Below are 57671 nucleotides of genomic sequence, written 5' to 3'. Positions count from 1 at the left end.
ACGTAGAATAACGTGACCGTATGGGTTGCCTGAAGTGCGGTAAACCGTCATACGACCATTTTTATCTGGTGAGTAGAAGTAGTGAGAAGCTATTGATGCACGAATTGCATCAATAGCGATCTTGATGTTGCCGTTTGTCGCGTTTTTGAAGCCAACAGGACAAGACAGTGCTGAAGCCATTTCACGGTGAATCTGAGACTCTGTTGTACGAGCGCCAATTGCGCCCCAAGTGATAAGGTCTGCAATGTATTGACCCGTGATCATATCAAGGAACTCAGTCGCGGTTGCTAGGCCAAGCTTGTTGATATCAAGCAGAAGCTGACGTGCTTTGTTTAAACCTGTTTCTAGTGCGTATGAACCATCAAGGTTTGGATCGGTAATTAGACCTTTCCAACCTACAACCGTGCGAGGTTTTTCGAAGTAGGTTCTCATTACAACAAACAATTCGTCTTTGTATTGTTCTTGAATTTTGCTCAGGCGCTCAGCGTAATCAAGTGCCGCTTCTGTATCGTGAACAGAGCAAGGGCCTACTATAACTAATAGGCGGTTATCACGACCAGTTAGGATATCTTCGATTTGGCGGCGAGAATTTGCAATACGCTCAGCAACGTCGTCAGTAATCGGGTGTGCGTTGCCTAATTCGGCAGGAGTTGGCATAGGACCCAGAGCTTGGGTTCTCAACTCATCAGTTTTTAATGGCATGTGATAGCTTTTTTATTCTATTGCGAAGTGGTTAAGATAGCGGAATTGAACCGAGGAATAAACTCTCTTAAGTCAAAGTTATCTCTGTTATTACTAATATTCTTATTTTTATCAGCAGCCCGACGCTAAATACGGGATTTTCACTTGTATTAACAGGCAGCTATCGGTATTTTCGTTTGAACACAACATAAAAATGCTGGAGCAGCAATGACTCAAGAAAATCAAAGCACTTTGCACCCAGAACTGGTCTTAGGCGATGTGCTGCCTTCTTATAACGATAATAATAATTCCAACCACTTATACGTCTCTCTCTCTGAATTGGTCATGGATCGTGTCTTCTACCATCCAAGTATTGAAAGCCATTTAGATACACTTTCTGATATAGAGAAAACCTCTCTAGACGCCATTCTTGGTGGCAAAAGCGTTGATGAACATTTCGTTTCTACCTTGGTCACGGCGATTCAAGCTGCAGTTCAACCCAATCATACTTCTGTGCGTATCGCGTTAAGCAACGCTGACAGTTACGGCTTTCGTTCGCTGTTAGGTGGCAATTGCGAAGTGGAAGAAGTGAACCCAGCACTTGGTGTTCGTGGTGTTGCTCGTTATTCGATGTCAGAGTACAGCAAAGCGTTTGCTTTGGAGTGTCAGGTCGTTAAGGCTCTGCGCGAGCAAGGTATTAATGTTGAAGTGGTGATTCCTTACGTGCGCGCATTAAGCGACGCGGCTAAGATCATCGATTTACTTGCAGAGCAAGGTTTGCCTCGTGGTTTGAATGGCTTGAAGGTGTTGTTCTCATGTGATGTGCCATCTGCCGTTCTACTGAGTGAACGTCTGCTGCATTACTTTGATGGTGTGGTAGTGAATGTCGACAGTTTAGCGTCTTTCACGCTTGGTGTTGATAAGCAGAATGAAGCGCAGCAGCATGCTTTTGACCCACAAAACGAAGCGGTAATTACGCTGTTAGACATGATTGTGAAAGCGACACACAACGCTAAGAAACCCGTTTTGCTTGTGACTCAAGGCCTAGTTGATTATCCGCGCTTACAAGGTTATATCGCAGATCTTGAAGGTGTTGAAACCGTCGTAACGGCATAATTTCACTTATTGCTTTAATTAATCAATTTGCTGTATGAGTTGATACGAAGCGCTAACACCTTGAGAATAAAAGAGATATCATTGTGTGATGACATCTCTTTTTTGTAACATTTTTTTGACATTTAAATCGTTAGTCGATTAACTGGTCTGATGACTAATTAGGCTAGGTGATTCGAATGTTAACCCCTCTACAAAAAGCAAATTTCTATTTAAGCATGTTTGGCTTTTTCAAAGTCCCACTTATCTGGCTGTGTCGACCAAAGCTTCTGGTACTCGACAACGAGCGTGTAGAGGTGAAAATTCCGCTCAGAAGACGAACCAAAAACCATCTAAATAGCATGTACTTCGGTGTTTTAGCTGTCGGTGCTGATTTGGCAGGGGGGTTTCTTGCGATGAGTAAATCACAACAGCAAGGTGAAAAGATATCTTTAGCGTTTAAAGAGGTGACTGGTAACTTTTTGAAGCGCCCTGAAGGTGATGTGCATTTCACTTGTACTGATGGTGAGTTGATCAACACTATGTTGGCTGAAACCATGTCAACCGGGGAGCGAGTGAATCAGCCAGTAACCATTATCGCAACATGCCCATCTCTGCATGGCGATGAGCCAATGGCAGAATTCACGCTCACGCTTTCTATCAAAAAGATCCCATCAAAGAAGTAGCCACAAATACCAGTTCATAATGATATTGGGTGGGGTTCGATCTAAAAAAATGGTATGTGAATCTATATCCACATACCGTAATCGCACGATTTGCAGTAGTTCTATGACTCTTGTGTGATTTGCTCGATATCGACAATCTTTGAACGGTTCATGACGATCTTCCAACGATAGTAAGTTGGTTCGTTGTCGTGGTTGTTCTCTTTGATGATCAGGTTGAGTAGGTGACGCTTCTCAACGGACTCTCGACTCACTTGGCCTTCATTCAATCGATAAATCTTATTTGAGCCCTTATCCATTAAGCGTGTCAGCGCTCTTAGGCTGATCGATAAGGTTTCACGCGTTTCCTCGTAGCCACTCATAAACGTTGATGTCGACATCTCCGTATGTGAGCGATAATGCAAGATTTGCTCTTCACGCTGCACCACACGTTTCTTTCGTATCGACTGAATGCGGTCAGCGAGTTTAGAAAAGCTTGCGTAGTCCAACCACTCGAGTTTATGACCAACTGACTTATTGGTCGTTGGATCGTAATAACGGCGTTTCCACTTTGGCTTGCCTTTACGTAGCCAGCGCCAAAGAATATCTCTTAAATCGTCTTTGAAAATCTCGCGTAGCGCATAGATGAAAGACATCGCTACAATGAAAGAAGCGGTAATCTCTCCCAGGAAATCTCGGGCCAAGATAACTGTTGTGGTTACAACCACCATCACCAAGCCTGTCGCAACACCTTTCACAGCTCGTTTAACGTTTTTACCCATTGAGGTGGTTTTCTCTTTGAGTACGATAGGGTGCTCAATCAAACGACGCAGCAAGCGCATTTTGTTACTCAAGCGGGTTACGTCTTCTCGTACCTTGGTTGAGTTGTATCGGTTCAGTTTTCGGTGAGCGGTCTCTTTGTCGCAAAGGGTTAAAAGACGCTCTTTGATGGTTGAATATTCGCTACCACGTGGCATATGCGAAACTAAAGACAGGAATTTTTGCTCAGTGTACCAAGATAGATAGTTGTCTATATTGGCGTAGTAGCGTTTCAGGTTTTCTTCATATGGGATACTTCGACGTAGCTTCTTTAATATGTCTAAAGCCAGTTCGATAACTTCATCCACTTCGTCTGCCGTTACGTCGTCACTATTATTTTTGTTTAAGCTGCTGACTGCTTTATCTAATGCAATAACATATTGGTAGGCGAACAAGCTCAAACTTACACGGTATTGAGTGGTAGACAGTCGTCCACGTTTTGCCAAACGGCTGTGTACCAGAGGCAGTAGTGTTTTATCACTGTAGTACGCGCGTTTCTGAGTGATTGAGCTATAGAAAAATGCGCTCTCAGAAAGTACTTCTGGAGTGAGTCCAAGTTCACCGGGAATGAATAGATAAACATCCATGTCGAGCTTTTTGGTTTTAGCCATTGCATGGTTAATTTTGAGTGTTATCGCATCTTGTTTATCAACGGTGATCAACGATGGCTCCTAGAATGTAAAAATATGAATGAAACTAGCGAAAGCATATCAGAGATCACGTATAATCTCCGCCAAATTTAAAGTAGAGACAATCTTGATGATTAATATTGGTCAAATAAACAACTTAGAAGTAGTAAAACAAGCAGATTTCGGTGTATTCCTTGACGCTAGCGACTATGGAACGGTGTTGCTGCCGAAACGATTTACTCCTGAAGGTGTTGAAATTGGTCAAAAGTTAGATGTGTTCTTGTACATTGATTCTGACAACCAGATCGCTGCAACGACTGAAAAACCTATCGCACAAGTTGGCCAGTTTGGGTTGATGACTGTTGAAGGTGCAAACAGCACCGGTGCATTCATGAACTGGGGCGTGAAAGGCAAAGACCTACTGGTTCCTTTCAGCGAACAACGTGGTCGATTAAACGAAGGCCAGTCAATCTTAGTATATGTGTACATTGATAAAGCATCTAGCCGCATTGTAGGTACAACTAAGTTTAACAAATGGTTAGACAACACTCCGGCGAATTACAAACGTAACCAGCAAGTTGACTTAATCATCGCTGAACGTAGCCAGTTAGGCTACAAAGCGATCGTTAATGGCGAGCACTGGGGCATGATTTTCCCATCAGACATCATCGGTAAACTATTTATTGGTAAGACGCTGAAAGGCTACATTAAAAACATTCGTGAAGAAGACGGTAAGATTGACCTTTCTCTTCAGAAAGTCGGCGTAGCTAAGATGGATGACCTAAGCGTTAAGATCTTAGACTTGCTTGAAAAGAAAGGCGGCTTTTTGCCTTTGAATGATAAGTCTTCACCTGAAGCGATCTTCTCTGCTTTCAGAACCAGCAAAGGTACATTCAAAAAGACCATCGGTGGTTTGTACAAGGCTGGCAAGATCTCTATCGATAAAGAAGGCATCAGTCTAGCTAAATAAGCCAAGCACTCGGTCAAAAAAAAGCCCAAACTTTCCTGTTTGGGCTTAGGGGAAATGGCTCCGAAGAGCCTACGCTAATCGTTTCAATTCTTTGTTTACTAGATGAAGTTTAGTTTAATTTTCCCGATATGCGATTTTTCAACGTAAAAATAGCGAATTGAATTGAATTGAATTGAATTGATTGTTTTGTAATTAAGTGTAGTTCGAACGTGTTTTTACATAGATAGCATGACTTAAATTCAATAGAAAAAGCCCAAGCAACGTGCGTTGTTTGGGCTTTTATTTGTTCGCCTATACGCCTACTCAGCGATAGGGCTGTAATTCTGGCTAAAACAGGTTCTTATCACGTACTAACTCTCGTGGCAGGCCGTTTTTCACTCGATTGCCAACCCACTTACCAAGGCCAATGATTGCGCCATTGTATTTGACCAGCACTTCACCTTTTCCGGATAAGCCTTCTGGGCGAACATCTCTACCCATGAACCACTCACGAGCCTCTTCGATAGTGAGCTCAACGATGTTAGCTTCGTTGCCTTTGGCTAATGTCGTTGCTACTTGGTGTTGCCAACGGTAGCCTTTTTTATGGGTTTCAGCGATCTTGATACCCATGCGAGAGAAACGGAATTTACCGATCATTGGCTCTAATGCTTCAGGAAATAGCCAGACGTCTTTGTCACGAGTCCAGACTTGAGAATCTGATGGTAGCTCGATATCCAATGCACTTAAAAGCTGTTCAGCTATTTCTTGTTGTGCTTTCTTGGAAGCCTTGTCGAATGGGAACTTACCTAAACGCTTCTTCACTTCTGGTGGTGTCACAGACGCTAATTTTCGGACACGAGCAACGAAGAAACCTTCAGAGTCATAAACCTGAGGGAAGATGTGTAGAAAGCCTTCTTCTGTTGTGGTTGCTTTCGCGTTATCGAATAGGGACTCTAGAGATTCAAACTCAACCGCATCACCAAAGGTCTCTTTTAAGTGATGGCACACCTGTTGGTTTTCTTCTGTGCTTAACGTACACGTCGAGTAGACCAATACACCATTAGGTTTAAGAGCGTGGAATGCACTTTCAATAAGGTCTTTTTGCGTGTCTGCAATCTCAACAACCGATTGATACGTCCAGTTCTTCATTGCGTCGGCATCTTTGCGAATTGTGCCTTCACCAGAGCAGGGTGCATCTAGTAATACAGCGTCGAATTGTTCAGGTAACCAGCCACCAAACACGCGACCATCAAAATTACTTAGCGCTGCATTTCTTACGCCGCAGCGTTCAATGTTAGCGTGAAGCACTTTAACTCGGCTTGCTGCATATTCATTGGCAACCAACACACCACGGTTGTCCATCAACGCTGCGATTTGAGTGGTTTTAGAACCTGGAGCCGCAGCGGTGTCGAGAACTGCTTGATAGTTCTCTTCGCCTTGGAAAAGAGCAGACGGTGGCATCATAGAGCTGGCTTCTTGGATGTAGAACAAACCAGACATGTGCTCGGCAGTATTCCCTAGTGGAACTTCAGTTTCATCGGCAGTGATCCAAAACCCCGTTTCACACCAAGGTACTGGTTCCAGTTCCCAACCTTTATCTTTCGCACGCACTAGAAAGTCTTCAACACTGATCTTGAGTGTGTTTACGCGAATACTTTTACGAAGTGGCTTTTGACAAGAAGCGACAAACGAAGCCATATCTAAATGGCTAGGCATGATGCTTTCAATATGAGTAAGGAATTCTTCCGGGATATATACGTTAGCGTGCAAAAGGGTATCTCGATTTATAGCGTTAATGCGGGCAGTTTAAAGCAAAATGAGATTGTCCTAAACCAAATTTGCTTTAAACAATAAAAATGCAGCTCAATGGCTGCATTTGGATGTTAATTGTCTGTTATTCGCTTAGAAAACTGATGCGACTATGCCGCGTTTATGGGCGAGGGATAGCCGTTCTCCAGGATTTCCATTCGTCTTCCGCTTTGGGGTACAAGTAGAAAGACTGGTCTTCTTGTGCCAAAGGCTGCAGTTCTTTAGTCGGTGGTGTTGAGAAGGTTATGCCACCTCGGATTAAGCTATCGACAGTACCTGCTTTGATGTTTGCACCGGACAAGCCGATAGACACATCCACACCCGATACATTCCAGAACACACTGTTGGCACGAATTAAGTAAGCGAACTCTGGTTTGATTTGAATGGTAGAGATAATACGATCTGCAAAATCACCAAGTTGAACGTCAATTACTGTACCGATTTCTAGTTCGCGGAATAGAATCGGCGTACCTTCTGATACTGAACCACGACTCTCACTTTGTAGCGTGAAAATCTTGCCTTCAGGTTTAACTGGACCATTACTTAGCTTAAAGGCTGTGGTTTTGTTTCCGTTCCCCGGCTCAACTTTAATGTGCTTAGAAATCAGAGAAGAGACATTCTTAATTCCATTCAAACCAATCTCCGGCTCAGCTAGCCAAAAATGACTACCAGCGACCGCGATCTTATCTACATACTCAGGAAGGATACGAGCCGTGATTTCAATACCACCTTTGGTAAAGGTAGGGAAAACCAGAGTCACTTCGCCAACATTCACGCCTTGATATTTAATTGGTGTACCTTTGCTAACCTCTTGATCGCCAGAAGAAGTAATCGTGATGGCACGACCAAATTTACGAGCAGAATTAGAGTCGTTATAGAGCTTCCAAACATCACCGAGCTTGTTGTCGATACCTGGCAGTGAATCAAACGCGATTCCGCCTTGAATCAGAGTTTTAACCGGAGCTGCTTTGATACTGATGCCTGACAAAGATGCGTCGACCTCAACACCAGAACGATTCCAAAAAACGGTATTGTTGTTTATTAGGTGCGTGTAGCGGTTTTCAATGGTCACCTGGATTCTTACGCCGCCGTCAGCAAGCTGAAAATCACTCACACTACCGACTTGTAGGTTGCGGTAGAGTAGTGGACTACCTTTAGAGATTGACGGTAACTCACTTGCGAACAGCGATAGGGTTTTAGAGCCAGATTGGTTTAGCTTTGCAATCTCAGCTAACGATTTACTTTGGAAAAGTTGGTAGCTTTGTCTTGCTTGATTTTTACCTTCACTTACGAAGCTAATTGAGCCTGTCAGTAGCTGCTTTGCTGGTGGGACGGTCACACTTAACCCCGATTCAGTAAGCTCAGCACTCGCGCTGCCTGTAACGAAGAAGCGGTTTTTACTTTTAATAAGGTGAGCATATTGATTGTCGATCAACGCTTCCATGAACACTTCGTGCTTATCGCTCCCAGTACCGACACCATCAACCAAACCTACTTGGATGATTGAGCCAACAGATATGCCTTTATAGAGTAGTTGAGTGCCTACATCGAGCCCAAAAGAGTTGTTCGAGGTAAGGCGAATAGCGACAGATTCTTCTTGCTCTTGGCTATATTCCGTTTTACGAACCGCAGTGAAACGGCGTGCTTTCTCACCCTGACCTGGGACTAGCGTTAAAAAGTTGCCCGTCACCAAGTTAGCAATGTTCTTCATTCCTGTCAGTGATAGTTCGGCTTCTTCGAGAATGAACTTACTGCCACTGTTAAGGAAATCACTGAACGCAGGTTGGATAGCTGCAGATGCGATGACATTTTCACGGCCTTCGCTGAGTGATAAGTCGGTAATTTGACCGATTTCGATGCCGCGGTACATGATTGGGGCACCAGTTGCACTGATCTTATTGTCATCAGGAACAGCAATCTTAATAGAGATGCCACGACCAGCGGTTTTTAGATCTGGGTAGAGTTTGAACTTGGTGTTCATCTCAACTGGCTGACCATCTCCTGGTGAGTCTACGGCGATAGAACCACCTAATAGAGCGCTTAGACTTTCCAAGCGAACATCAACACCAGAAAACCCAATATTTGCCACTAAGCCACTGACGTTCCAGAAACGGCTTTGGTCGGTAATGATATGGCTGTACTCATCTTTAATAGCCGCTTGAATCGTGACTGACTTTCCGCTTTCGTTGAGTTGGTAGTTATAGACCTCACCAATTGGGATCTTACGATAGACAATCTGAGAGCCAACAGATACGCCACCCAAATCTTTTGTTGTCAGTGATATGTTCAAGCCATCGGAAGCTAACAAGTCAGAAGGCGCAGACTCTAAAGCTTGGAAAACAGTTTCAGGCTCTTGTTTGGTTTCACTTGGGTGAATCGCAATGTAGTTACCGGATACCAGAGCATCTAACCCAGAAATTCCAGACAAGCTTGCGGTCGGCTTTACTAGCCAAAAACGAGTGCCTTTAGACAGCAGTTTTTTCGCTTCCGGATAGATATCAGCATCAACATAGATATTAGATAAGTCTTTCGAGAGGGTAATATCGCGCACCATACCCACCTCTAAGCCTTGGTAACGAATCGTTGTTCGACCTGCGACTAAACCTGCGGCATCTGAGAAGTATATCTGCACACGTTGCCCAGCATCGTGTATCGATTTCATGACCAACCAACCGGCTAAAGCGACGGTTAATATGGGTAGAATCCACAAAGGTGAGATGCCTTTGTTTTTTCTTACTTCTGGTGAATATGATGTTTGTGACTGGTTATCGTTGTTCATTCACTGACTCATCTTTTGAGGTGTAGTTATCCCAAATTAGCCTAGGATCTAAGCTTTCCGCTGCCAGCATCGTGAGAACAACTACGACGCCAAAAGCGACTGCACCATAACCTGGTGTAAAGTTTAAAATCTGTCCCCGGTCGACCAAGGTCATCATGATCGAAATAACGAACAGATCCATTACCGACCATTTCCCGACCCATTTCACGATGAAATAGATGGTCATACGTTGCCTGTGGTAAACGGCGCGCTTCATCTTGATACAGATTAAGATGTACGCGAGGCCCAGTATTTTCGCGACGGGCACGATAATACTGGCAATGAAAATGATTGCTGCGATGCCATACATGTCGCTATTAATCAGCGAAGCGACACCGGAAATGATGGTATCTTCCAGCCTTTGACCGTTTGTTATCAGGATAGAGATAGGAATGACGTTGGCTGGCACAATAGCCACTGATGCGGCAAATAACAGTGCCCATGTCTTCTGTATAGAGTAGGGCTTGCGGTGGTATAAGTCATGATGACAACGTACGCAAGTATGTCCATTCGGTTGAGATAGGTGGCAGTTGTGACAGTGTACGTTCTTACTTTCAGCAAATGAGTAGTCAGATTCTTTTGTCCAAGCTTCCCAGTAGCAGCGCACGCTGATGCGGCTCACCAGCAATACACTGAAAAGCTGCAGTAGAATCAGGCCAACCAATCCCGGACCAACAAAAATATCTGAGTAGTCTTGCAGCTTAAAACAGGATATCGCCACGCTCACTAAGAATACATCCAACATCATCCAATGCTTTAAGGTTTGAATGATAACCAGCGAGTATTGAAACGGTGTAAAGAAGCCAAAACGAAGCGAGAAGTGGCTGATTAATACAGAACTGCAAACGAGCAACGGCGCTATTGAGCTACAGAATAGGATAAGTAAGCCGAGCAGTGGAAAACCTTCATTGATCAAGGTAAATACGCCGGATGGCAGTGTAGCGGGGATCATCACCCCGATAAGACGAATGCTAATGAAGTCGAAAAAGTGGGACGGGATAAATAGCAACAAGCAGGTTATCGCGATTGCTAGATTTCCAGAAAGGCTAGGGGTGCCACCTCGGTAAAGTTGTGTGCCGCATCTCGGGCAATAGGCGGATTTCCCTAGTGGGATGTCCACCTTGTCGATAGGAAGCTCGCAGCCCTGACACAAACGCACAGCGCTGCTGTCGCTTTGATGTTTTGTTGTTGATAGACCTTGGGTTACAGATGGGGAGGTCACGCGACCTCCCGGATTGAATTGTGTGTCAGTTTAGAAGTCTTGTGTCTGTGGTTAGGACAATAACTATCAGGCGTGCGATTGCACACTGCCATAGAGTGTTTGATAAAGCCCTTGTTGTTCAACCAGTTCACCATGTGTTCCCGTTTGTGTGACTTGTCCATCTTCTAAAACATAGATTAGATCGGCTTGTTTCACTGCTGATAATCGATGAGCCACAATTAAAGTTGTGCGATCTTTCAAAAACTCACTCAACGCTTTATGTAGTGCAGACTCTGTTGCCGTGTCTAATGCTGATGTTGCTTCATCAAGAATAACAAACTTAGGGTTGCTCAGCACCATACGGGCAATGGCTAGACGTTGTCGTTGACCACCAGAGAGGCGAACACCGTTCCTACCAATTTGAGTATCTAAGCCGTTACTTAATTGCTTGATCACGTCTTGCATTTGAGAGACTTCAAGCGCACGCCACAACGACATTTCGTCATAGTCAGCACCAAGGTTCAGATTATGCCTTAATGTATCGTTGAAGAGTATAGGTTGTTGTAAAACAACAGCAATTTGATTGCGTATAATATCAAAACTGATGTCATCGGTTGTTTCACCGTTATAGCGAATGCAACCTGAGTCCGCTTGGTAAACCCCAATTAGCAACTGGATTAAGGTAGATTTACCACCACCACTCGCACCCACCAAAGCGACTTTCTTACCAGCAGGGATGTGTAGTGATAGCCTATTTAAAACAGTGTTTTCTAATGTGTAAGAGAATGTAACGTCTTCGATGTCGACTGTCACTTCTTGATCTTCATAAAACGGGTTTACTTTGCTAATCGGGCGCTTCTCTTCTTCTAATTGAAGTAGATCGTTGATGCGTTGCAGTGCCGCTTTTGCACTATACCAAGAGAATTGAATCCCAAGCAGCTCTTGAACCGGGCCTAACATGAACCATAAGTAACCAAATACCGCAAAGATCTGACCAATGGTTAAGTCACTGAATAGCACCATTAGCATAGCGACAGCGCGGAAAAGCTCGAAACCTAACAAGAAGAGGAGAAACGAAACGCGGCCAGCAGCTTCAGACTGCCAAGCGTATTTGTCGGCATCGATTCTTACTTGGTTCGCTTGAACCTTCAATTCATCTAGGAAGATACGTTCTTTGTTGGCAGCACGCAGCTGATAAATGCCATCTAAGGTTTCCACCAAGCGATTCTGAAAACGTTCGAAAGATTGGTTCTCGTACTTTTTAAGGTGCTTAACCTTGCTGCCTAGTTTACGAGAGAAATAAATAACAACAGGATTGACCAGTAGAATGAACAAGCCTAAACGCCACTCTAACCATAACAACACGATCGCAGTGCCGAACACCGTTAAGAAGCTGATGAGGAACTTAGAGAGCGTTGAGCCAATGAACTTATCGATTGTCTCTATGTCTGTTATTAGGTGAGCATTAATACCGCCGCTACCTTTGGTCTCGTATTGTCTAATACTAATGCGACCAAGCTTATCTATCATCTTGCTACGCATTTGATAGGTAATTGTTTTGGAGACGAGTGTAAATTGACGCCCTTGTAGAATGTTCAACGCTTGGCTAACGGTACGCATAATAATGACTAACAGCAAAGTCAGTGCAATATAGCCAGTGGGTGTCTGCAACGATGTTGGAAGTAGGTGGTTCATCATATCTAAGCCAGAAGCTGGCTTATCAAGTAATACTTCATCAACCATTAATGGCATGAGCAACGGGATAGGGACACTGATGAGAGTTGCAAGTATGGCAATAATGTTAGCAAACAGTAATTTGGACTTGTGTTTTTTTACTTGAGTTATTAACCAAGAACGGCTAATAGTGTCTTCTGAATTGTTCATTGTAATGAGAATAAGTCCTATTTAGTTTGATGGCCGCATTCTACTGCGTTCTCTTGATAATGGAAGTCTCAATTTAATTGGAAGTTAATATGAAAATAGAACATTACCAACGCTTAACCAAACAAGCCGTTGCATTAATTGAATCAGAAACCGATCTAACTGCTAATCTTGCTAATATCAGTTCTTTATTATTTATGGAATTGGATGATTTGAATTGGGCGGGTTTCTATTTAATGAAGCAGGATCAAGCTAAGGAAAAAGACGAACTTGTACTGGGTCCTTTCCAAGGTCAACCTGCTTGTGTGCGAATTCCGGTAGGGCGTGGAGTGTGTGGAACTGCGGTTGCGACGAATACAGTTCAGCGCATTCATGATGTTCATGAGTTCGAAGGTCACATCGCTTGTGACGCTGCAAGTAACTCAGAAATCGTTATTCCGTTCTCGATTGGCGGAAAAATAGCGGGCGTTCTTGATATCGATAGCCCAAATGTTGGTCGTTTTTCTCAAATTGACGAGGACGGATTAACATTTTTCATGGCAGAAGTGGAAAAGCTGCTTAATTCGCACGCGAACAAGGCATAAATTATTCTCTTACTGTGGTTTTTCCCAAGCATCTCTCTATAATACGTAAAAATATTTTCTTAATGCTCGCGGAAAACCGCAAAAACCAGGAACCCACATGGAAAACACTGAAAAGTTAAAAAACAGCAAAGAAGTTATCGCATATATTGCTGAATGTTTCCCTAAATGCTTTACTCTAGAAGGTGAAGCGAAGCCACTTAAAATTGGTATTTTTCAAGATCTTGCTGAACGTCTAAATGAAGACGAAAAAGTAAGTAAGACTCAGCTTCGTGCAGCGTTAAGACAGTACACATCATCATGGCGTTACCTACACGGCGTAAAAGCTGGCGCAGAACGTGTTGACCTAGACGGCAACGCGTGTGGCACACTAGAAGAAGAGCACGTTGAGCACGCTAAAGCTACACTTGCAGAAAGCAAAGCGAAAGTTCAGGCTCGTCGTAAAGAACAAGCACAAAAAGCTCGTGAAGAAGGCAAAGCGAAATCTAAGGCGAAGAAAGCTCAACAGGCTCGTCGTCAAGCGCCTAAAGCACCAAAAGTAGAAAAGCCTGTAGAAACACGCGCTTTGAACGCTGACGAATTCATCGCTGGCAAAGAAGTAAATGTGAACATGGGTAAAGGAAACATGGCTGCGACCATTGTTGAAATCAATAAGGAAGATGTGCGTGTTCAGTTAGCAAACGGCCTACAAATGGTTGTTAAAGCGGAGCACTTGCGCGCTTAAAGGAGATACTCCTACGCATGAAATGCCGTTCAAAATTGACACTGATTGCTGCTAGCTTTTGGCTAGCGGCTTCAGCTCAGGCTCTTGAAGCCAAATTAGATCAGGACGATTTACCTCTACTCGCTCCTGAGGTCCAACACGAAACTGCTAGTAAACGTGTTACTTCTCGATTTACTCGTTCTCATTATAAACACTTCAATCTTAACGATGATTTCTCTCAAGCTATCTTTAATCGTTACTTAGAGATGCTGGATTATAATCGTAATATCTTCACTCAAGCTGATATTGACTCTTTCGCTGCGTCATCTACACAAATTGATGATCAACTGAAAGCAGGCAATAACCAGATTGCATTCGATGTTTATAATTTGTCTATGCAGAAGCGTTTTGAACGTTTTCAATATGCATTGTCTTTGCTCGATACTGAAATCAAGTTTGATACCGATGAAACTATCGAACTTAATCGAAGTGAAGCAGCGTGGCCGAAAGATATCGCTGAAGTGAATGAGCTTTGGAGAAAACGCGTTAAATACGATGCGTTGAATCTAAAACTAACTGGTAAAGAGTGGCCAGAGATTCAAGAAGTTTTGGAAAAGCGTTACAACAATGCGATGAAGCGTATTACGCAATCGCACAACGAAGATGCTTTCCAAATCTACATGAACGCATTCGCGCGTGAAGTTGATCCGCACACCAGTTACCTTTCTCCAAGAAATGCAGAGCAATTCCAATCTGAGATGAATCTATCTCTAGAAGGCATTGGTGCTGTACTTCAGATGACAGACGACTACACCGTTATTCGATCTTTAGTTGCTGGTGGCCCTGCGTCAAATAGCAAACAATTGAGCGATGGCGACCGTATTGTTGGCGTTGGTCAAGATGGCGAAGAGATTGTTGATGTTATCGGCTGGCGTTTAGACGATGTAGTGCAATTAATTAAAGGACCGAAAGGGACTAAAGTTAAGCTACAGATCTTGCCAGATGGTAAAGATGCAAAAAGTCACGTTGTCACAATTGTGCGCGATAAGATTCGTTTAGAAGACCGCGCTGTTAAATCAGAAGTTATCGAGAAAGATGGCAAGAAGATTGGTGTACTAGAAGTACCAAGTTTCTATGTTGGCCTTTCTAAAGATACCGATAAACTGATCACTGAGCTTAAAGAGCAAGGTGTTGAAGGTATTATTGTTGATCTGCGAAACAACGGCGGTGGTGCACTAACGGAAGCAACTGAACTCTCTGGTTTGTTTATCAAAGAGGGGCCTGTTGTTCAGGTTCGTGATAGCTACGGTCGTGTCAAAGTGAATAGCGATACTGATGGTGAAATCAGTTACCAAGGTCCATTAACGGTGTTGGTAAATCGCTACAGTGCTTCGGCATCTGAGATCTTTGCAGCAGCGATGCAGGATTACGGTCGTGCAATCATCCTAGGTGAAAACTCTTTCGGTAAAGGTACGGTACAACAGCATCGTTCTTTGAATCATATTTATGATTTGTTCGACAAAGAGTTGGGCTATGTTCAATACACAATCCAGAAATTCTACCGAATCAATGGTGGCAGTACGCAAAACAAAGGTGTAGTACCTGATATTGCTTACCCAACGCCAATTGACCCGGCAGATACTGGTGAAAGTGTTGAAGACAATGCTCTTCCTTGGGACAGCATAGACAAAGCGAAGTACTCAGTGTTACAGCGTAACGATGAGCAGATCGCAGCGTTGACGGCTAAACACCAAGCTCGTATCGCAACAGACATGGAATTTGGCTTTATCGCGCAAGATATTGAAAAATATAAGGCAGATAAAGACGACAACGACCTTTCTCTTAATGAAAAGGTTCGTCAACAAGAGAGTGATGATGCGGATGTGCTTCGTCTAGATCGTATCAATCAACGTCAAAAAGCCGCTAAATTAGAGGCATTTAAAACGTTGGATGATATTCCAAAAGACTACGAAGCCCCGGATGCTTATCTTGATGAGTCGGTTGCAATCATGCTAGATATGATAAAGAAATAGGCTTACCGCCTGTTGAAATTAAAAAGCGAGCTTAGGCTCGCTTTTTTTGTATCTGTTCGGTCTGATGTATCTCTATCTATATGTTTCTTTTGGTTTTTATTGCTAGTTAGTAAGGGAATGCCCTGTGAGTTTTCTAGATTTCTGTTTGGTAAATAATGACATTTAAGTTACTTCGCATTTAAAATTTAGTGACTTGGATCATATTTTTTCGCTTTCTATTCATTACGTGCCTAAGCTTAAAGAAAAACGAGGGGGCGCTTATGAAATGGATTCTACTATTTTTATCTTGTTTAAGTTTTGCTGCTTTTGGGAGTGAAGTTACTCCTAACGATCAGCAATCAAAAATTGATAGCAATCTATCTCATTTTGATCTTCCTCTGTTGCTTGGCGATTGGTATTTGATGAATCCAGATCCAGAGCAAGGCACTGAGAACTTTAGGGCAATTAAGCTTACTCTTGATTCAAACTACTCATTTTCAATTGATATTCAAAAGAAAGACTACAGTGTCGATCATTGGGAAGGTTTTTATAACGCCAATGAAGACACGATTATTTTGGGGTTAAATACCTCAGAGCCTCAAGTTTACGCGTACAGTAGTAATCATAATATGCTGAATCTTAACGGCGTTATGTTCACTAAAGCCTTACCCAACGCACTTGCTGGAATATGGTCAAGCGCTGAATTATCTGGTAGTGATTTGCGAGCAAGTAACATTCAAAAAATGGACTTAGTGCTCCAACCTGACTTCATTTTCATGTTCCGAGTATCAGATGAAGAAGGCGGTGAAGTCGTTCGTCGTGGGGTGTACTACACCGAAGGTGACCAGTTAGTGTTGCTTTATGAGAACGGCGAACATGGCACTCGTTACACACTAAACAGCGACGTTTTGACGCTTCAAGGTGAAGAGGGAGACATGTTTGCGGTGCTTAATCGCATACGATAAGTACTGTTTTTCGCTGTAAAATCGGCTCGTTGAAAATATGGCATACAGTTCGTTTCTTGGCCGTTCCTATCTGATTTGATTGATAAAATAGTAAAACATGGAGGCATTTTCCTACAATGCCTCCTTTTTTTAATATTCCCCTTGTGTTCTTGGCGCTCAACCTTTAGATATATACAGTTAAAAAATTATTACGTATAACGATCAAAAGGAACTCGTCATGGCACATACACCTCAAGCCAAGTATCGTAAAGATTATCAATCACCATCTCACACTATTTCTGAAATCGATCTTACTTTCGATTTGTACGATTCAGCATCCATCATTACGGCGGTATCTAGTGTTAAGCAGGAGAAAGACAGCGCGACATTAGTACTTGATGGTGAAGGCTTGACGCTGGTTTCTGTTTTGGTAGAAGGTAAAGAATGGACTCAGTGTGAGCAGTCTGAAACTCAACTTACACTGAATGATTTACCAAAAGAATTCACATTAACGATCGTGACTGAAGTTAACCCTGAAGGGAACAGTGCGCTTGAAGGGCTGTACAAATCAGGTGGTGCGTTCTGTACTCAGTGTGAAGCGGAAGGTTTCCGTCGTATCACATACTACATGGATCGCCCTGATGTACTGGCAAAGTTCACGACTACTGTTATCGCGGACAAAGCGGAAAACCCATTCTTATTAAGTAATGGTAACCGCATTGATGAAGGTGAGGCGGAAAATGGTCGTCACTGGGTTAAATGGCAAGACCCGCACCCGAAACCAGCGTACTTGTTTGCTCTAGTAGCTGGTGACTTCGACGTGCTTCGAGATGCCTACACCACGCAATCGGGCCGTAAAGTTGACCTAGAAATCTTTGTTGATAAAGGCAACCTAGACCGTGCAAACCACGCAATGGTTTCTTTGATTAACTCAATGAAGTGGGATGAAGAGCGCTTTAACTTAGAGTACGACCTAGATATCTACATGATCGTAGCGGTTGATTTCTTCAACATGGGTGCGATGGAAAACAAAGGCCTGAACGTATTTAACTCTAAGTTTGTTTTGGCGAACGACCAAACCGCAACGGATACCGATTACTTAGGTATTGAAGCGGTAATTGGCCATGAATACTTCCATAACTGGACAGGTAACCGAGTGACTTGTCGCGATTGGTTCCAGCTGAGTTTGAAAGAAGGTCTAACCGTATTCCGTGACCAAGAGTTCTCATCGGATCTTGGCTCTCGCGCAGTTAACCGTATTAACAATGTGCGTATCATTCGCGGTCCGCAATTCGCTGAAGATGCAAGCCCAATGTCTCACCCAATCCGTCCGGAAAAAGTGATAGAAATGAATAACTTTTATACATTGACCGTGTACGAGAAGGGCAGTGAAGTGATCCGTATGATCCACACATTGTTGGGTGAAGACGGTTTCCAAAAAGGCATGAAACTGTATTTCGAACGTCACGATGGTACGGCAGCAACGTGTGAAGATTTCGTCGCAGCAATGGAAGATGCATCGGGTGTTGATCTGTCTCAGTTCCGTTTATGGTATAGCCAGTCTGGTACGCCGACGCTATCTGTTGAAAGCCATTACGACGCAGAGAAGAAACAGTACACATTAACAACTCGCCAAGTAACGGCGCCAACTCACGAACAAGCTAAAAAGCAAATACTGCATATTCCTCTAGACATCGAACTGTACACAGCGACGGGTGATGTGATCGAGTTACAATATAACGGTAAGCCAGTTCACAATGTGTTAGATGTGAAAGAAGCTGAACAGACTTTTGTGTTCGAGAACGTAAACGAGAAACCAGTGCCATCATTGCTGCGTGAATTCTCTGCACCAGTAAAACTCGAATACGATTATTCTGATGAAGAGCTGATCTTCCTAATGGTGAATGCACGCAATGAGTTTTCTCGTTGGGATGCGGGCCAAATGTTATTGGCTAAGTACATTCGCAGTAACGTTGAGAACGTTCAACAAGGTCAGAAGTTTGAATTATCAGCGTCTGTTGTTGATGCATTCCGCGGTGTGTTACTGAGTGACTCTCTAGAACCTGCATTCATTGCTGAAATGCTGTCACTGCCAAGCCACAATGAAGTGTCAGGTTGGTATGAACGTGTTGATATTGATGCTGTCGCGTCAGTGCTTAACTCGATGAAGGTAACGCTAGCAGCAGAGCTTGAAGATGAGCTGGCTGCGTTATATCACATCCATGCACTAACGGACTATACAATTGATCACGACTCTATCGGTAAGCGTACTCTGCGTAAAGTTTGCCTAAGCTACTTAGCTCATACAGAGCAGGGTAACGACTTGGTAGTTGAGATGTATCAAACAGCAAACAACATGACTGACACCATGGCTGCAATGGGCGCTGCTAACAGTGCAAAATTGCCTTGTCGTGAAAGCTTGATGGCGGATTACAGTGACAAGTGGAAACACGATGGTCTTGTTATGGATAAATGGTTTGCGCTGCAAGGTACTAACCCAAGTTTAAATGCACTTGAAGTGATCAAAGAGTCTATGTCACATCAGGCGTTCAGCTTGAAGAACCCGAACCGCACGCGTAACTTAGTTGGTTCATTCTTCAACATGAACCCGGTTCAATTCCATGATAAGTCGGGACAGGGTTATGCGTTTGCTGGTGAGATCTTACGTGAACTAAACAGCAGTAACCCGCAAGTTGCTTCGCGTCTGATTGACCCACTGCTTAAGTTCCGTAAGTATGATGACGAGCGTCAAGCACTTATCAAAACAGAGCTTGAGACGTTGAAGAACATGGATAATCTTGCAAAAGACCTATTTGAGAAAGTAACAAAAGCACTAGAAGCTTAAGTGAAGAACTCAATAGTGTAAGCCGGCTTGCTAAGAAGCGGTTTACTCATGAAGAAAATTTATCAGTGGTAGAGAGCATCTACCACTGATTTTTTGTTTGAGGGGTTTCGGCACTTAAGCAAGCCAGAGTGGGTGAACTCCCCAACTTTTTAAGACAGAACGTTTTTACAGTTAGACATCGTTAAGTGCCAAAAACACCGATACTGTACGTTTATACAGGTTTTGTATGAATCATTATATTTTCCAACTTAACATCTCATATCAGCAGTTTCTGGTCAGTTATTCGGGTGCGGCAAGTCAAGTTCAAGTAATAACAACAACAGGATTGCGCATACAGTTACCTGCAACTCGGTTCAGACCTTTTCTTACACAAATAGGGGTTAGAGGGCAATTTAGACTGACAACTGACCAGAAAAATAAGTTTATCAAGTTGGAAGCTCTGTAAAGCTTGGCATGCCTAGTGAGTTAAAAGGAATCTTAATCACATAATCAAACATTTCACCTCCTACCACAGTTAAAACAATTAACCGTTTTTCAATAATGCTTTTACAATAAACCAATGCATTACCTTTGCTTAACTCGTTAGTAGACAAGCGCTCAACGGCGTAATTCAAACACCAGATTAAGTGATACCCCTAATAATAAAATACAATTCTAATTGTGGAGTGTGACTATGACCGCACGTGAAACTGTGGTTCCAGTTTTACTTGAAAAAGTTTACAAGCTGATTCAAGACAAACTTGACCTTGCTCATCGACCTCTCGTAACTCAACTTGCTCAACACTTGTTTAGTAACGTTTCTCACGACGACCTGACTCAGAGAAACGAATCCGATTTATATGGTGCTGTAGTTAGCTTATGGCACCACATCAACGAAAAGAAAGCCGACGAAATCTCGGTACGCGTTTTCAACCCGACGGTAAGCCGTCAGGGTTGGCAGTCTACTCACACGATCGTTGAGATAGTGGTACCAGACAGCCCATTTCTTGTTGATTCTGTAAAAATGGCATTGACTCGCCTAGACCTTTCTTCTCACCTTATGTTGCACAACCCAACACAAATCTCTCGTTCTGATTCAGGAAGCGTAATGGGTGTGAGCAGTGGCGAAGGTGTTTTCCAATCTCTATTCCATATTGAGGTTGACCGTTTGAGCAGCAAGGCTGAAATGACGGCCTTGAAAACAGAGCTTCTAGACATTTTCACCGATACAAGCTTAGTGGTTAACGACTGGCTTAAAATGGTTGAAAGACTGAAAGAAGTAACAGATCAGGTTGAGCAGCAGAAAGACAGCATTCCAGTAGACGGCCAACGTTTCGATGAGACGTTGGCGTTTCTTCGTTGGTTAGGCGAACACAACTTTACATTCATGGGTTATAAGGAATATGACCTAGTTTCAGTTAATGGCGATACTGAGCTGCAACCGACCAAGGAGCAAGGTCTTGGTTTGTTTGCAAATTCAGATCGTGTACGTAACGTTAAGTTGTCTGAATTTTCTGACTCTGCACGTCTAGAAGCAAAAAAACCATACGTACTTATCGTAACCAAGGGCAACACGGCTTCACGCATTCACCGCCCAGCTTATAATGATTACATCGGCATTAAGAAGTTCGATAAGAATGGTAAGGTTATTGGTGAACATCGCTTTACTGGTCTTTACACCTCTGCGGTCTATAACCAAACCGTTGAAACGATTCCTCTAGTTCGAGAGAAAGTAGAACGAATCTTGGATGCAAGTGGTTACCGTGAGGGTTCATACTCATATAAAGCGCTGCACAACATTCTTGAAAACTACCCACGTGATGAACTGCTTCAAGCTCGCGAAGAAGAGCTACTTGAAGTGGGTACGGGTGTCGTACAGATGCAAGATCGTGATCTTCTGCGTCTGTTCGTTCGCAAAGACCCGTTTGGCCGTTTCTTTAGCTGTATGGTTTACGTAACAAAAGATCGTTACAACACCGAGCTTCGTCGCCAAACACAGCGCATTTTGAAGCAGTACTTTGGGTGTGAAGAAGAAGTAGAATTTACAACGTACTTCTCTGAGAGCCCTCTGGCAAGAACGCACTATATTGTTCGTGTTGATAACAACAACATGGATGTGGACGTGAAAACAATTGAGCAAAATTTAATGGAAGTATCGTCTACGTGGGATGACCGTCTATCTGAATCAATCATTGCAAACTTTGGTGAGAGTAAAGGGCTTCCATTGTCGAAAGAGTACATGCGTGCATTCCCACGTTCGTACAAAGAAGACATGATGCCAGGTTCTGCTGTTGCAGACATAGAACGTTTAGAAGCACTGAGTGAAGACAACAAACTTGGTATGCTTTTCTACCGTCCACAAGAAGAAGCTGCAGACTCAAAAGCGGTTCGCTTAAAACTGTTCTACCACAGTGCAGAGCCAATTCACCTTTCTGATGTGATGCCAATGCTTGAAAACTTTGGCCTACGCGTAATCGGTGAGTCGCCATACGAAGTGCGTAAGACCAACGGGACAACCTATTGGATCTTAGATTTCTCAATGCTTCATAAGAGCGACCAAACCATTGATCTTCGTGAAGCTCGCGATCTTTTCCAACAAGCATTCGCAGCAATTTGGGCGGGTGAGCTAGACAGCGATGGTTTCAACCGCTTGGTACTGGGTGCGGGTCTTTCTGGTCGTGAAATCTCAATTTTACGTGCTTATGCTCGTTACATGCGTCAAGTGGGTTTCCCATTCAGCCAACAATACATTGAAGACACATTGTCTCATTACCCAGAGTTAGCAAAAGGGCTAGTGAGCTTATTCGGCAAGCGTTTCGATCCTAAACTGAAGGGCAGCGTGAAAGGCCAACAAGATCTTATTAAGAAGATCACTGAACAGTTGGATCATGTAGAGAGCTTGGATGATGATCGTATCATTCGTCGCTACATGGAAATGATCTCTGCAACGCTTCGTACTAACTACTACCAAGTAGATGAGAACAAGCAGTCTAAACCTTGGTTGGCTCTGAAAATGAGACCAAGCGAGATTCCAGATATCCCTGCGCCGGTTCCTGCGTTTGAGATCTTCGTTTACGCACCAGATATTGAGGGTGTTCATCTACGTGGCGGTAAAGTAGCACGTGGTGGTTTACGTTGGTCAGACCGTCAAGAGGACTTCCGTACTGAGATTCTAGGTCTAGTTAAAGCGCAACAAGTTAAGAACACGGTTATCGTTCCGGTTGGTGCTAAAGGTGGTTTTGTTTGTAAGCGTCAACACACTATGTCTGGCCGAGATGAGATCTTTGCTGAAGGTCAACGTTGTTACAAGCGCTTCATCCGTGCCTTACTAGACGTATCAGACAACATCATTGAAGGTGAGGTTATCCCACCTAAGAACGTGGTTCGTCATGATGAAGATGACCCGTACTTAGTTGTTGCAGCTGATAAAGGTACAGCAACGTTCTCTGACTTAGCGAACTCAGTATCTGAAGAGTACAACTTTTGGTTAGGTGATGCGTTTGCTTCGGGTGGCTCTAACGGTTACGACCACAAAGCGATGGGTATCACCGCAAAAGGTGGTTGGGAATCGGTTAAGCGTCACTTCCGTGAAATGGGCATTAACTGTCAGACAACAGACTTCACTGCTATCGGTGTTGGTGATATGGCGGGTGACGTATTTGGTAACGGTATGCTGCTATCTAAGCACATCCGTCTACAAGCGGCATTTAACCACATGCACATCTTCATTGATCCGAATCCAGATTCAGCATCAAGCTGGGTAGAGCGTGATCGTTTGTTCAATCTACCTCGCTCAAGCTGGGAAGATTACAACAAAGAACTGATTTCTCAGGGGGGGGGCATCTTCTCTCGTCGAGCGAAGTCTATCTCTCTAACACCTGAAATTCAGAAAATGCTGGGTACCAAGAAAGCATCAATGGCGCCAAATGATTTGATCAAAGCGATCTTGTCTATGGAAGTTGATCTACTTTGGAATGGTGGCATCGGTACTTACGTTAAGTCTTCTAGTGAAACTCATACTGATGTGGGCGACCGTGCTAATGACGTGTTGCGTATCAATGGCGGCGATTTGAAAGCAAAAGTTGTTGGTGAAGGCGGTAACTTGGGTATGACTCAATTGGGTCGTATTGAATATGCGCTTACCGGCGGCCGAGTGAACACAGACTTCGTTGATAACGTGGGTGGTGTTGACTGTTCAGATAACGAAGTAAACATTAAGATCTTCTTGAACGGTTTGGTGTCTAATGGTGATCTCACTGTTAAGCAACGTAACCAAGTGCTTGAGTCAATGGAAGATGAAGTTGGTGAAATCGTTCTTGATGACGCGTACTGCCAAGCTGAGTCTATTTCGGTAACCGAACATCAAGGCGTGAGTTTAGTTAAAGAGCAAATCCGCTTCATTCATACTATGGAGAAAGCAGGGTATCTGGATCGTGGTTTGGAATACATCCCAGATGATGAAACTCTGCTAGAGCGTGAGAAGCAAGGTCAAGGCCTGACGCGACCTGAGCTATCAGTATTGATTGCTTACGGTAAGATGGTTCTAAAAGAAGATCTTGTGAGTGATGATATTGCGAATGATGAGTTCCATGCGCAACAATTGATGCAATACTTCCCAACAGAGTTACGCCGTAACTATTATCAACACATGGATAACCACCCACTGCGTGCAGAGATCATTGCGACGGCTCTTGCTAACCAAATGGTTAACGAAATGGGCTGTAACTTCATCACTCGCCTACAAGAAGAGACGGGCGCAAACATTGTCGATATTGCGAATGCTTACGCGGCATCACGTGAAATCTATGGTTTGGGTCAAGTGCTTAAGAGCATCCGTGAACTGGACAATATCTCTAGCTCAGAAGCTCAATATGAGTTGCTGTACCATGTACGTCGTACACTACGCCGTTTAACACGCTGGTTACTAAGAAACCGTACTGGCAAACAATCTGTGAAAGCACTGGTTGAACTTTACCAAGGCGATGTAGTAGCTATTACTGAGAAACTGGATGAAAATCTGGTTGCTTCAGAAGTAGAAGAGCATCAAGCAATGGCGCAAGTATGGATTGACCAAGGCGTTACAGCAGAATTGGCGAATTCAGTAGCTCGTCTGTCTAGCTTGTATTCAGCACTGGATATATCTACAGTGGCTCGTGAAACGGGTAAAACAGTACAACAAGCGTCTAAACTTTACTTCAATCTGGGCGACCGTCTGTCTCTGCACTGGTTCCTGAAGCAGATCAATGGTCAAGCAGTCGATAACAACTGGCAAGCATTGGCACGCGCTGCATTCAGAGAAGATCTGGATTGGCAACAACGTCAGTTAACAGGTCAAGTACTGAACTGCGGTTGTGGTTCGGATCTAGATGTGATCAAGGCGCTCGACGATTGGATGGAAAGCAATTCTGTTTCTCTACATCGTTGGGAAAGTATCCTGAACGAATTCAAAGTGGGTTCTGTTCACGAGTTTGCTAAGTTCTCAGTTGCGTTACGTGAATTGATGCTACTGAATCTAAACTGCATGTCGAAAGACTAGCGATTAGATAGACAGTAATTAAGGGCAGGCCATTTGGTCTGCCTTTTTCGTTTTGGGACGTGATTAGCTTCCGGCTATGAGCGCCAACCAATTAACAATGTACTAAAGCGATTCGTTGGAAAGTGAAGTAGAGGTACTCGATATGCTAAATATACGATAACGTTTGCTTAATAATGAACCTCATTCGTTAGCAAACGCGATTATCTTACCCTTACAGACAGTAATAGATTGAATAGTTGGGGAAATAAGTAAATAATATAGCCCCGTTTACACGGGGCTTTTTTCTATCGGAGGCACAATGCTTTACCGTCTAGCCAGAACTGGCTTTTTCCAACTTGATGCCGAAAAGGCACATGATCTCGCAATTCAAAACTTCAAGCGCTTTACTGGCACACCTATTGATCTTTTGTATCGCCAACAATTACCTCATCGACCTGTAGAATGCATGGGTCTTACTTTTAAAAACCCAGTTGGCCTTGCGGCTGGCCTAGATAAAAACGGCGAATGTATTGATGCATTTGGCGCGATGGGTTTTGGCTTTGTAGAAGTAGGGACTGTGACTCCTCGTCCACAAGCGGGTAACGATAAACCTCGTTTATTCCGTCTTGTTGAAGCTGAAGGTATCATCAACCGCATGGGTTTCAACAACCTAGGCGTAGATAACTTGGTTGAGAATGTTAAGAAGTCAAACTACGACGGCATCTTGGGCATCAACATTGGTAAAAATAAAGACACGCCAATTGAAAAGGGCGCTGAAGATTACTTGATCTGTATGGAGAAGGTATACCAATACGCGGGTTACATTGCGGTAAATATCTCTTCACCAAACACACCAGGGCTACGTTCTCTACAATACGGCGAAGCACTTGATGATTTGCTGTCTGAGCTGAAAGTAAAACAAGCTGAACTAGAAGAGAAGCATGGTAAGTATGTTCCTCTAGCTCTTAAGATTGCGCCGGATCTAAGTGACGACGAAATCAGCCAAATTTGCGAATCATTGATCAAAAATAAGATCGATGGTGTGATCGCAACAAACACGACATTGGATCGTTCAATTGTCGGAGGCATGAAACACTGTGACGAAGCCGGTGGCCTAAGTGGACGTCCAGTTCAGTCTCGTAGTACTGAAGTAGTTCGTAAACTTCACCAAGAGCTAGGTGACCAACTGCCGATCATCGGGGTAGGTGGCGTTGACTCTTATGTTGCTGCAAAAGAGAAAATGGTGGCAGGCGCTAAGCTTGTTCAGGTTTACTCTGGCTTTATCTACAAAGGTCCACGTCTTGTAGCTGACATTGTCAAAAACCTGTAGTTTGTAAACTATGGTCGTTATAGAGCATCGATATTATAGAAGTATCTATAAACTGACATCGTCTTACTAAAAGAGACACTGTAACTCCCTGAGTTGTAGAGAAAAGCGATAAGAAAGAGGAATTCATTTCCTCTTTTTTTTTGCCTATTGCTCAGTAAAATCACTGCAATTGAAGGTAATTTTGCGTTTTACCTAATGGAATGGTTCAACAGTGTGAGACGAAATGATGCTTAAACCTAGCGATACATGGAGTTGGTATTACGATGAGCAGCAATGTTCATTAATGCTAAACCTCGGAGAGGATATGATTTTCAAAACGAATCTGGTCCGCAATAAGCTGGTGGACTGTGCGTTTCGAGATAATGAATTCACCGTTGATGACGCATCCTCATACCAAACCTTCAAAGAACAAATTTCTGGCTTAGAGCTATCTGAGCCTCGTCAAGCAGAACTGGCGCTTTACTGCGTGGCTGCGAAGCGTTTCCATAAGCCTGTACAACCAAAGAGCTGGTTTTTCGCTCCACAAGGTGCAGGCCATGAGTATCCTCAGGAAGGGGATATTGTACAAATGAATAACGAGCATAGCCTTGGTTACTTCATTGTATTAGAAGTGGGCGAGTGTGCGAGCTTGTGCGCGTTTGTAGACCTAGAAGAGTTCCTACTGACTCCTTCAAAAGGATTACGCTTTGGCGACTCAATCAAGGTGATGCACGATAGGATGCTTGATGCTAACGCGATTCTGCATCAATCTCATCATATTGCGATGGTAGGCTAACCCAAATTTAAGACATCATTTCGCCATACGTCGCACAGAACAACCTCACCAAACCTTCCAAATAATCGGCTTAATAGCCGATTTTTTTGTGCCTAAAAAACCTCATCCTGATAAATGCATCACTCGCTAACCATCAAAATAGTGAAGTTAAGACAATTTTTTTTACGTTAATTTCACCTCATTTAATGCCTCAAAAGTGTAATTTAGTCTTCTTTATTCCCTGTTTTCGCTCTTTTGTAGCTAAATTTCACCCACTATCCTTATTTGGTATATACCAATTTAGGGGTGAATATAAATTCACAATATAGGTTCGATTGAGAATTGGATGTGAAAAAATTGGGTTTGTTAGCTCTTATGCTGTAAGGGGGGGTGGGTAAGGGATCGCTTCAGTACTGTGTGTTTGCTAGCCAGTTAGTCGAAAGATTCAATGAAAAGACGAGTTTAGAGTGATGCTCTGGTAACAAAATCAGGTATAATCGAGCTCATTTTTATCAATAAAAGAACACTATGAATCAATATCTAGCGGTTGCCTCAAACGGCCTTGAGAATTTATTAGTTGAAGAACTAACCCAACTAGGGATTACAAACGCAAAACCTGTCCAAGCAGGTGTTAAATTCAAAGCGACCAATGAGCAAATTTATCGTTGTTGTTTGTGGAGTCGTTTGGCTTCTCGATTTGTACGTGTCCTTTCTGAATTCACTTGTCAGGACGACATGGATTTGTACCTATCGACCACTGCGGTCAACTGGGTGAATCAATTCCATAGCTCTAAGCGTTTTGTGGTTGACTTCAACGGTACTAACCGTGAAATCCGCAACAGCCAATACGGCGCGATGAAAGTGAAAGACGCTATCGTTGATTGCTTCGAGAAGAAGTCATTGCCTCGTCCTTCTATTAGTAAAGAAAACCCGGATGTTCGTATTCACGTTCGTCTACACCGTGACAAAGCGATTCTTGGTGTTGATATGGTAGGTAGCGGTCTGCATCAACGTGGTTACCGTCCAGAATCTGGTCGTGCACCTTTGCGTGAAACGCTTGCTGCAGCGATTCTTCTTCGTAGTGGTTGGGATGCAACAAAACCTTTCTTAGATCCTATGTGTGGTTCAGGTACGTTAGTGATTGAAGCGGCAATGATGGCTGCGAACATGGCTCCAGGTGTTAAACGCCAGAAGTGGTGTTTTGAATCACTAGAAGATTTCGAACCAGAGCTTTGGGCTGAAGTTAAAGCTGAAGCGAACGTTCAAGGTCGTCGTGGCGTTAAGAAAGTAGAATGTAAGTTCTATGGTTATGACAATGATGAACGCATGATCAAAACAGCACGTGACAACGCTCGTCGTGCTGGTGTTGAAGAGTTGATTGAATTCGAAGTAGGTGACGCTGCAAAGCTTAAACGCCCTACAGAATTTGCTGATGGTGTGATTGTTTCTAACCCACCTTATGGTGAACGTCTAGGTACAGAGCCAGGCCTAATTGCACTGTACACGGCATTCGGCGCACAGCTTAAAGCTGAATTTGGCGGTTGTAACGCGTCTATCTTCTCTAGTTCAGACGAACTACTTAGCTGCTTACGCATGCGTGCAGACAAACAGTTCAAATTGAATAACGGTGCGTTACCGTGTCACCAAAAAAATTACTCAATTTCAGATCGTCCGATGTCAGAACGTCCAACGGGCGAGCAAGAACAGCTGATTGCTCCTGACTTTGCAAACCGTCTTAAAAAGAACATCGGTAAAATTGGCAAGTGGGCTAAGAAAGAGCAATTAGATTGTTACCGTATCTATGATGCTGACTTACCAGAATACAATGTAGCGATTGATGTATACCCAGGTCACCTTGTGATTCAAGAATACGCAGCGCCTAAAGATGTACCGGAAGAGAAGGCAAAACGTCGCTTAACCGATATTATCCGTGCTTCTATTCAAGTAACGGGCGTTGAAGCAAACAACGTTGTGCTTAAGGTTCGTCAGAAGCAGAAAGGCCGTTCTCAATACCAGAAGATGGCTCAAGACTCATCTAACCTAGAAGTGAACGAATACGGCGTTAAGCTGATTGTTAACCTTCACGATTACCTAGATACGGGCCTGTTCCTAGACCATAAGATCACTCGTCGTCGTATCGGTGAGATGGCGGCAGGTAAAGACTTCTTAAACTTGTTTGCTTACACAGGTAGTGCATCTGTTCATGCAGCAGTGGGTGGCGCGCGTTCTACGACAACAGTAGACATGTCTAATACTTACCTAGAGTGGGCAAAAGAGAACATGGAGCTTAACGGCCGCGTTGGTCGTCAACATCAATTTGTTCAAGCGGACTGTCTACAATGGCTGGCTAAAGAGCAAGGTTCTTACGATCTGATTTTCATCGATCCACCAACGTTCTCTAACTCAAAGCGTATGGATCAATCTTTTGATGTTCAACGCGATCACATTCAGTTGATGGAAAATCTTAAGCGTCTTCTTCGTGAAGAAGGCACGATAGTGTTCTCTAACAACAAGCGTCACTTTAAAATGGACTTGGAAGCTCTCGATGAGTTAGGTCTTAAGGCTCAGAACATCTCTGCTAAGACACTGCCATTAGACTTCTCTCGCAACAAGCACATTCATAACTGCTGGTTGATCACACATAAGTAGTTAAGAGATTGTATAAGGATATATAGTGCTGACTCTCTACAGTACAGAAGGGTGCCATCTATGTGAGATGGCATTCCAACTCACGGAACAGTTAAACATTAGCCATCACGTCAACGTTGTCGACATTGCATTTGATGATGAGCTCTTTTCCCGTTACGGGGTCACTATTCCGGTGCTCAAATTTGAAAGCTCTGACCTTTCTCAAAGCTCAGAGCTTAACTGGCCATTTGGCTTGTTAGAACTTAATGATTGGTTAAAGAAGAATGGCATTACTTACAATTCATAATGGGCAATTAGCGTTTGGCGACCACCCGTTATTAGATCGTGCGGATTTCGCACTGCAAGAAAACGAACGTGTGTGTTTAGTAGGGCGCAATGGCGCTGGTAAGTCTACGTTGATGAAAATCCTGTCTGGGAACATCATCATGGACGACGGCAAGATGCAAATCACACAAGATGTGGTTGTATCTCGTCTTGAGCAAGATCCACCGCGTAATGAGCAAGGTACCGTTTATGATTACGTTGCTGGTGGCCTAGCAGAAATCGGTGAACAGTTGAAGATCTATCATGATCTTCTGGATCTCATCGGTACTGACCCTAGTGAAAAGAACCTAAATCGTCTTACTCGTGTTCAAGAGCAATTGGATCATGCGAATGCATGGCGCTTTGAAGATCGCGTAAGCAACGTATTGGCTGCACTTAAGCTGACAGCTGAAACAAAGCTGACTGATTTATCTGGTGGTTGGCAACGTAAAGCGGCGCTTGCTCGTGCACTTGTGTGTGACCCTGACGTGCTTTTGCTAGATGAACCGACTAACCACCTAGATGTTGCAACCATTGAATGGTTAGAGGGCTTCCTGAAAGATTTCCGTGGCTCAATCATCTTTATCTCGCATGACCGTGCATTCATTAAATCGATGGCAACACGTATCGTCGACCTTGATCGCGGTAAATTGAGCTCTTTCCCTGGTGATTACGAAAACTACCTTGTTGAGAAGGAAGAAGCGCTTCGTGTTGAAGAAATGCAAAATGCTGAATTCGATAAGAAGCTCGCTCAAGAGGAAGTATGGATTCGTCAGGGCATTAAAGCTCGTCGAACCCGTAACGAAGGCCGTGTACGTGCGCTTAAGAAGCTACGTGAAGAGCGTTTGAATCGCCGTGAAGTGCAGGGCAAAGCCGTGATCCAAATCGATGATGGTCAGCGTTCAGGTAAGATTGTATTCGAAGCTGAAAATCTTAACTTTGGTTTTGAAGGTAAAGAGATTGTTAAAGATTTTAGCTTCAACATCATGCGTGGTGATCGTATTGCTCTGATTGGTCCTAACGGTTGTGGTAAGAGCACGGTACTTAAACTGCTTCTTGATCAACTTCAGCCAGATTCAGGTCGTCTGCATTGCGGTACTAAGCTTGAAGTGGCTTACTTTGACCAATACCGCGAAATCCTAGACCCAGAGAAGTCGGTGATTGATAACCTAGCAGACGGTAAGCAAGAAGTGACCGTAGGCGGACGTGAGCGTCATGCACTAAGCTACTTACAAGATTTCTTATTCTCTCCAAAACGTGCTCGTACTCCTGTTAAAGCACTATCTGGTGGTGAGAAAAACCGTCTGTTATTAGCTCGTATTTTCCTTAAATCGAACAACTTATTGATTCTCGATGAGCCAACCAACGATCTAGATATCGAAACTTTGGAACTTTTAGAAGATTTGCTTGCCAACTATCAGGGTACGCTTCTTTTAGTGAGCCACGATCGTCAGTTTGTTGATAACACGGTTATGACAAGTTGGATCTTCGAAGGCAACGGTGTGATTGAAGAATTTGTTGGTGGCTATCACGATGCTCAGCAGCAAAGAAAGCAGGCATTAGAGTACCGACAGGTTGAAAAGCCATCAAAGCTGGCGAAAGTAGTTGAGGAAACTCCCAAAACTGTGCCAGTTAAGGCTAAACCTAAGAAGTTATCGTATAAGCTACAACGAGAACTAGAAGCGCTACCAATGCGTTTAGAAGAATTGGAAACTCAAATTGAAACTCTTCAGGAAGAAGTCAACGATCCAAGCTTCTTTTCAAAATCTGTAGAGCAGACACAACCAGTATTAGATAAGCTATCTGCAGCAGAGCAGGAGCTTGAAGTTGCTTTTGAGCGCTGGGAAGAGCTCGAGGCACTACAACAGGAAAGTTAAGAAGTAATAATGACTTGTACTAAATTTAAACTAACAACAGTTGCAGCATTAGTTTTTGCTGCAACTAATGCCAACGCTGCGCTGTATAAGGTAGTGGAAGTCACGCCTTCGATTACTGGTGCATCTGAAATCTTTGGTGTAGCGATCCAGCCTGGTAGTGCTACCGACGGAACGAATGACCTTGCACTAGGATGTTTTGACTCAGCGGCAACAAACTGTGCTGACAATACATTCAAACTCGCTGGTGAAACTCGCAATACGGTTGAAGCGGTAAGCTATCGCGAAGAAGTGCCTTTCGCTATGGATGCACCTTTTCAATACATTCAAGAGTTTATAGATTTTGAAAACTACTGCTACCGAGAGTTAAGGTATTCAACTTGTCAGAGTTGGGCGGAAAAACGTTGGAATGATACTTGGAGCAAAGAAAGAAACGACCTAAGTTATGTAAATGCAAAAGCGTTTGTTGAAGGTGGTGATACATTCGATAATAGAAATACTGTTATTAATTCACTTTACGTTAACGATGCCTTAGAAGTTGAGCCTTTGGGGGTTAAATCTGAGGGTGATATTCGTAATAATGCGCTTCACACCGATTCCGTAGCTCCAGATGGTACCTCGGAAACTCGTGCGTGGCACGCGATTAAAGCAAGTAACGGCACTGTTTACAATGTAGGTAGTGTGTCTACGAAAGGTTCTAGTACCGGTACTTCGGATACAACGTTTAGTTCAAAGGCGGCAATTTGGGACGGAACGGCAACCAAAGAAATTGATTGGATTCGCACCGGTGATGCTAGACAAGGGGATTATTTTGCCCAAGGTAGTATGCGTTCAATCGTTGAATCAAAGTCTGTTTTTTATGGTGTTGGCTATAATACTGCAGATGGTAATGGTGATCTACAAGACATGAATGCTAGTGTATTTGTGAGTAGTTCATTAGATCTTACTAGCGCAACATGGACAACCACACAGATTAGCGGTGCAGAGGTTAAGTCTGGTTCATCGAAAGACGATGCTAGATACAGTAATTCTGTCGCGACTGATATCAACGACAACTTGTTCGCAGTTGGTTATGCCAAACGTAATGGCTATGTTCCGGAAAATGGCAGCGCAGGGAATAAGATTTTTGTTGTAACGGATGCGAAAAACCCAACAGCAACTTTCTTGTCTGGCGGGATTTTCTTTAGTGGCTCAAGTGGCGAAGCTAAAGCCGTAAATAACTACAATGAATTTGTAGGCCAGATTGATGCGGAAACGACTCGTGAAGTTGACGGTAGTGAACGTAGACATCGTGGTTTTATTTACCCTTACTCTGTCGAGGCTCCAAATAATGTAAGAGTTGACGCAGTATTTAATAATCAAGCTTGGTGGCTTGATGACTTAACCAATGGGGCGAACGCCGATGGTCAAGACTACTCTGACGCAAATAACTATTTCCGAATCATAGATGCAACAGACATTAATGATGCGGGGGTTATCTCTGCTACTGCAATTAAGTGTACAGTGGGTGGTAAGGCACAAGCGTATGATACAACGTCTCACAACTCATACTGTGGTGGCGCGTCATCTAACGCAGTAGAAGAGGTGGTAGCGGTTAAGCTTGTTCCTATTGCTGGTGCAACCAAAGCTGATATTCAAACTCGCAGTACTGATACTGAGAAAGTTGATCGTCAAGGTGGTAGCCTGGGTTGGTTAACTTTGACTGTACTTGGTCTGTTAGGGTTCCGTAGAAAATTTAAATAATTTTTTTCTCTTGAGCCCGAGTTCACAATTCTGAACTCGGGCTTTGTTTCGCCTTGAGAAAATCGGAAAATTGGTCGATTCTTAAACTTGGAGTCACAAAAGCTCCGCAAAGTTGTAATCATTGTATGTTAGTAAATCGAAATACCCGTATGAGGACTGCACTATGAAGAGACAAAAGCGTGATCGACTAGAACGAGCACAATCTCAAGGCTATAAAGCTGGTTTAAACGGTAGGTCACAAGAAGCTTGCCCATATAGCCAAATGGATTCTCGCTCTTATTGGTTAGGTGGCTGGCGAGATGCCAGAGATGATAAACAAGCAGGTCTCTACAAGTAGATAGAGCGCAACGAATTCAAGGTCAGGGCTTCATTGTTTAAAATGCAATGGAGCCTTGTTAGTTTTAGGGCTAGGTAAAGTTTGCAAACGGCGAAGAGCAATGTTTCTATGATCTTGACGTTTCATTCATTGCTGGTGGATTTGGCATATTCTTATTTTAAAATTGGTATTGATGCACTATAACTAAATATCTTGAAGGCAAAAATAAAGCAGCCAATGGCTGCTTTATTTTAATCTAGCTATCTAATTAGAATGCTGACGTATCTTGGAAAAGGCCAACTTTCAAATCTTTAGCAACATAGATCTCTTTGCCGTCAACAAGTACGCGACCGTCTGCAAGGCCCATAACTAGGCGACGGTTAACAACGCGCTTCATATGGATCTCGTAAGTTACTTTTTTCGCTGTAGGTAGGATTTGACCTGTGAATTTAACCTCACCAACACCAAGAGCACGGCCTTTACCTTCGCCGCCAACCCAACCAAGGTAGAAACCAACCAGCTGCCACATAGCGTCTAGACCTAGACAACCAGGCATTACAGGGTCACCAGGGAAGTGACAATCAAAGAACCATAGGTCAGGAGTAATATCGAGCTCAGCAAGAACCAAACCTTTACCGAAATCACCTTCAGTCTCAGACATTTTAGTGATGCGGTCCATCATCAACATGTTTGGTGCTGGTAGTTGAGGACCTTGTGGCCATAGTTCGCCTTGGCTTGAAGCTAGAAGCTCTTCGCGAGTGTAAGAATCACGTTTGTTTTGCATTATCAATTACTCCGATTTTTGATAGGTGCATATTAGTGAACAGGTGTACGCTAAACAAGTCCGATCAGTACTAGACAAACCAGTTTTTGATGCGTCCCACAATTCCCATTGGGTGCTCATGTCTTTCAAAGTTTTCAATACGTTCCGCGATTTTGCTAAGAACGCTTTCTTCTTCATCGTCTCTAAATGGTTTGTTCATAATTAGAGGAATAGCTTCGTCTACATTTGACACAGACCAGATGTGAAATTCTTCGTTTTTGATGCTTTCGATTAGGTCTGGTTTAAGAGCAAGATGCCTTAGATTCGATCTCGGCAGAATGACACCTTGTTTACCAGTGAGTCCTTGGTGTTTACAAACATGGTAGAAGCCTTCGATTTTCTCATTAAGGCCACCAACGGCTTGTACACGGCCAAACTGGTCGACTGCGCCTGTTACAGCAATCTGTTGGTCGATAGGGTACCCAGACAGTGCGCTTACTAGAGAGCAAAGCTCTGCGAGAGAAGCGCTGTCGCCATCAACTTCACAATACGACTGTTCAAACACGACAGATGCAGCGTATGGCAATGGATCTTCAAGGTTTAATGCACTGCTAACAAACGCCTGCATGATCATCATGCCTTTCGCATGTAGGTTACCACCAAGCTCTGCTTTACGTTCAACATCTGAAATGTCGCCATCACCAAAGTGAATAACGCATGAAATACGTGCAGGTTCACCATAAGAGATTGGGTGACCTGGAACGTCGATGACGGTGAGACCATTGACTTGGCCAACTTGTTCACCTTCGGTTTCAATGATGACTTGGCCATCGCGAATGTCATCTAGAGCGCGCTCTGGAAGATATGATTCTCGATTGTATTTGTGTTGTTGAGCTTGTTGGACATGGTGGATATCAATTTCGCCGTGGTTGGCTTCAACCAGTGCTTCGCTAAGCAATGCGTTATGCCAAATTGGACACAGTGGAATGTAACTTTGATCTTCCGTTTCTCGTGCGCCAGCGGTCAAAATCGCCGTTAACGCGTTTTGTGTAATGTTTGGTAGATCAAAACGTTGCACAATCCACTTAAGGTAGCCAAGGTATTGAATCAAAGTTTCTTCAGATAGTTTAATGTCTTGTTCAATTTCACTGAAAAGACAAAAACCAGTTTGAATATCGCTATCTAAGTAATCCAGGTCACCGAGTTGCGATCGGTCTCCAAGGACAATCAGTTTAATATTGTATGGAAGAGGAAGTGTTGGTGATTGATTCAAGTGCTCAGGGTTACTGCTGATTGGCTCCACAGCTTCCCCAAGCAGTGCTGACTTTAATAGCAACCAGCTTCCTGGGTTCGCAAGAATTAAATTAGCTGACACGACCAGATAACCGTTGTTCGCTCTAGCGAGTAAACCGGGCTTAGTAGCAACAACTTTGCCATCACGTGATTGAACTTGATCAAACAGAGAGGTCGCGTTCAAAGATTCGGTTTTGATAACCGGCTTTGCATCGTCATCTAATTCAGCAACTAAAGATTCAACGATCATTTGGCGATAGATCGAGTTGTCCGGAGAATTCACCAATAATACACGTGAAAGGTTAGATAAACGGACAAAGCGAGTTAACGCGTCTCTGAATCGGTGTTGAATAACTGAGAATGGGAGAGGCGAGATGTCATGGAATTGCTCTAATTGAGCATTATATTCGTCGTACTGAGGCGTAACATGTCGCCAATCTACTTGAGTCATTTAGGTTTCTGATTAGGATAATAAGGTAGGGAGTATATAGAAAAACTGATCTCGCTTGTAGCTCTATATCGACGCGATCAATCACAGGACAAATATAAGTATGATCTTGGTCTATTCTTTCAAGACAATAATTGTTAAATAGCCTGTTTTGGGTTACGCTGTCACTAGAATTAACTCGCGAGATTAGACATGAAATATCAGCAACTTGAAAACTTAGAATGTGGTTGGAAATGGAACTATCTGGTCAAAAAATGGAAAGAAGGCGAATCGATCACTTGCCATATTGATTCAAGTGAAGCTGAGGTCGCAATACAAGCGCTCTTAAAGCTTGAGCATCAACCAACTGGCGTACTTGAATGGATCTCAGACAACATGTCTCCAGAGCTCGATAATAAGCTTAAACAAGCGATCAGAGCGAAGCGAAAACGCCATTTTAACGCTGAGCAGGTTCACACAAAAAAGAAATCAATCGACCTCGATTACCGCGTGTGGGAAAAGTTATCTCAAAGAGCGAATGAGTTGGGGTGCACCTTGTCTGACGCCATCGAATACCTGGTAAGTGAAGCATCTCGCAGTGAACAGGCGAGTAAGACGGTAACAAGCCTTAAAGAAGATTTGAGCAAGCTTCTTTCTGACGATAAGTAACCATCAATATTAGTGGTGACTTTATGATGTATGTAATCTTAATCGGTGCAGTGTTGATATTTTGGCTGGTTGCGGTCGATAGGCCTGTACTAAAAATAAAATTCAATGATGGAGCTATTGAGCAAGTAAAAGGTCATCTACCACCAAGTTTCAAACACAACCTTCAAGAGATTGGACACAATAATGCGTTTAAAGGTGAACTGAAAGTGTACGCGAAACGCTCTGGTTACAATCTGAAGTTCACTAAGGATGTACCAAAGAGTGTTCAACAGAGAATTCGTAATGTGTTCCCGCATAACCGCTTTAAATCGAAAGGCTCAAAGAAAGCGTAATCTCTGATAATTACGTGTTGTCTAATACAACACCATACTAAGTTAGTCCTAAACACCTCTCTATTGTCTTTATACTGTTTTCAATTTTTACGAATAGAGAACAGTATGAGATATCTAGTACTTTTATTGTGTTGTTTGCCACTATTAGCAATTTCAGACGACTCTTTGATTAATCCAGTCGCAAAAAAGATCAAAACCACCGTTCTAAAAGGTCTCAACAAGAGTCATATTGAGCTAGAAGGGTATTGTGACCTTATGATTGAGATGAAGCACGCCAAAGGTTATGCACAAATCAAAAAGGTTAGAACATCTGGAGATAGCAAAATCTGTAAAGCGGCTAAAAAGCACTTGCCTAAGCGTAAAAAGTTTAAATACAGCTTTCCTGAGAAATATATTCGTCTCCACATATCAGAATAGCTACCACCTAATACACTATAACTCAATATCTATAATTTTAATGAAACAATTTCGTGAACCAATCTCTAATTTCTATTAATATTTAGCTCACTTATAAAGTCAGCATGTGCTGCAAAAAAAGATTAGGGCAAAGGAAAGTCTCGGTTGTTGTTAGCAAATAAAAATTACACCCCAGAAGTCATAGAGATCTCTAGAAAAGTTTCAATTAACGTTGAGACTCGTTTTACTAAGTGGTTGATATCTGAAAAGTATAAACTCGACCAATCCACGGTCGACACGCTGCTTAGCTTAGAAAATAGATATTGTGAGAGCGTCATATTTAATGAGGCAGACCGAATCTCACATAATCAACGCATTCTTTTGCGTTGTGAACGAGATAGAGTCAACGCCAAACGCGAGAAAGTAGCGGCCAAACAACAAACACTACGTTATGTTATTGACGATGTGAGTGACGCGGCTTCAGCGCTCATGTTAGAGAAGCTTCAAGGTACACTGATAAGCTCTCTGTTCACACAGCTGCCAGATTACAATCAGTTTGCTAGTGTCGCGTATTCTCCGTCTTTGAACTTTTCCAAGTTACACAAAATTTCATCAGAGAGTCGGGGACTTAGCTCTAGCCTTGTTGAATTTGTTTCCAATCGTGAGTTTACAGATAAATACGGCAAGAAATCGAAAATCATACTCGATCCTAAAGTCGCAGTAAGGCAAATCGGTATAGAGAACTGTCGGCTGCTGTTTCCGTTACTGATGAGCCAACAGCTGATCAAGTGGAACGATGGCAATATCAAGCATATTGTGCCGAAGGTTTGGCAACACTTAGTGGTGACTTCAAACGCTACGCGTATAAGGCTACAAGAAACGTCCGTTAAAGATCCGAACGTTGGCATCCTTCTTGGCGTTTTGAGAGTGTTACCTTTATTCTTGATTTGTAATCACTTTTCTTCAATTTTCGAAGATGCCTTGGTGAAAACTATGCTCGGTTATCGAGACGCCAGTGACAGACATGAAGAATATTACGCTTGCGCTGAAGTCATTCCAAATACTCAGTTTCTAGAGTCTATGGTAGAGCAACTTGAGTTGAAGCTGCTTCAGAACCTCGTCGAGTTTATTGATTGGAGCCCTGGCAACCAGTGTATAAAGAGAGCGCTGTTAGAGGAAGTGAACGATGTTCCAGTGTTAGAAAGAACCCTCTACGGAGCAGCACTGGCTCAAGGAAGAAAGTTCTCAATTTTTGAAGCACTGAGCAATAGTGACTTCTTTAATATTAAGCACAGACCTTATTGGTTTTCGAATGTTCAGATGTCAGTAACGACGATTGAGCAAATGCAGAATAGGGGACCAGGTAAAATCACCGACAAGATTTAATGAAAAGAGCCACAATTGATGTGGCTCTTTTTGTTTAAGTTGCACTGTCACTTTGTGACAGGATGACAAACCACGAATTTTCACAGGATACTTCTCAGCAAACGACTTCAAAGGTGAATGAGTCCTGTTTGGCTACCGCTTGTTTGACAGGAATACCTAAGCGTTGGCATGTCATTAACAGTTTAAGCTTTCTATCCGCCGGAGCGTGCTCTGAGAGAATGACTGAAGTCAGGCACTGCTTGTTAAGAAACAATTTATTGCCTTTAAGCTCTTCATTAGGTAGTACCCAGCGATATTCTCGTTCATAGCGCCAATTGGAGTGCTTTACCTTAAAGAGCTCGGTACCTAAGCGTAATGGCGGTAAATTATCTAACAAGGGCAAACAGATATCGTTTGGATGGTCTTCATATTGAACCTCGAAGCAGTTTAGGTTTGCGTCACCCTCATAACAGTTAAGGTCATACTCAATACACATACCTTTGAAGTTATCACCATACTGAGACCACAGTATTGGGTGGTCGCTGGACTGTGAGAAACACATAACCTTAAAATCATTTTGAAGGCATTGGCTGAAGATATGGTTAGAATCAAAAGGGTTATTAAAGGATTTAGCGTAATCAAACCACAACGAACACTCGGATATAGATTGTATGTTTCTATCGTGGAGCGATCTGAACTTATAAAGTTTAGGCAACATATAAAACACCTAGTTTACAACATTTTCTGATGTTAACACTTTAATTGGTAATGCAACTCCAAATGCACAGCATTTGATTGCTTAATCACCTTATTTTTAATTATAACTATTTGATAGATCAAAATTTAAACACGAAATAGTAGCCTGTTTAGGTGGTTTATTTTGCCAAATCCAAAAGTGGTCAATAGTGGTTCTGTACGTAAAATATATCAGGGAGCTCTCAGATTTCACACATAGATACTGCGCATTATGTATATTATGTTAAATTATATTTAATAATCATAAGGCAGTGCTCGATATCTGATGCCCTGCCTTCGTTTCTTCTCAACTGATACTGTGTATTTAACCATAATGGTTATTTACCATAAAATACCTAATAAACATATTTCCTAATCTTCGATTAAGAATACGTTTATTAGATCTCAAGCATCAGTCTATCTATAGCTTCTGTTATTTCTTTTGTTCTTACTGGTTTGGTAACGAAATCATTCATACCAACATCTAAACATGAACATTTATCTTCAACGGATGTGTGCGCCGTTAGAGCCACTATTGGTGTTTGGATGTTTGCCTTTCTCATATGTTTGGTTGTGGTTAAACCATCCATGACCGGCATTGAAACGTCCATCAGGATAATGTCTATGGAATCTTTGTTGTCTTGTATAAAGACTATTGCTTCTTCGCCGTTACTTGCGATGAAAACTTCGTGGCCTTGTCGCGTTAGGATTAATTTGATCACCATTTGATTCGTTGGGTTGTCTTCGACAACTAACACTGAATAACGGCTTCTTAAATCTCGTGAAGACTCATTATCTTCAATGTTGGCCAGATTGTTCGTGACTCTGGTAAGCACTGGTAGCTGTACTTCGAATTTAGAACCTTTTCCTGGCTCACTCTCTACCGATATACGCCCATGCATCAGCTCAACTAGTCTTTTGCTGATTGCCAAGCCTAAACCTGTACCGCCAAATCGGCGTGTGATAGTACTATCAGCTTGCACGAATGGGCTGAACAGCGACGAAAGTTGTTGTGAGCTAATGCCAATCCCTGTGTCTTCTACTGTTATGTAGAATGAGCTCTGCTGGTACTTTATAGAAACATGAACATGCCCACGTTCAGTGAACTTAATGGCGTTACCAATTAGATTAAATAGGATTTGAGCCAAACGACTTGGGTCGAGATAATGAAGTTCACTCTCAGGGATATCGCTAGTTACGGTTAGCGCCAAACCTTTATCGTCTGCTGTCTTCTTTTGTTCAGATAACACAAAAGTTACAGTGTCTCTTACGTTGCTCCATTGAGGCGCTAACGAGAAACATCCAGATTCAATCTTAGAAAAATCCAACACGTCACTGATAATTGCCAATAGAAGCTCAGATGATGTGCTCATATTAAGCAGTATAGACTGTTGTTCTTCGTTCAGCGATGTGGATTTTAGGGTGTCTATTAAGCCAATGATGGCGTTTAGCGGCGTTCTTAATTCATGACTCATCATCGCGAGGAATTCCGACTTTGCCTTATTTGCTCTTTCGGCCTCTTTTCTTGCTGTGACAAGTTCTGCCGTGCGTTCTCGAACTGTAGCTTCAAGCTTTTCTTTGTTTTCAATATCAAAGACAGCACGCTCTATCAACGGGCGGAAGCGGTTTAGCGTGGCTTTGGTTTCAATGCTAAAGTGCTTGGTATTGGAGTGAATAAAGATGATTACAGATTGTGTTAGCCCGCTATCGATACCGGTAATTAGAACGGAGTTGATTTGGTCGAGAATAATGGGATGCAGAGAGTTGAATTCTCCAAGAGACTTGGGTTCGAAAAAGATGGCGCATTCACCATTGATGACTCGTGATAGCTTGCCACAATCGCTCCAATTCATCTGTTCGAAGACTTTGTTATTGGTTAGCAGGGTTTTGAAACTGCCTTCGTTCCCTACCCTTGATACCACGATAAAATCATCAAATTTAATGTATTTTTTTAGTACAAACTCAAGGCTGGAGAATATTTCAGATATGTTACTCGCCTTACTGATCGCAGAGATGGTTGATAAGATCACCCTGTTCTCTTCAGCCAGTTTTCGTTCACGGGCTTTTAGTTTTTGCAGTTCAATACGAGCTTCTTGCAGCGCTTCTTGACCTTCAGAACTCATTACTTTTTCAACCTATAAAACGTTGCAGACGATACCATTAAATTCCCGTGTGCGTTTTCACCACCAGATAGCCTGCCTTGCTCACCAAACGTGAACGGACATATGTACGGAAGCCCATTAAGTGCTTGATTTGTTTGGTCACAAACCTCATCCATATCTTGTTTGAGGTTCAACATTGGGCCTGCACAAAAGATATTGATTGCTCCTAATTTCTCTTCAAGGTCCATGTCGTTGTAGTACGAGGAATGGATGATATTAGCTGCACGGCTTATCAACTGCTGCTTAGAACCTTGCATCAAATAGATGGTGTCGCCTTCACTTATGTCGGTGAATAGCTCAATTCCATTACACTCTGTCTCTCTGATCGAATGAGACAATTTGAAATACGGATAGTCGTATGATGAGCCGACTTTCCTGCCCAGTGGATAGACAGAGGACTTTTCAAATATGTAGCCATCATCACTGCCACCCAAGTGGAAATTAGTCCATTCGTTATAAACCGTGACGGCTGGCCTGTGGTCTATCTCCAATAAGATTCGGTTCCTTACCTTGGTCACAGTGCCTGAATAGCGCGTTGGCGTGTGACCTGCACTGAATGAGGAATAGATAGACTGGGATGCAAATACGACGGTTAAAGACACACCATTGATAGAGAGCGACTCTTCGGTAAAGATGCTCCAATTTCCAGAAACCTGATTGTCTGCAGCACTGCCACCAATAATCGGAACCTCAGTACCGAACTTTTTGTCGATAGCCGCCATCACCTTCTCTTCATTACCTGGAGTGGAATGCAGCAAGATCAGATCAGGAATTTCACCTTCTCGGTTAGCGTTCTTGAGTGCTTTATCGATCGCGGTGAAGGTGCTTTGTTCTATAGAGTCGCCAAAGTGCTCGATGCCCGTACCATAGGCATTGATCCCCGAGTCATAAATGATGAGAACGCCAATCACCGGACCTGAATGAAACCCAGTTTCGGTCATAATGCCGTGACAAGTAGTACAACCATGTATTGGAGTGTTAGGGAGAGCGTCTACGAAATATCTCTGCACAGCGAGTGTTGAGTACTCTTCTGTGCAGTAGCAAATAAGACAAGCAATATCCTCAGGGTTTTCCACCCCGCTGAGCAACTCATCTACTGCGATTTTATCGTCTAGGGAGTAAGAGACTTTTGATAGAAATTTCATAGATTCTGGGAAACTTTATTAATGTCCTCTTTATAACACTTTAATGCATTGTGTTTCACTGATTTGGTACATATTTCTACCAAAAGAACCGAGGCGTGACTCAGTTTTTTCTTTGTTACTCTTTAGAAAGGTTTACAGAGAACGTGCTCACCTGTTGTGGAAATGTAACCGTTATTGAGGAGGTCTTATCATTAGTTTGTAACAGCCAATTTGATGCCCCTTTTTCTTCTAGAATTCCGTTTCCATTATGGCTAATGACAAATTTGCCAGTTTTAGATGTTTCGATCGAATACCCTAGGTTATCGTCCGAAATTAAAACATTATGATTATCAATACTAATTTCACAAGGTTTTGAAACGATACAGTTTACTGTTTCGTTATTATCGTATGTCACTGTTCTCCAAGTAAATGCAGCTATTAAAATAACCAACATGACGATAATTTGAACAAGCCTGCCTTTTGTTAGCTTTTGTGCCGCCATTATAATCTTAACTCCTTGTTACAAAGTTCAAAGTTTTTAAATAAAAATCCAATTCCAGACCAAGCGTAAGGTTACTACTCTGTCATTGATTTGTTAATTCAAGTATAGTGTCGCGTTGAAAATGCCACTTTTTTTTAAAATCAGCAAGTGGAAATAAAGCCCTGAATAGGCTGAATTTCCTTTTCTAATTTGGGTGGCATTACGACGTGAGTCGTGTTGGAAGTAAAGTGTAGTAAATAAGAAATTGGAAGCATGCAAATGAGCCAAGAAAAGCAGCTTGAACAAAACTACAACTATACGGTCGTCCGTCAATTTACCCTAGTTACAATTTTGTGGGGTATTGTCGGTATGGGCGTTGGTGTTTTGATTGCCGCTCAATTAGTTTGGCCACAGCTAAACTTTGATACGCCGTGGTTGACGTACAGTCGTTTACGTCCCCTGCATACTAATGCGGTTATTTTTGCGTTCGGTACAAGTGCGCTGTTTGCAACATCATATTATGTTGTGCAACGTACCTGTCAAACGCGTCTCTTTGGTGGCCCTCTCGTAGCCTTTACCTTTTGGGGTTGGCAAGCGATTATCCTGTCCGCTGCAATTACTTTACCGTTAGGTTTAACCTCTGGTAAAGAATACGCAGAACTTGAATGGCCAATCGATATTGCTATTACTCTTGTGTGGGTAGCTTATGCAATCGTGTTCTTCGGAACCATGATTAAACGTAAGACATCGCACATTTACGTAGCAAACTGGTTCTTCGGAGCCTTCATCATCACGGTTGCCGTGTTGCACATCGTTAACAGCCTAGCTGTTCCTGTATCTGCGTTTAAATCGTACTCGATTTATTCCGGAGCGATCGATGCAATGGTGCAATGGTGGTACGGACACAATGCGGTAGGCTTCCTATTGACAGCTGGTTTCCTAGGTATGATGTACTACTTCGTTCCTAAACAAGCTGGTCGCCCTGTTTACTCTTACCGTTTGTCGATTGTTCACTTCTGGGCTCTCGTGTCTCTGTATATCTGGGCTGGTCCTCACCACCTACACTACACTGCACTTCCTGACTGGACTCAATCTCTAGGTATGGTTATGTCTTTGGTTCTGTTTGCTCCATCTTGGGGTGGCATGATCAACGGTATTATGACTCTATCTGGTGCGTGGCATAAGCTTCGCTACGACCCAATCCTACGTTTCCTAATCGTTTCTCTATCATTCTACGGCATGTCGACTTTCGAAGGCCCAATGATGGCAATCAAAACGGTTAACGCACTATCTCACTACACGGACTGGACTATCGGTCACGTTCACTCTGGTGCGTTAGGTTGGGTTGCAATGGTTTCTATCGGTTCGGTTTACCACTTAGTTCCTAAACTATTTGGTCAAGAGCGTATGTACTCTGTATCTCTAATCAATGTTCACTTCTGGTTGGCAACGATTGGTACGGTTTTCTACATTGTTGCAATGTGGATCTCTGGCGTGATGCAAGGTCTGATGTGGCGTGCAGTTAACTCTGACGGTACATTAACTTACAGCTTCGTTGAATCTGTAGAAGCGTCTTACCCGTTCTACTTTGTACGTTTCTTAGGTGGTTTCATCTTCCTATCTGGTATGTTCTTAATGGCATACAACACGTACAAAACTGTTTCTGCACCTAAAGATAGCCTTAAAGCTATCCCTCAACCGGCTTAAGGAGATTTAGAATGAGCTCAAATTCAAATAATCGCCATGAGTTGGTAGAGAAGAACGTTGGCCTACTAGCGATTCTTATCGTTATTGCTATCAGTTTTGGTGCTTTAGTAGAAATTACCCCGCTTATTTTCCAAAAGCAGACAACTGAACCTGTAGAAAATCTACGCGTTTACTCTGCTCTGGAAATGGAAGGTCGTGATATCTACATTCGCGAAGGTTGTAACGTATGTCACAGCCAAATGATTCGTCCTTTCCGCTCTGAAACTGAACGTTACGGTCACTACTCTGTAGCTGGCGAAAGTGTTTGGGAGCACCCATTCCTATGGGGTTCTAAGCGTACTGGTCCTGATCTAGCGCGTGTTGGTGATCGTTACTCTGATGAGTGGCACCGTGTTCACCTTATCGACCCTCGTGAACTTGTTCCTGAATCAAACATGCCTGGTTTCCCATGGCTTGCTGAGAATGTACTTGATGGCAAATTGACTAAACAGAAGCTTGAAATCTTCCGTAATCAATTTGGTGTTCCTTACACAGACGAACAAATTGCTAACGCTAAACAAGATGTTGAAGGAAAAACAGAGATGGATGCAATCATCGCTTACCTTCAATCGCTTGGCCACGCAATGAAATAAGGAATAATTATGGACATTATTACATTTCAAAGTGTTTGGACTGTTACTGTTTTTGCTTGTTTCATCGGCATCGTTTGGTGGGCTTTCGGTAAAAATCGTAAGTCGCGCTTCGACGAAGATGCAAACCTAGTGTTCGCTGATGAAGCACCTGCGAAAGATAAAAATCAAGGAGTGACGAAGTAATGAGTACATTCTGGAGTATTTGGGTAACAGTAATCACAATCGGCACGTTGATTGGCTGTGCAGCCTTACTTCGTTGGTGTTCCAACGATAAAACAGGTGTAGAAGAAGGTCAGGATATGGGCCATGAATACGATGGTATTCGTGAGCTTAATAACCCGCTACCTAAGTGGTGGACATACCTTTTCGTTAGCACAATTGTGTTTGCAGCTGTTTATCTAGCTCTATACCCAGGCCTTGGCAACTTTAAAGGTCTACTAGGTTGGACGAGTTCAAACCAAACAGTTCGTAGCGTAGAAGAGTCTCGCTCTGCAATCGCTGCTGCGCAAGCAAACAAACAGTTAGACGCATACGCGAAAGAGCTTGATGATGCAGACACCTACTTTGGTGAAGCATTCAGAAAGCTAGCTCACGACGAAAATGGTCTACGTTCTGTCCCTGACATTGCATCAGATGCTGATGCAATCAAAGTGGGCCAACGTTTGTTCCTACAAAACTGTTCTCAGTGTCACGGCTCTGATGCACGTGGTCAGAAAGGTTTCCCGAACCTAACTGATGACGCATGGCTATATGGTGGTGAACCACAAGCTATCGTGACTACCATCATGCATGGTCGTGTCGGTCAAATGCCAGGTTGGAAAGACGCTCTTGGCGAAGAAGGCGTAAAAGAAGTAGTTAGCTACACGCTTAGCCTTTCTGGTCGTAGCGTAAACGCACGTGAAGCAGAGGCTGGTAAAGCGCGCTTTGTAGTGTGTGCAGCGTGTCACGGTACTGATGGTAAGGGTAACCCTGCTGTTGGCGCACCTGACCTGACTGACCGCGACTGGCTATTCGGCGATTCTCGCGCTGATGTGACGGAAACAGTCATGTACGGACGTTCTGGTGTAATGCCGGCTTGGAAGGACATCCTCGGTGAGGATAAAGTTCAGCTCGTCTCTGCCTACGTCTGGAGCCTCAGCAACTCAGATAAAGAGTAACATAATAATAACAGCCCCTTCTTAAGGGGCTGTCTTTCTTTTACAGTTATAACCTTAAGTGTTTGTAAAAATTAGTTTTATTTCATTGTATATATTGAGAATAATAATATGGAACAACCTTGGTATAAGCAGTTTTGGCCGTGGTTTTTGATCTTCCTAACCGTTGGCGTTTCTATGCTAACATTGGTTCGAGTCGCGATACTTACCAACCATTCAGTTAACGTTGTCACTGAAGATTACTATAAAAAAGGTAAAGGTATTAATGTCGACATTTCGAAAGTAAATGTTGCTAAAGAGCTTGGCCTATCAGCTTTAGTTAGCGAGAAAGGTAACTCAGTTATCATTACCCTAGACAAAGGCCAGCTAGACCACTTCCCTGCTATTAGCGCAATGTTCGTGCACCGAACGCTGCCTGACCGTGATTTTACTCAGCTACTGACCGCTGATGCGAGAGGCAACTACACGTTGACTCTGGACCATGAAATGCAAGGTCCATGGTTTATCGAGCTTTCTCCGCATGATTCTGAATGGTTAGTGCAAGGTCGCATGAACTTCCCTATTGATACTCCTACTCAACTAACGAACTAAAGCTTATGTGTGAATCCTGTTATCACTGCGGTGAAGATGTACCAGCGGAAACGGATTTTAAAGTAGAAATCTTAGGATCGGTGCGACCTATGTGTTGTCCGGGTTGCGAAACCGTAGCCCAGACAATCGTTGATAGCGGTTTGGTCTCTTACTACCAATATCGTACCGCCCCAGCTGAAAAAGCGGATCTCGTGCCAGAGCAACTTCTGGCACTCAGTCATTACGACAACGAAGATGTTCAATTGGAGTTCGTCCGTAACTCTGAAAATACCTCTGAAGTGACATTGTCACTAGAGGGTATCTCTTGTGCTGCTTGTGCATGGCTTATTGAGAAGCAAGTTTCTTCAAAGTTAGGGGTTGTTAGTATTCGTGTTAATACCACGACTAACCGCGCCCTGCTCAGTTGGGACAACACTCAGACAAAACTGAGCGAGCTGTTGTCTACAATCCATACCTTAGGCTACAAAGCCGCACCATTTGAGGCTGATCAACAAGAAGCCGCCTATCATCGTTCGATGAAGAATTATCTCTATCGTCTTGGTATTGCTGGTTTAGCAACCATGCAGGTCATGATGCTGGCTGTGGCGTTGTATCTTGAAGTCTTCGGTAACCTTGAGCCCGAATTCAAAAGCTACTTCCGTTGGGTGAGCTTAATCTTTGCAACACCGGTTCTGCTCTACTCTGCATTGCCTTTCTATATCAATGCGTGGCGTAGCCTCAAAGGTCGAACATTGGGTATGGATGTACCTGTCTCGATCGCTCTGCTGTTTGCCTACGTGGCAAGTGTGGTGGCAACCGTGACAGAGAAAGGAGAAGTTTTCTTCGAATCTATCTCGATGTTCACCTTCTTCCTACTACTTGGTCGTTTCTTAGAGATGCGAGCACGTCGTAAAGCAGCGGCTGCGAGTGGTAACCTACTTAAGCTCGTCCCTGCTATGGCGACAACGCTAGACGGTGAGCAAGTGCCAGTGAAAACCCTAAAAGTAGGCGACAAGATCCGTGTACTTCCGGGTGAACACATTCCTGCGGATGGTAAAGTACTTTCTGGCCGAGTTCATATTGATGAATCTATGCTGACTGGCGAATCTATCCATGTTGTGAAAAACGAAGGCGATACTGTTTACGCTGGTACATTGAATGGCGATGAGTCATTTGAACTGGAAGTGATGACATCAAAAGCGGACTCTGTGATCTCTAATATTGTTCGTCTGCAAGATGAAGCGCAGTTATCTAAGCCTCGTATTGCAGAGATTGCCGATATTGTGGCTCGTTACTTTGTTGCAGTTATCTTAGTTATCTCCTTCGGTACTTGGTTCTACTGGCATCAAACACGACCAGAAGACGCATTCTGGATCATGTTGTCTGTACTGGTTGCGACTTGTCCATGTGCTCTTTCACTGGCGACACCGACAGCAATTACTTGTTCAACGTCCCGTATGGGTAACTTTGGTATTTTACTGCGTAAAGGTCATGTATTCGAAACCTTATGCAAAGTTAACCACTTGATCATTGATAAGACGGGTACGTTGACTGAGGGTGATATTCGTATTAGCCAAGTGGAAACTTTCTCAGAGCTTGATAAAGAGACATGTTTAAAAGTGGCTGCGAGCCTAGAACAGCATGCTAACCACCCTATTGCGAAAGCATTCAAAACTAACGTGTCCGATGATGTTGAAGTCAATTCCGTAAACAACGTTATTGGTTCGGGTATTACTGGCGAGTGGAACGGTCAAGAAGTGGCGATCGGTAGTAGTGAGTTTATTCTTGGTGAAGCTCAACCGACGCAAAGCAACGGTATCTACTTATCGTTGGCTGGACGTCATATTGCTACCTTTACTTATGAAGACCCGATTCGTAAAGAAAGCACTGAGTTCATCCAAAAGTTCAAAGAAGCGGGCATTAAAACTACCCTGCTGACTGGTGACTCCTTGATTAACGCGAAGCCTGTTGCTGAAGAAATTGGTATTACCGACATCGTTGCGAATGCTAAGCCAGAGGATAAGCTTGCTTACCTTAACTCTCGTGATGAAAAAGACATCACCATGATGGTTGGCGACGGTATTAACGATGCGCCTATTCTTGCGGGTGCTCACCTTTCTGTCGCGATGGGCGGCGGTACAGATGTAGCAAAAGCCTCTGCAGACATGGTTTTATTGGGCGACAAGCTTGATAGATTACTTAAGTCCCGTACATTGGCGCTAAAAACGCGTAAGATAATCCGAGAAAACCTAGCATGGTCATTGGGATACAACCTACTTATCCTTCCATTGGCTGTAGCAGGTTTGGTTGCTCCATACATTGCCGTTGTTGGCATGTCTGCAAGCTCTATTATTGTTGTGTCTAACTCGTTAAGGCTTTTAAAAGAGCAAGGTAAATAATGGAAAGTTTATACATCCTGATTCCCATTGCGATTGTATTGGTGTGTATCGCTGTTGGTATTTTTCTATGGGCGGTAAAGAGCGAACAGTTTGAAGATCTGGAACGTCAAGGTCACAATATTTTGTTTGATGAAGACGAAAAAGCCCATGACTACTCTGACCGCAAGCCTGTAAAGAATGTCAAAGCTAATATAGAAAGCCCAACTAACCTAGATAAAAAGAACGATGACGCCTGATTGGATCGGAGCCTTTGTTGTCGGACTGATCGGCGCGGGCCACTGCGTTGGAATGTGTGGTGGCATTGCGTCGCTCCTTTCAATCGGCAATACTAAACCTTCCCCGGTTATTCCCCTACTTTACAACCTTGGTCGTCTACTTAGCTATGCTGTGATTGGTGGTGTGATCGGCGGTGCTATCTCTTCAATTGGTCAACTTAGCGATTTCAACGCGCTACTTAATTGGCTTCGTTTGTTCGCTGCCATCTTTATGATCATTTTGGGTCTGTATATCGGTAAGTGGTGGTTTGGCTTGCTGTTCTTTGAAAAGGTCGGTCAGAAGTTATGGCGTTATATCGCCCCGGTCGGTAAGTCTTTCCTTCCACTGAAACATCCAAGCCATGCTCTGCCGTTTGGTTTTATTTGGGGGTGGCTACCGTGTGGCTTGGTCTACTCTATGCTGACCTGGGCGGCTGTGTCAGGCAGTTGGTATAATGGAGCCGGAATTATGCTCGCATTTGGCTTAGGAACGCTTCCAGCTATGCTGACGGTTGGTATGGGCGCTAGCTTCCTCAAGAAATTGCAACAAGCTGTCTTATTTCGCCAACTCGGTGCGATTTTAATCTTGATTTACGGTCTCTATACTGGATATATGGCACTGCAGCTCATTATTTATACCGTATAGTCATTCTTTAAATCCGGTTTTTTTACTACCCAACTGGATAAAGGAATGCTAAAATATTGACGTATATCAAATAGTGAAAGATTGTTATGATTTCTGAAAAGCCTGTAACGAAACGTGTCCAATCTGGTGGTTGTGCGATCCATTGCCAGGATTGTAGTATTAGCCAACTTTGTATTCCGTTCACTTTGAATGAATCTGAACTTGATCAACTTGATCAGATCATTGAGAGAAAAAAGCCTATTCAAAAAGGCCAAGAGTTATTTAAAGCTGGTGACGAGCTTAAGTCGCTATACGCTATTCGCTCTGGAACGATCAAAAGCTACACGATTACCGAGCAAGGTGACGAGCAGATTACTGCATTCCACCTAGCGGGCGATCTTGTTGGTTTTGATGCGATTACTGGTGACCTACACCCTAGTTTCGCACAGGCACTAGAAACTTCTATGGTATGTGAAATCCCATACGAGATTCTTGATGACCTATCAGGAAAAATGCCTAAGTTGCGTCAGCAAATTATGCGCCTGATGAGTAACGAGATTAAAGGCGACCAAGAAATGATTCTGCTTCTTTCTAAGAAGAACGCGGAAGAGCGTCTTGCTGCATTCCTTTACAACCTTTCAACTCGCTTCTCTCAACGTGGTTTTAGCCCACGAGAGTTCCGCCTAACGATGACTCGTGGCGACATTGGTAACTACCTAGGTTTAACGGTTGAAACTATTAGCCGTCTCTTAGGTCGTTTCCAGAAAGCAGATATCCTGAGCGTTAAAGGCAAATATATCACTATCGAAGATCATGATGCGCTGATGGAACTTGCTGGCGTTTCAAAAGAATAGTCTAGATATCAATGATGTAGTTCAATAATGAGCTACATCATGTTTCTCCGCTAAAACCTCTTTTATTTCTCTTAATCTCTCCATAACTACGCTACATTATTTATATGTTCGGTCTGAAAAGTAGGCTTAGTTATGAGTATCTATAACAAAATTTTAGTTGTCGCAGACATTAATCACGATGAGCAACCTGCTCTAGTTCGTGCTATCCAACTTGCTAAGAAAAGCACCTCAACAAGCCATATCACTTTCTTTTTGTCTATCTACGATTTCTCGTATGAAATGACATCCATGCTTTCTATCGATGAAAGAGACGCGATGCGCAAAGGCGTTATCCATCAGCGCGAAATCTGGATGAATAAAGTCGCACAGCCTTACCTAGATGATTCTATTGAATTTAATGTTCAAGTGGTTTGGCATAACCGCCCTTACGAAGCCATCATTGCCGAAGTTTATAGCGGTGGTCACGATATTTTGATTAAGGGCACGCGCAAGCATGATACTTTAGAATCAGTTATCTTCACGCCGACTGATTGGCACTTATTGAGAAAATGCCCTAGCCCTGTGCTGCTTGTTAAAAACGATTTCTGGCCAGAACACGCAAAAATTTATGCTTCGGTTCACGTAGGCTCAGAGACGGAAGCGCATATAGAACTTAACAATACTATGGTTGATCGACTCCTTGAGATTACTGGTCGTCTAGATGCGGAACCTTTCTTAGTTAACGCTTATCCAGTAACTCCGGCGAATATCACAATTGAGCTGCCTGAGTTTGACCCAACCTCTTACACTGATGCAGTTCGCGGCCATCACTTAACGGCGATGAAGGCACTGCGTCAGAAGCACGGTATGTGTGAAGAGCAGACCGTTGTTGAGCAAGGCTTGCCTGAAGATGTCATTCCACGTGTCGCGTCTGAGACCAACGCGGCTATGGTTATTTTAGGTACAACTGGCCGCACTGGCTTATCTGCGGTGTTTATTGGTAATACGGCGGAGCATGTTATCGATAAGATTAACTGTGATGTTTTGGCTCTTAAGCCATCTGGTTACGTTAGCCCACTCGACCCTAACCTTTCGAAAGGTTAATGCGTTTAAGCAGACGAGCTTAACTGCGAGTTCAATTCATAAAAAAACGCCTCAAGTATTGCTTGAGGCGTTTTTGTTTGTCTGTTGTAGGCGCATCTATTGCTCTAAAACGATTGTTCGTTTATACGTTCGTTACGTCAATGAACATTGACTCATCGATGTTAGAAGATGAAATTTCAGCTTCTTGGAACTCGTACTCTTCACGTTCGCCGCTACGGTCTAGTGGAAGGTTTACGAAGTCAAACAGTTCGCGGTCAGCCAGCTGGCTTGGACTAACATTTTGAATTGATTTAAAAATCTTTTCAACGCGGCCAGGTGTCTTCTTATCCCAATCAATTAGCATTGCTTTAATGCTTTGACGTTGTAGATTTTCTTGCGAGCCACATAGGTTACAAGGAATGATTGGGAACTCTTTGTGTTCAGCGTATTTGATTAGGTCTGTTTCACGACAGTAAGTCAGTGGGCGAATAACGACGTTACGACCATCGTCAGAACGTAGCTTAGGTGGCATAGCCTTTAAACGAGCGCCGTGGAACATGTTAAGGAACATAGTTTCAACGATGTCATCCATATGGTGGCCAAGAGCGATCTTAGTCGCGCCAATTTTCTCAGCGAACGAGTACAAAGTACCACGACGCAGACGAGAACATAGGCCACACGTTGTTTTACCTTCAGGAATCTTCTCTTTAACTACTGAGTACGTATCTTTATCTACGATGTAGTAAGGAATGTTCAGCGTTTCAAAGTATTCAGGAAGAATGTGCTCAGGGAACCCAGGTTGTTTTTGATCTAGGTTTACCGCAACAACATCAAATTTGATTGGTGCTGCTTCACGTAAACGTAGCAAAATATCTAGCATCGCAAATGAATCTTTACCGCCACTGATACATGCCATTACCACATCATTCTCTTCGATCATGTTGTAGTCGATGATGGCATTTCCAACATTTCTTCTCAGGCGTTTCTGAAGTTTGTTGAATTCTAGTACTTCTTTTCTATTATCGTTTTGGTTCATTGCGACTCTCACACCGTCGTATTACCGACTGTAGACTGCTAGTGGGACTGTTTTAGGGCGTGGATTATACGGATTTTTATTTCATGTTGAAATAGTAACGGCAGGATAAACAAGGCGACTGGTTGAAAGATTCCACTTTATGTAGTGAGAAGTACTCATCTTTAACAAAAAATGAGCTTCACAAGTGCAAACTACGCAGGTTGCAGAAACAGAAAAGCAGCCAAACTTGGTTTGAGTTGGCTGCTTTACGATGTGTTACTTAGATTAATGCCGTGTGGTCAATCGCCTAACTCAACATTATTGAGCCGGAATGTAAGGCAACACACGGGTTGTGGCTTCTGGTAACATGATGTTGTCACTTCCGTTAAGTTCTTCTAGTGTGAACTTAGTTCGCCCCTGGGTAATAGGGATTTGCTTGCCGTTAGAAAGCGTGATGTTACCTTCAAGCTTGTTTGCGAACTCAAGCGTTAACCCTTGTATGTCCGGTGTGAACCAGCTTGAGAACATGCCGCTGACGTCTTCTAACATTGCTTGCATCTGAGGTAACAAGTTTTCCAGCTGCGCAACCTCAACCGTTCCAGCTAAAGGTGCTTTAGTCATAACAACCAGAGAGTATGCGCACTCTTGTTCTTTTGTTTGCACAAAAATAAGCGGGTTTGCCGAACGAAGGTTTTGGTCAACAGGTAGCAATAGCTCGTTAGCTGGAGAGACTTTCAGCTCTTCATAGTGCTCTTCTTTTTCCATCCAAGCTTTGCTGATATGGCAGGTTGTTTGGGCTTGCTGATCGACAAAGAAGACTGCAACTTTAACGTCATCATGCCCTTCTTTGGTGTTGTTTTTAAGCTGTGTGTAAAGCTTAGAATAGGTAAACATGTATTCTTGCGCTGCAGCAGGTAAAGAGATCCCTAGGCTTAGAGAAGCTAATAAAGCGAGTGCTGTCTTGTTCATTGTTATAGTCTTGTCGAAGTTGAGCGTTTATAAATATAAAGAGCAGCAAATGAGCTGCTCTTTATGTGATGTTATTTGGTCAAACTTACCTTTGAAGCTCACCAAATGACTATCAAATCGAGTTACTTTTTCCAGTATACCTCGTTGTGACGGATCATAGCTTGTAAATCAGTCACATAGTCTGAACCTCGCTCAGAATATTTTAGCAAGCCGTTGGTAAGCTCTGTTGCGGTCTGGGTCGTTAGCAGATCGTCGCCCTTTGCCGCTAGTTTTGCACGAATCGCTCTTAGGTCTGCGTAAGCAAGGTTTCGGTTAAGATTCATGAAGTAACGATGCACAGATTCTTGGCTCGAAGAGAAAGTCGCAACCTCATGCGAGCTACCTTCGTTACGTTGTAGCGGAACTAGGCCACAACCTTTGGTGTAACACCAATGACCAAAATAGTTATTCGCTTTAGTCGCGAAACGCGATGTACCCCAAGCTGATTCATTTGCCGCCTGAGTTAATACAAGCGCTTCAGGTAACACGTTTACACGATTCAACATTTCTTTCAGCCAAGCATCATCCAAACCCGATGAAGGCACTGGCAGGCTATACAGTTTACCTAGTCTCTTTGCGTACAACGCGTCTTCAGAATCAACATTGCTCAATCCTGTTTCTGAAAGCTTAGTTAGAAACGCACGTTCTTTCGTGATTCGCTTGTTTTCGATGTTGATACTTGGGCGAAGATAAGAAAAGAAGGTGCGTTTCTTTTCATTTACACCTTCAATAGCTGCGAAATCTGGCTTGTCAGAAGATACGGTCAAGTCACCAAACTTTTGTTCTGAGTCTGGGGCCGCTTGACCAGCTCGCCTTTGCTCTTCCTCTTGTTGGTAAAGCATTGGACCAACTAACGAGATTGAGCCAACTAGGGCTAATGCTGTCACTTTTAGCGCAAGTGATTTACTTGCGCTTGATTTCGAGTTGTTATGCATCGAATACCTGTGGGTCTTTGTTGTTGCTACCGCTGTGGTCGTCGTCGCTCTTTGGTCTGTCTGACGCAATTACTCTAAGTTTAATGCCAAACATCTCGCGGTAAAGAATGCCTTTCACGTGGAAAAAGAAAGGTAAAACGAAGATAAGACCAATGCCGTACATCATTGCCGCGACAATGAACATCAGCATTACTAATAAGTAGATAGAAGCAACTGTGAAGATTTTCTTGTTTACAGCACGGAGAGAAAGCAGCAGCGATTGCATTGGTGGTACTTTCTTATCGCAAATCAACAGGATCGATTGGCTGAATGCAACCGAGAAGTAAATCGACAGAAACGGCAGGATCATGCCTGCAATACCTTGAAGAATCAGGCTAAACAGAGTCACAAGGATAACAGGAATTGTAAACTGTAAGCCTTTGCCAATGTGGCAAACTTTAGTTTGCAGACCAGCAGCGTGACTCATCGCCATCAAACAGATACCTGCATAGATAGGTGCGCTGATAACTTCATAGCTGAAATTTGCAATAAAGATCGATTCAATGATTTGTGGCGTAAACGACTCAGGGTGGACAACCGCATCCAAGATAACCGCTGGATCTCCAAGCTGTAGTTTAAGTGCGATATAAAAGATAGCGAGTTGCACAAACATTAAAGCAACAATCGCAGGGGAAAACGAAAGAAAGTGACTTATCGTATGTTTCCAAGCTTCTTGGAATACAGCCGTAGCTTTGAGCTCATAATCGCCTGAAAGTGCACGGTTGATACTACCGCCCAAATTAAAATCTTTTTCGATGTCGTTGTTCATATTGATACCTAGGTGCGCTAAATAAACGAAGCGACCTAACTTATTGATAAAAAATTACCTTCATTATACTCATATGTCAGATACAAACTAAAATATGAATCTGTAACAAGGCTTGCTTTTGCGTCTTAATGATTAATAATTAGACAGCTATTGGGGCGTAAACCCAGTAAATAACAGTATGGTAAAGGATGTTTACTTTTACCTGAGAAATTTTTTATCTTCGAATGGTAAAAAATACTTTGATTTCACGTTTTTGGTGATTATGATGCGCGCCTCAAAGGTGTATAGCAACAGGTTCTCAAATAGAACCAAGGTGGAGAAAAACAGACGTTGAACGCTAAAAAATCAGTAGGAAAACCGGTAGTACAACTAACTGGTATTAGTAAAGGCTTCGATGGTAAGCAAGTCATCGGCAATCTTGATCTAAACGTAAATCATGGTGAGTTTCTCACGATTTTAGGCCCATCAGGTTGTGGTAAAACAACCGTACTAAGAATGATTGCGGGTTTTGAAACGGCAGATAGTGGTCAAATACTATTAGCTGAACAAAACGTAACCCAAGTTCCTGCTGAACAAAGGCATGTAAACACTGTATTCCAAAGCTATGCCCTATTCCCACATATGACCGTTTTCGATAATGTGGCATTTGGCTTACGCATGCAGAAAGTTCCAAACAGCGAGATTGAATTTCGCGTAATGGATGCTTTGAAAATGGTGCGCCTAGAACAAATGGCACAACGAAAGCCACACCAGCTATCTGGTGGTCAACAGCAACGTATTGCAATCGCTCGTGCTGTCGTTAATAAGCCTAA

General features: G+C 43.1%; 48 protein-coding genes (2 of these 48 running past the window's edge). 32 read left to right on the top strand and 16 right to left on the bottom strand.

Features of this window, described 5'->3' with window-relative positions; all coding sequences use genetic code 11:
• Positions 1-702: the 5' portion of a 3-deoxy-7-phosphoheptulonate synthase gene (locus L1D11_RS03650; protein WP_239833302.1), read on the bottom strand. 357 nt of this gene lie to the left of the window's left edge; the window shows 702 of its 1059 coding nt (coding positions 1-702); its start codon is at positions 700-702; the stop codon falls past the left edge of the window.
• Positions 703-909: 207 nt separating this feature from the next.
• Between L1D11_RS03650 and L1D11_RS03645 the strand changes: the two genes are divergently transcribed.
• Positions 910-1797: a putative PEP-binding protein gene (locus tag L1D11_RS03645; RefSeq protein ID WP_239832637.1), complete on the top strand. Its 888-nt coding sequence runs from the start codon at positions 910-912 to the stop codon at positions 1795-1797.
• 176 nt (positions 1798-1973) lie between these two features.
• The gene (locus L1D11_RS03640; protein WP_239832636.1) at positions 1974-2459 is read left to right on the top strand and encodes a DUF4442 domain-containing protein; all 486 of its coding nucleotides are present in this window, start codon (positions 1974-1976) and stop codon (positions 2457-2459) included.
• A gap of 101 nt (positions 2460-2560) precedes the next feature.
• Here L1D11_RS03640 and L1D11_RS03635 read toward each other — a convergent pair whose 3' ends face one another.
• Positions 2561-3916 (bottom strand): hypothetical protein, encoded by a 1356-nt coding sequence (locus L1D11_RS03635; protein ID WP_239832635.1) that lies wholly within the window; start codon positions 3914-3916, stop codon positions 2561-2563.
• Positions 3917-3944: 28 nt separating this feature from the next.
• Here L1D11_RS03635 and L1D11_RS03630 point away from each other — a divergent pair, with 28 nt between their 5' ends.
• The gene (locus L1D11_RS03630; RefSeq protein WP_239832634.1) at positions 3945-4853 is read left to right on the top strand and encodes a S1-like domain-containing RNA-binding protein; all 909 of its coding nucleotides are present in this window, start codon (positions 3945-3947) and stop codon (positions 4851-4853) included.
• A 327-nt stretch (positions 4854-5180) separates the two neighbouring features.
• Here L1D11_RS03630 and rsmF read toward each other — a convergent pair whose 3' ends face one another.
• From rsmF to L1D11_RS03610, 4 genes are all read right to left on the bottom strand, one after another.
• Positions 5181-6602, bottom strand: coding sequence for a 16S rRNA (cytosine(1407)-C(5))-methyltransferase RsmF (gene rsmF / locus L1D11_RS03625; RefSeq protein WP_239832632.1), 1422 nt, complete (start codon positions 6600-6602; stop codon positions 5181-5183).
• 160 nt (positions 6603-6762) lie between these two features.
• Entirely contained in the window at positions 6763-9420 is a 2658-nt protein-coding gene (locus L1D11_RS03620; RefSeq protein ID WP_239832630.1) for an MlaD family protein, read from the bottom strand.
• The gene (locus L1D11_RS03615) at positions 9407-10681 is read right to left on the bottom strand and encodes a paraquat-inducible protein A (protein ID WP_239832628.1); all 1275 of its coding nucleotides are present in this window, start codon (positions 10679-10681) and stop codon (positions 9407-9409) included. Before L1D11_RS03615 ends, L1D11_RS03620 begins: the two co-directional genes overlap by 14 nt.
• A 66-nt stretch (positions 10682-10747) precedes the next feature.
• Entirely contained in the window at positions 10748-12544 is a 1797-nt protein-coding gene (locus tag L1D11_RS03610; RefSeq protein WP_239832625.1) for an ABC transporter ATP-binding protein, read from the bottom strand.
• A gap of 89 nt (positions 12545-12633) precedes the next feature.
• Between L1D11_RS03610 and L1D11_RS03605 the strand changes: the two genes are divergently transcribed.
• The 14 genes from L1D11_RS03605 (at position 12634) to rmf (ending at position 34110) form a co-directional block, all read left to right on the top strand.
• A complete protein-coding gene (locus L1D11_RS03605; RefSeq protein WP_017630025.1) occupies positions 12634-13125 on the top strand; it encodes a GAF domain-containing protein in 492 nt (163 codons plus the stop codon).
• A 97-nt stretch (positions 13126-13222) separates the two neighbouring features.
• On the top strand, positions 13223-13846 hold the full coding sequence (gene proQ / locus L1D11_RS03600) for an RNA chaperone ProQ (RefSeq protein WP_239832623.1): 624 nt from the start codon (positions 13223-13225) through the stop codon (positions 13844-13846).
• 17 nt (positions 13847-13863) lie between these two features.
• Entirely contained in the window at positions 13864-15858 is a 1995-nt protein-coding gene (gene prc, locus L1D11_RS03595; protein ID WP_239832621.1) for a carboxy terminal-processing peptidase, read from the top strand.
• 260 nt (positions 15859-16118) lie between these two features.
• A complete protein-coding gene (locus L1D11_RS03590; protein ID WP_239832620.1) occupies positions 16119-16802 on the top strand; it encodes a hypothetical protein in 684 nt (227 codons plus the stop codon).
• Between the two features lie 217 nt (positions 16803-17019).
• Positions 17020-19626 carry an aminopeptidase N gene (gene pepN / locus L1D11_RS03585; protein ID WP_239832619.1) on the top strand — a complete coding sequence of 869 codons (2607 nt, stop codon included), beginning with the start codon at positions 17020-17022 and terminating at the stop codon, positions 19624-19626.
• 226 nt (positions 19627-19852) lie between these two features.
• Positions 19853-20071 carry a DUF2835 domain-containing protein gene (locus tag L1D11_RS03580; protein WP_239832618.1) on the top strand — a complete coding sequence of 73 codons (219 nt, stop codon included), beginning with the start codon at positions 19853-19855 and terminating at the stop codon, positions 20069-20071.
• A 228-nt stretch (positions 20072-20299) separates the two neighbouring features.
• Complete coding sequence (locus L1D11_RS03575) at positions 20300-25141, top strand: NAD-glutamate dehydrogenase (protein WP_239832617.1); 4842 nt, start codon at positions 20300-20302, stop codon at positions 25139-25141.
• A 298-nt stretch (positions 25142-25439) separates the two neighbouring features.
• Positions 25440-26450: a quinone-dependent dihydroorotate dehydrogenase gene (gene pyrD, locus L1D11_RS03570; RefSeq protein ID WP_239832615.1), complete on the top strand. Its 1011-nt coding sequence runs from the start codon at positions 25440-25442 to the stop codon at positions 26448-26450.
• 223 nt (positions 26451-26673) lie between these two features.
• Entirely contained in the window at positions 26674-27225 is a 552-nt protein-coding gene (locus L1D11_RS03565) for a cell division protein ZapC (RefSeq protein ID WP_008221983.1), read from the top strand.
• A gap of 507 nt (positions 27226-27732) precedes the next feature.
• Complete coding sequence (rlmKL, locus tag L1D11_RS03560) at positions 27733-29853, top strand: bifunctional 23S rRNA (guanine(2069)-N(7))-methyltransferase RlmK/23S rRNA (guanine(2445)-N(2))-methyltransferase RlmL (protein WP_239832614.1); 2121 nt, start codon at positions 27733-27735, stop codon at positions 29851-29853.
• Positions 29854-29878: 25 nt separating this feature from the next.
• Positions 29879-30139: a glutaredoxin family protein gene (locus L1D11_RS03555; RefSeq protein WP_019823251.1), complete on the top strand. Its 261-nt coding sequence runs from the start codon at positions 29879-29881 to the stop codon at positions 30137-30139.
• Positions 30117-32033, top strand: coding sequence for an ABC transporter ATP-binding protein (locus L1D11_RS03550; RefSeq protein ID WP_239832613.1), 1917 nt, complete (start codon positions 30117-30119; stop codon positions 32031-32033). Before L1D11_RS03555 ends, L1D11_RS03550 begins: the two co-directional genes overlap by 23 nt.
• Before the next feature lie 9 nt (positions 32034-32042).
• Positions 32043-33773, top strand: a complete 1731-nt coding sequence (locus L1D11_RS03545; RefSeq protein WP_239832612.1) for a DUF3466 family protein — start codon at positions 32043-32045, stop codon at positions 33771-33773.
• 163 nt (positions 33774-33936) lie between these two features.
• Complete coding sequence (gene rmf, locus L1D11_RS03540) at positions 33937-34110, top strand: ribosome modulation factor (protein ID WP_004742306.1); 174 nt, start codon at positions 33937-33939, stop codon at positions 34108-34110.
• A 247-nt stretch (positions 34111-34357) separates the two neighbouring features.
• Here the strand turns inward: rmf and fabA are convergent, their stop codons facing one another.
• The gene (fabA, locus tag L1D11_RS03535) at positions 34358-34873 is read right to left on the bottom strand and encodes a bifunctional 3-hydroxydecanoyl-ACP dehydratase/trans-2-decenoyl-ACP isomerase (RefSeq protein ID WP_004742305.1); all 516 of its coding nucleotides are present in this window, start codon (positions 34871-34873) and stop codon (positions 34358-34360) included.
• 70 nt (positions 34874-34943) lie between these two features.
• Entirely contained in the window at positions 34944-36596 is a 1653-nt protein-coding gene (locus L1D11_RS03530; RefSeq protein ID WP_239832611.1) for a Lon protease family protein, read from the bottom strand.
• Between the two features lie 189 nt (positions 36597-36785).
• On the opposite strand from L1D11_RS03530, the gene matP reads away from it, so the two are divergent.
• The 4 genes from matP to L1D11_RS03510 all read left to right on the top strand — a co-directional run bounded on the left by matP (position 36786) and on the right by L1D11_RS03510 (position 39355).
• Positions 36786-37241, top strand: coding sequence for a macrodomain Ter protein MatP (gene matP, locus L1D11_RS03525; protein ID WP_004742303.1), 456 nt, complete (start codon positions 36786-36788; stop codon positions 37239-37241).
• 23 nt (positions 37242-37264) lie between these two features.
• Complete coding sequence (locus L1D11_RS03520; protein WP_239832610.1) at positions 37265-37573, top strand: DUF3634 family protein; 309 nt, start codon at positions 37265-37267, stop codon at positions 37571-37573.
• Positions 37574-37678: 105 nt separating this feature from the next.
• The gene (locus L1D11_RS03515) at positions 37679-37990 is read left to right on the top strand and encodes a hypothetical protein (RefSeq protein WP_239832608.1); all 312 of its coding nucleotides are present in this window, start codon (positions 37679-37681) and stop codon (positions 37988-37990) included.
• Between the two features lie 144 nt (positions 37991-38134).
• Positions 38135-39355: a hypothetical protein gene (locus L1D11_RS03510; protein ID WP_239834809.1), complete on the top strand. Its 1221-nt coding sequence runs from the start codon at positions 38135-38137 to the stop codon at positions 39353-39355.
• Between the two features lie 94 nt (positions 39356-39449).
• Here L1D11_RS03510 and L1D11_RS03505 read toward each other — a convergent pair whose 3' ends face one another.
• The 4 genes from L1D11_RS03505 to L1D11_RS03490 form a co-directional block, all read right to left on the bottom strand.
• Complete coding sequence (locus L1D11_RS03505) at positions 39450-40052, bottom strand: DUF2971 domain-containing protein (RefSeq protein WP_239834808.1); 603 nt, start codon at positions 40050-40052, stop codon at positions 39450-39452.
• A gap of 415 nt (positions 40053-40467) precedes the next feature.
• On the bottom strand, positions 40468-42192 hold the full coding sequence (locus L1D11_RS03500) for an ATP-binding protein (RefSeq protein ID WP_239834606.1): 1725 nt from the start codon (positions 42190-42192) through the stop codon (positions 40468-40470).
• A complete protein-coding gene (locus L1D11_RS03495) occupies positions 42192-43376 on the bottom strand; it encodes an FIST N-terminal domain-containing protein (protein WP_239834605.1) in 1185 nt (394 codons plus the stop codon). Before L1D11_RS03495 ends, L1D11_RS03500 begins: the two co-directional genes overlap by 1 nt.
• 115 nt (positions 43377-43491) lie before the next feature.
• Positions 43492-43857, bottom strand: a complete 366-nt coding sequence (locus L1D11_RS03490) for a hypothetical protein (protein ID WP_239834604.1) — start codon at positions 43855-43857, stop codon at positions 43492-43494.
• A 252-nt stretch (positions 43858-44109) separates the two neighbouring features.
• On the opposite strand from L1D11_RS03490, the gene ccoN reads away from it, so the two are divergent.
• The 10 genes from ccoN to uspE all read left to right on the top strand — a co-directional run bounded on the left by ccoN (position 44110) and on the right by uspE (position 53114).
• Positions 44110-45543: a cytochrome-c oxidase, cbb3-type subunit I gene (ccoN, locus tag L1D11_RS03485; RefSeq protein ID WP_102424429.1), complete on the top strand. Its 1434-nt coding sequence runs from the start codon at positions 44110-44112 to the stop codon at positions 45541-45543.
• Between the two features lie 11 nt (positions 45544-45554).
• A complete protein-coding gene (gene ccoO, locus L1D11_RS03480; RefSeq protein WP_017059643.1) occupies positions 45555-46175 on the top strand; it encodes a cytochrome-c oxidase, cbb3-type subunit II in 621 nt (206 codons plus the stop codon).
• A gap of 9 nt (positions 46176-46184) precedes the next feature.
• The gene (locus L1D11_RS03475) at positions 46185-46358 is read left to right on the top strand and encodes a CcoQ/FixQ family Cbb3-type cytochrome c oxidase assembly chaperone (RefSeq protein ID WP_004733679.1); all 174 of its coding nucleotides are present in this window, start codon (positions 46185-46187) and stop codon (positions 46356-46358) included.
• On the top strand, positions 46358-47332 hold the full coding sequence (gene ccoP / locus L1D11_RS03470) for a cytochrome-c oxidase, cbb3-type subunit III (protein WP_017063857.1): 975 nt from the start codon (positions 46358-46360) through the stop codon (positions 47330-47332). The genes L1D11_RS03475 and ccoP overlap by 1 nt, the downstream gene beginning before the upstream one ends.
• Positions 47333-47440: 108 nt before the next feature.
• Positions 47441-47920, top strand: coding sequence for a FixH family protein (locus tag L1D11_RS03465; protein ID WP_239833367.1), 480 nt, complete (start codon positions 47441-47443; stop codon positions 47918-47920).
• 5 nt (positions 47921-47925) lie between these two features.
• Positions 47926-50298: a heavy metal translocating P-type ATPase metal-binding domain-containing protein gene (locus L1D11_RS03460; RefSeq protein WP_239833366.1), complete on the top strand. Its 2373-nt coding sequence runs from the start codon at positions 47926-47928 to the stop codon at positions 50296-50298.
• A complete protein-coding gene (gene ccoS, locus L1D11_RS03455; protein WP_239833365.1) occupies positions 50298-50534 on the top strand; it encodes a cbb3-type cytochrome oxidase assembly protein CcoS in 237 nt (78 codons plus the stop codon). The genes L1D11_RS03460 and ccoS overlap by 1 nt, the downstream gene beginning before the upstream one ends.
• A complete protein-coding gene (locus L1D11_RS03450) occupies positions 50524-51198 on the top strand; it encodes a sulfite exporter TauE/SafE family protein (RefSeq protein ID WP_239833364.1) in 675 nt (224 codons plus the stop codon). The genes ccoS and L1D11_RS03450 overlap by 11 nt, the downstream gene beginning before the upstream one ends.
• Positions 51199-51284: 86 nt before the next feature.
• Positions 51285-52031 (top strand): FNR family transcription factor, encoded by a 747-nt coding sequence (locus tag L1D11_RS03445; RefSeq protein ID WP_017632474.1) that lies wholly within the window; start codon positions 51285-51287, stop codon positions 52029-52031.
• A 132-nt stretch (positions 52032-52163) separates the two neighbouring features.
• Complete coding sequence (uspE, locus tag L1D11_RS03440; protein WP_239833363.1) at positions 52164-53114, top strand: universal stress protein UspE; 951 nt, start codon at positions 52164-52166, stop codon at positions 53112-53114.
• 121 nt (positions 53115-53235) lie between these two features.
• On the opposite strand, the gene ttcA is transcribed toward uspE, so the two are convergent.
• From ttcA to L1D11_RS03420, 4 genes are all read right to left on the bottom strand, one after another.
• A complete protein-coding gene (ttcA, locus tag L1D11_RS03435; protein ID WP_008221945.1) occupies positions 53236-54129 on the bottom strand; it encodes a tRNA 2-thiocytidine(32) synthetase TtcA in 894 nt (297 codons plus the stop codon).
• 297 nt (positions 54130-54426) lie between these two features.
• Entirely contained in the window at positions 54427-55077 is a 651-nt protein-coding gene (locus L1D11_RS03430) for a DUF2987 domain-containing protein (RefSeq protein ID WP_239833362.1), read from the bottom strand.
• 122 nt (positions 55078-55199) lie between these two features.
• Positions 55200-56051: a glucosaminidase domain-containing protein gene (locus L1D11_RS03425; protein WP_239833361.1), complete on the bottom strand. Its 852-nt coding sequence runs from the start codon at positions 56049-56051 to the stop codon at positions 55200-55202.
• A complete protein-coding gene (locus L1D11_RS03420; protein ID WP_239833360.1) occupies positions 56044-56859 on the bottom strand; it encodes a hypothetical protein in 816 nt (271 codons plus the stop codon). The genes L1D11_RS03425 and L1D11_RS03420 overlap by 8 nt, the downstream gene beginning before the upstream one ends.
• A 330-nt stretch (positions 56860-57189) precedes the next feature.
• Here L1D11_RS03420 and potA point away from each other — a divergent pair, with 330 nt between their 5' ends.
• A protein-coding gene (gene potA / locus L1D11_RS03415; RefSeq protein ID WP_239833359.1) for a spermidine/putrescine ABC transporter ATP-binding protein PotA crosses the window boundary here: on the top strand, positions 57190-57671 show its 5' portion. The gene runs 634 nt beyond the window's last position; the window shows 482 of its 1116 coding nt (coding positions 1-482); it begins with the start codon at positions 57190-57192; its stop codon lies off the right edge, out of view.

Origin of the sequence: Vibrio sp. Isolate32 (genome assembly GCF_022397955.1) — a bacterium.
Classification (GTDB): Bacteria; Pseudomonadota; Gammaproteobacteria; order Enterobacterales; family Vibrionaceae; genus Vibrio.
This window is presented reverse-complemented; position numbering and strand designations above follow the sequence as displayed.

Coding starts and splice junctions, on each gene's coding strand:
- L1D11_RS03645 (WP_239832637.1), top strand. CDS start 910: ATGACTCAAGAAAATCAAAGCACTTTGCACCCAGAACTGGTCTTAGGC.
- L1D11_RS03640 (WP_239832636.1), top strand. CDS start 1,974: ATGTTAACCCCTCTACAAAAAGCAAATTTCTATTTAAGCATGTTTGGC.
- L1D11_RS03630 (WP_239832634.1), top strand. CDS start 3,945: ATGAAACTAGCGAAAGCATATCAGAGATCACGTATAATCTCCGCCAAA.
- L1D11_RS03620 (WP_239832630.1), bottom strand. CDS start 9,420: ATGAACAACGATAACCAGTCACAAACATCATATTCACCAGAAGTAAGA.
- L1D11_RS03610 (WP_239832625.1), bottom strand. CDS start 12,544: ATGAACAATTCAGAAGACACTATTAGCCGTTCTTGGTTAATAACTCAA.
- L1D11_RS03605 (WP_017630025.1), top strand. CDS start 12,634: ATGAAAATAGAACATTACCAACGCTTAACCAAACAAGCCGTTGCATTA.
- proQ (WP_239832623.1), top strand. CDS start 13,223: ATGGAAAACACTGAAAAGTTAAAAAACAGCAAAGAAGTTATCGCATAT.
- prc (WP_239832621.1), top strand. CDS start 13,864: ATGAAATGCCGTTCAAAATTGACACTGATTGCTGCTAGCTTTTGGCTA.
- L1D11_RS03590 (WP_239832620.1), top strand. CDS start 16,119: ATGAAATGGATTCTACTATTTTTATCTTGTTTAAGTTTTGCTGCTTTT.
- pepN (WP_239832619.1), top strand. CDS start 17,020: ATGGCACATACACCTCAAGCCAAGTATCGTAAAGATTATCAATCACCA.
- L1D11_RS03580 (WP_239832618.1), top strand. CDS start 19,853: ATGAATCATTATATTTTCCAACTTAACATCTCATATCAGCAGTTTCTG.
- L1D11_RS03575 (WP_239832617.1), top strand. CDS start 20,300: ATGACCGCACGTGAAACTGTGGTTCCAGTTTTACTTGAAAAAGTTTAC.
- pyrD (WP_239832615.1), top strand. CDS start 25,440: ATGCTTTACCGTCTAGCCAGAACTGGCTTTTTCCAACTTGATGCCGAA.
- L1D11_RS03565 (WP_008221983.1), top strand. CDS start 26,674: ATGATGCTTAAACCTAGCGATACATGGAGTTGGTATTACGATGAGCAG.
- rlmKL (WP_239832614.1), top strand. CDS start 27,733: ATGAATCAATATCTAGCGGTTGCCTCAAACGGCCTTGAGAATTTATTA.
- L1D11_RS03550 (WP_239832613.1), top strand. CDS start 30,117: ATGGCATTACTTACAATTCATAATGGGCAATTAGCGTTTGGCGACCAC.
- L1D11_RS03545 (WP_239832612.1), top strand. CDS start 32,043: ATGACTTGTACTAAATTTAAACTAACAACAGTTGCAGCATTAGTTTTT.
- rmf (WP_004742306.1), top strand. CDS start 33,937: ATGAAGAGACAAAAGCGTGATCGACTAGAACGAGCACAATCTCAAGGC.
- fabA (WP_004742305.1), bottom strand. CDS start 34,873: ATGCAAAACAAACGTGATTCTTACACTCGCGAAGAGCTTCTAGCTTCA.
- L1D11_RS03530 (WP_239832611.1), bottom strand. CDS start 36,596: ATGACTCAAGTAGATTGGCGACATGTTACGCCTCAGTACGACGAATAT.
- matP (WP_004742303.1), top strand. CDS start 36,786: ATGAAATATCAGCAACTTGAAAACTTAGAATGTGGTTGGAAATGGAAC.
- L1D11_RS03520 (WP_239832610.1), top strand. CDS start 37,265: ATGATGTATGTAATCTTAATCGGTGCAGTGTTGATATTTTGGCTGGTT.
- L1D11_RS03515 (WP_239832608.1), top strand. CDS start 37,679: ATGAGATATCTAGTACTTTTATTGTGTTGTTTGCCACTATTAGCAATT.
- L1D11_RS03505 (WP_239834808.1), bottom strand. CDS start 40,052: ATGTTGCCTAAACTTTATAAGTTCAGATCGCTCCACGATAGAAACATA.
- L1D11_RS03500 (WP_239834606.1), bottom strand. CDS start 42,192: ATGAGTTCTGAAGGTCAAGAAGCGCTGCAAGAAGCTCGTATTGAACTG.
- L1D11_RS03495 (WP_239834605.1), bottom strand. CDS start 43,376: ATGAAATTTCTATCAAAAGTCTCTTACTCCCTAGACGATAAAATCGCA.
- L1D11_RS03490 (WP_239834604.1), bottom strand. CDS start 43,857: ATGGCGGCACAAAAGCTAACAAAAGGCAGGCTTGTTCAAATTATCGTC.
- ccoN (WP_102424429.1), top strand. CDS start 44,110: ATGCAAATGAGCCAAGAAAAGCAGCTTGAACAAAACTACAACTATACG.
- ccoO (WP_017059643.1), top strand. CDS start 45,555: ATGAGCTCAAATTCAAATAATCGCCATGAGTTGGTAGAGAAGAACGTT.
- L1D11_RS03475 (WP_004733679.1), top strand. CDS start 46,185: ATGGACATTATTACATTTCAAAGTGTTTGGACTGTTACTGTTTTTGCT.
- ccoP (WP_017063857.1), top strand. CDS start 46,358: ATGAGTACATTCTGGAGTATTTGGGTAACAGTAATCACAATCGGCACG.
- L1D11_RS03465 (WP_239833367.1), top strand. CDS start 47,441: ATGGAACAACCTTGGTATAAGCAGTTTTGGCCGTGGTTTTTGATCTTC.
- L1D11_RS03460 (WP_239833366.1), top strand. CDS start 47,926: ATGTGTGAATCCTGTTATCACTGCGGTGAAGATGTACCAGCGGAAACG.
- ccoS (WP_239833365.1), top strand. CDS start 50,298: ATGGAAAGTTTATACATCCTGATTCCCATTGCGATTGTATTGGTGTGT.
- L1D11_RS03450 (WP_239833364.1), top strand. CDS start 50,524: ATGACGCCTGATTGGATCGGAGCCTTTGTTGTCGGACTGATCGGCGCG.
- L1D11_RS03445 (WP_017632474.1), top strand. CDS start 51,285: ATGATTTCTGAAAAGCCTGTAACGAAACGTGTCCAATCTGGTGGTTGT.
- uspE (WP_239833363.1), top strand. CDS start 52,164: ATGAGTATCTATAACAAAATTTTAGTTGTCGCAGACATTAATCACGAT.
- ttcA (WP_008221945.1), bottom strand. CDS start 54,129: ATGAACCAAAACGATAATAGAAAAGAAGTACTAGAATTCAACAAACTT.
- L1D11_RS03430 (WP_239833362.1), bottom strand. CDS start 55,077: ATGAACAAGACAGCACTCGCTTTATTAGCTTCTCTAAGCCTAGGGATC.
- L1D11_RS03425 (WP_239833361.1), bottom strand. CDS start 56,051: ATGCATAACAACTCGAAATCAAGCGCAAGTAAATCACTTGCGCTAAAA.
- L1D11_RS03420 (WP_239833360.1), bottom strand. CDS start 56,859: ATGAACAACGACATCGAAAAAGATTTTAATTTGGGCGGTAGTATCAAC.